Source organism: Pedobacter sp. ASV1-7, from assembly GCF_040203335.1.
Taxonomy (GTDB): Bacteria; Bacteroidota; Bacteroidia; order Sphingobacteriales; family Sphingobacteriaceae; genus Pedobacter.
Genome location: NZ_JBEHBV010000003.1, coordinates 403,700 through 461,370, shown reverse-complemented (window position 1 = coordinate 461,370; position 57,671 = coordinate 403,700). Strand labels below are relative to the sequence as shown.

Genomic DNA, 57,671 nt, shown 5'->3' with positions numbered 1-57,671 from the left:
TACAACGCAACGGAATGGAACTGCAATAACGTTTTATCCCGATGAAACTATTTTCAGAAATTATCACTACATCCCGGATTTTGTAGAAAGTATGATCTGGAATTATGTCTTCCTTAATGCGGGGTTGACGATTAATTTTAATAATCAGAAGTATTTCTCAGAAAGGGGACTTTATGATCTGTTACATAAACATGCCGATGTAGAGAGTGTGCGTTATCCTATTATTCACCTTGTTGGAAATGATATAGAAATAGCTATGACACACGGACAGCAATATGGCGAGGATTACCACTCCTTTGTTAACGGGCAACATACGACACAAGGTGGTACACACCAAGCTGCATTCAGAGAGGCTGTAGTAAAGACAATCAGAGAGTTTTACAAAAAGGAGTATGATGCTTCAGATATCAGGTCTTCTATAATTGCCGCAATTTCTGTGCGTGTACAAGAGCCTGTATTTGAGTCACAAACAAAGACCAAACTGGGTTCTCAGAATATGGGACCTGACGGCCCGTCTGTACGTACCTTCATCAATGATTTTGTTAAAAAAGAGCTTGATGATTATCTGCATAAGCATTCTGATGTAGCGGATGCCTTACTGAAGAGGATTTTGCAGTCTGAACGTGAACGTAAAGATATCGCTGGTATAAAAAAACTGGCAAATGATAGAGCGAAAAAGGCGTCCTTACATAATAAAAAACTAAGAGATTGTAAGGTTCATTTCAATAGTACACATGATAAACGTTACGAAACTACATTGTTTATCACTGAGGGAGATTCTGCATCAGGGTCAATTACAAAATCAAGGGATGTAGATTGTCAGGCTGTATTTAGTCTAAAGGGGAAACCTTTGAATTGTTATGAACTAACCAAAAAAGTTGTTTACGAAAATGAAGAGTTTAATCTTTTACAACATGCTTTAAATATTGAAGATGGATTGGATGGTTTGCACTATAATAATATCGTTATTGCAACAGACGCTGATGTAGACGGGATGCATATTCGTTTATTAATGATGACTTTTTTCCTTCAGTTTTTTCCTGATTTGGTACGTGCAGGACATGTTTACATTTTACAAACTCCTCTTTTCAGAGTCCGGAATAAAAAAGAAACTATTTATTGCTATAGCGATGATGAACGTAAGAAAGCAATAGAAAAGTTGGGGAATAAGCCTGAAATAACGAGGTTTAAAGGATTAGGAGAGATTTCTCCTGATGAATTTGGATTGTTTATTGGAAAAGACATCAGACTTGACCCTGTAATATTAAAGGATCAGACTATTAAGAATCTTCTTGAATATTATATGGGTAAAAACACACCAGACAGACAACAACATATAATTAGAAATCTTCGGATAGAGAAAGATGAAGTGAGCAAAGAGGATGCAATGATTGATTCTGTTGAGGAAGAAGAGGTTGAGGGGACTGCTGAAGTAGCTTAATATTTAACATTATATATAGAATATATAGACGAATTGTAATTTTTTTGAATTATACTTGTAAACTGATCGATCCCCTATTGATACATTAGTTTAATAAGTTCTGCAGTGTAGCTGTGGTCAAAAAAAAAATTATGTCTCTTAGTGCTACAAAAAGATCTCCGATACGTTATTTTCTAATCGTATTTTTAATATTGATTCTATTTCTTTTTGCCTTTTTTTTATATCTAAGGTATCATAAGATGAATGAGTTGAAGCGTAATGCTACTGTACTTCTTCAGCTTAAGGAAGATTATTCAAAAATGGATAGTTGTATTTATACGCTATATCAGGCAGAGAATAATTCTCGTTTGTACGCTGTAACTGCCGACAGAGAATACATTAAAAAATTTTCCTTACAAATTCAGAAGGTTTCGGCTTATTTAGGAGAGTTAAGTATAAATGTTGATGAAAATGTACTGACTCCAGATCTTAAAGCCTTATTAAAGCAAAAACGACAAAAAACAGAAAACTATTTGAAACTAAGAAAGTTAACCGATAGCCTTGTTATTGGTTTTTCTCAACTTGGACTTGTCGAAAGGGAGGCTGAGGCTAAAATAGATCTTCCTGTTGCTAAGAAACAATTTAAAACAGTTACCAGTTTTGATACAATCAAACATCAACCCGCTCCAAATAAGAAGTTCTTTGGCAGAATTGCAGATGCCTTTTCTTCAAAGAAAAAGGATACTTCTTTAACAATCATCAAAACAGAACGGAATATTGTTGTTAATCAGGACGTAAGGAGCTTTAATAAGGAACAGATAAAAAGAATAGAAGCGTATTATAAACATCTTTATGCTAATGCAAATAAACTAAGAAGTGATGAAAAGGCCATTTTATTATTAAATAATAAGTTAGTCGCAGAAATCATTGGCATATTGCAAACATATAAGAAAGAAGAGATTTCTTATATGATAGATACAAGGACATTGTTGGGCAATGAGCTGCTGACAGATATTAGATCATTGGACTGGATTACAACTATTAATATTCTTTTACTGGTGAGCCTGGTTGTTATAATTTTATACAATATTACCAGATTGTATAAAAATGAAAAAGTACTGATTAACCTTGGAAAAAGAGCGTCCCAGGAGTCTCATTCAAAAAGTCGGTTTCTCGCTAATATGAGTCATGAAATTCGGACTCCACTCAATTCTGTAGTTGGTTTTTCTGAGCAACTAAGTCAAAGTGAACTGACAGAAGAACAGCTTGATCAGGTTAATGCGATTCGTAATTCTTCGGAAATGCTTTTGGCTTTAGTTAATGAGATTCTTGATTTTTCTAAATATGAGGTTGGGAAAATAAATCTGGAGAACACGCCATTTTTGCCAGCAGAGGAAATCATGGAAGTGTTTAATAGCATGAATGTTCTGGCAGTAAATAAAAACCTTGAACTGGAGAATAAGATTTCAGTAGAAAAAGGTGCATTGTTAATGGGAGATCGCTTACGTTTAAAACAGTTGGTGATGAATTTACTGACCAATGCGATTAAGTTTACGATGAGTGGAAGGGTAACTTTAAAAGTAAGCCTGGTTCCACATGGTAAAAAACATGCTACTCTGAAGGTCCAGGTTGAGGATACAGGAATTGGAATTGCTGCGGAAGATCTGGAGTTTATTTTTGATGAATTTTCGCAAGTATATTCATCAACTAAGCAGGGTACAGGTTTGGGCTTAGCTATTTGTAAAAAGATTGTTGAGCTGCAGGGAGGGAAAATAGATGTAACGAGTGTACTTGGAAAAGGATCAGTATTTAGTTTTGAGATTCCTTATGAATATGCTAAAATAAAAGAGAATGTACCAATAGAGGTAGTAGGCGAGCCTGCGGCAAAGGGGAAGCTTACAGGGAAACATATTTTGTTGGTTGATGATAATAAAATGAATGTCCTGCTTGCACAAACTGTATTGAAAAAATGGGAGATGGGTTTTGATTGTGCTTATGATGGGAAAGAAGCACTGGAACTATTTAAAAAGAATGAGTATGACCTAATTCTTACAGATATTCAAATGCCTGTAATGGGTGGGGTGGAGCTTACTCATGCAGTAAGGTATAATGGAGATTTTAGTAAATCCAGAATACCTATTTTGGGTATTACTGCGCATGTGCTACAAGAGGATCGAGAGGCTTACCTGAAGGCCGGAATGAACGATTTGGTATTGAAACCTTTTCTTGAACAGGAGTTAATAGATAAAATTACTAAATATATCTAAACAGTTATATTTTAGTGTCTTGGGGATGTTGAGGAGGTAATACGTCAACATCTTTTTCAATGACAACAATTTTAGTATGTACCGCATATTTACTAGGCATGATCCCTTTTGCATACCGTTCAGCATAAGCCTGAGTAAATTCGGCACCAAAGTATAGGATAATAGCTGTGTAGTAAACCCAAAGGAGAATTACAATTAACGAGCTTGCTGCTCCAAAAGCTGAACCAGGGTTTCCTTTTTCAATATAGATGCCGATTAGGTACTTGCCTAAACTAAATAATAAAGCCGTAAATAGTGCGCCAACAATTGCTGGTTTCCATTTAAGTTTAACATCAGGAAGTACTTTAAAAATTATAGTGAATACCGCTGTTACAGCAATCAATGTAATCGCATTATTTAAAATGCTAATGAGAAGAGTAGTGGTGCTATCTACCACAGGGAAGTATTCACTTATTTTACTATTTGAGATAAGGTAACCCAATCTATCGCCAATGGCTACTACGATACTGTTGATGACCAGTGATACCAGTAATAAAAATCCAAGTGAGACGATTAGCGAGAAGGAAAGCAATCTGTTGATAATTAGTTTTAACCAGCCTTTTTTGGGAACGGCTTTTACTTTCCAGATCAGGTTGATACTATCCTGGATTTCTGTAAAGATCGCTGTAGATCCAATTATTAGGGTAACAATACCGATAATTAGTCCTATTGTACTTTTTCCTGTCGTATTAGCATTGTTTACGAAAGTCTGAAGTTGAGCAGCAGCATCTGCACCTACAAGTTCACCAATTTCAGAGAAAAGCTCTTCTCTTGGATTAATTTCGACACTATTAGGATCAGGGCTTCCTAAAAATAAACTTGCTGCTGAGATGACAATAATAATGAGCGGAGTTAGTGAAAAAATGGTGTAATAGGCTAGTGCAGCACTGAGCTTCATTACCCGGTCTTCCATAAAACCTTTACCTGCAGCAATAAATAAATGAATAGTTGCCTTTACAAAATGTTTAGCTTTTTTAAAAAGTGTCATATTAAAACGGATATCCTATTCCAATGTTATAAATTAAGTTTTCTTTACGCCAATCTTTATTTCCAAAATCAACCTGGTCAATTACCCATCGTTTGCCTTCTGGAAGGTAAGGTTTACGGACAGGGAAAGCAACATCTAACCGGATAACAAAAATAGTAGCATCCAGACGAAGACCAGCGCCAGTACCAACTGCCATTTCTTTAAATGCATTTTTAAGTTTAAATCCTGATCCCGGACGGGCTGGGCTTCCGATTGGATCATCATCATCAGCAGGTGTTCCCATATCTTCTTTTCTAAGCCATACGTTGCCAGCATCAACAAATAAGGCTCCGTATAAAATACTAACCAGTTTAAATCGAAGTTCAGTATTTAACATGGCTTTTATATCTCCACTCTGATCTGTATAGGTGGCATCCTGGCCGGGCTTGAGGTAATCTCTATAGTTATAGGTACCAGGTCCTAATGAACGTGCGGGAAATGCACGGATATCATTTGTACCCCCGGCAAAGAATTGACGAACAAATGGTAAAGAAGAACTGTTTCCATATGAATAACCATAACCAAGGTTTAAGCGGTTTGCCCATATTACATTTTTGGTAACTTTAAAGTAATCCCTTAAATCTACTTCTAAACGGACAAATTGATTAATCGGAATACCAAAAACAGAGTTCTTTCCTGTACTGTTTTTAGAAGCGAAAAGTCCCCATGCATTTCCCCCCAATTCTAAACCACCATTAAAATAAATATTGTTTTTCTGCGAGGCATTCATTTGATCACTATACGTGAAGTTATAATTGCTTCCAATGATAAATTGTCTTTCTAGGTTTTTTTTCAGTCCTGGGTTTGCATCGAAAAGACTATCTCGATCTTTGGCAGTTACTTTTGAGGTTACATAGTTAACAGAAATAGGATTGAAAGTATGTTCTTTGTATTGATTCTCTTTCCAGTTGTATCCAAATTCAGTTTTAAAAGAATTAAGGTTATAGGAAGATCCTCTGCTCAGTAATTGATAGGAGACAGATGCTATGGTTTTAGGAATGAAATTATTAGTGCTATTTAATCCTCTGAAAGGAGTAATGAATCTAGGAAAAGTCAGTTTAGCTTCGGTGGTATAGGAGTAAGAATTTAATCCTTTGGCAACACCGCTAACCTGAGTTTCAAAGCCTCCACTGACACTTACATCCAGTTGTTCTGCACCTCTAAATAAATTACGCGTAGTTTGTGTCAGCTTAAGTTCTGAACCTACAAAGTTGTTTGATTTACTTGTACCGGTAACCGAGAAAGTAAGAGAGTTTTTCTTTAAAGGAGTTAAATAGATATTCAGATCTAACTGGTTGTTTTTAAAACTATCTATTGGAAGAAATTCAGCTTTAACCGCTTGAAAAACGCCGATATTAACCATCCGGTTCAATGATTTGTTGTGGTCTGCTCTATTGTAAAATTCGTCTTTCTTAAAGAAAACCAAGCGATCGAATAAACCAGGCTTAAAGGTGTTTCTTGGGTCATAAATACTAAAGTCCTTGTATTTTACAGGCGTAGAATTCCTTAATGCACTGTCCCTTCTCAAATTGTAATTTGGAAATATATTAATGTCATTTATGCTATATGGCTTTAGACTAGCATCAGGCGTAATATCTTTTACTTTAATTCTGATATCTACTAAGTGATTTCCAACAGTGCTATCTACTTGTAAAATAAGGTAATCCGGATTAAAATAGAAGTATCCTTTTTCTTTCAAATCATTGTCTATACGAATCCGTTCGTCTTTAAATGCATCAAGATCATAATTATTGCCAACCTTTAAAAGTGTTTTGTCCTTGTTTTCGTTTATGATGTTAGCAATACCAGAGCTATCCTTTGGAAAAGCGATACTATTGATTTTGTATCTCTCACCTGTATTTGCCGTATATACAGCTTTTCCTTTCTTCCCTTTAATTACTGTGTCACCGGTTACTTCCGACTGGAGATAGCCCTGACTAATAAGATAACTTTTTAGTACAGCATTGTTGTAAGGAATTTTTACTTCACTTAGCAATACAGGGGGTTCTCCATTTTTCCTGAGCCAGTTGCGTAATCCGCCCTTTGGTTTTGTTGGTTCACCGGCAAGATTGTAAATCCCGAGTTTAAATTTTATTCCCAATAATGATTTATTAGGCCTGGGACGGGTTTTACTCTCTAAATTTTCTTTCACCTCTTTCTGGTTATCGATTCTTGCCGAAGAATCCGGGTTTATTCTGATATCGGCTCCGGTATATAAGTATTGACCCGGCTTCAGACTTTTAGTCGTACTACAGCCAGCCCAGATTAAGCATGTAATTATAAATATACCGGATCTAGTTAGTTGTTTCATCTTTAGCCCTTTGTTCTAATCTTATTCTTTTCTTTTTGGAGAATTTCTGGAATACCTCTTTAAACTTATTGTAATCCACAACTAGCGCAAAGCCCAGTCCTGTTTCAATAATCTGCCCTTCTATTACACCTTCGTTTTGATTTCTACGATAAGCTCTTAGCCTATATCTGCCATCTCTTGATAGTAGATACTCAATATTCACATTTCCTGCAATATTTGTCGAGTTTTGACCTTGCTGCTCAGAGCCTTCCAGTCCAAACGAACTTCCAACAGTTACAATCAGTCTGTCACTTAACAGTTTTTTGGACAATCCGATCTCCAGATCAGTTTTTTGTTGCATTTGTCCACTTGAATAATCTTCTGATGAATTAAGATTGAAATTAATGTCAACTCCTTTTACCAGGCTTGAAGTAAGATTATTCAATTGCTCTGTAAGTAATTTACTTACACTCGATCTTGCAATAGTAGAGATTCCACCACCTCCACCTGCGAGGCTCTGGAATGGGTTGTCAGCAATAAAGCGTTCTAAAACAAGTAATGCGAATACTTGTTTGTTCAGTTCTCCATCATCAGTGTTTACCCGTTGTAATTTTGAATAAACGGAACCACCTAATGCACCACGTTCATTTTCAGGTAGGTCTAACTTAAATTTGATGATTGGCTTCATTAATTCACCTGTCATCATTAAATATACCTGGAAAGGAAGCTTTGTTTTGGCCATTTCCTGGCTTGGATCATTCAGCAAATCTATTGGTGCCGCATTTACATTATATAAAGCAGTTAGGTTTACGTTCGCGGCGGTAGGTTCACCTGTCCAGACAATACTGCTTCCTTGCTGTAATTTAAAGGATCTTTTTACAGGTCCGACAGTTAAGTTATAGCTACCATCAGAAATTTCATATCTGCCTGTTAAGCTGGTTTTGCCACTTGGGTCCATCGTTGCTGCTAATGTGGCCTGACCTTTTACTTTTAAAGCATCGCCGTTAGTTGGGTCAACAACTACATTTAATTCCGCATTTTCGTCTATGTTGATGGTTGCACTTAAATTAAGACCCTTTATTGGGGCTTTACTGATGGAATCTGCTGCTGTTAATTCTTTTCTGCCATCATAAGGCGGAGCATTGAAATCTACATATTGTACAATTCCTTCCTGATCAATAACTGATGGGTCATCGGGAGGCATGGCAAAGAAGAATTTAGTTTTATCCTCTACGCGAATATTCATGTCAACACTAGGTTGATTCAAATCACCACGAACTTTAATGGTACTGGTTAAAAAGACTGTTCCATAGATCATTTCATTGTCTTCTGCAGTTGAGTTTAAAGCTCTGAAATTATTGGTACGGATGTCCATGTTAAATTTAAAATCCCTATAATCTTTGGTTAAAATTCCTCCTGTAATTACTGCTTTCTGGTTTAGGGAATCCAGGATTGTAAATTTATTAAAGTTGATTCCATTATCGGTAAAGCTGATGGTTTCGCTTGGCATCCTGAAAAATGAATTAACATAAGCTACATTGAAACCAGCCTGATTGAACTTTAGATCTCCCAATACTTTGGGGGCATCCAGGCTTCCCTTTACTGATAATTGACCACTGATACTTCCTGTGCCATTTTTAATTTGTCCCATAGAAAGACTTTCAATAGCCTTTAAATCTATTTTGTCGATATTTAAGGTCATATCTAAAGCACTTTCAGGAGCTGTATAATAAAAGCCGCTGGCTCTTAATTCGTGAACACCAGATAAGGCAATATTGGTTTCAAAAGCATTTTCCGTATTGTTATTAATCGCAATGCGTAATGTCCCCAACATATCTTTCTGGTAGCGCAGCTGGTCTATAGTCAGATTGGCTTCAAATTTAGGTGAGCCTGTTAATTCTTTTACCTGAACCGTTCCATTAATAGCTCCGCCAGCTAAAGCACTATCTGCTTCAGCGAATCTCGTTAGTGTTTCTATCCTGAAGTCTTTAAAATCTATTTTAAGAGGAGCATTGGGCGTATTGCTTTCGCTATTGATGCTCAATAATTGTCCGCCATTACTTAGGTTAAACTGATTGGCCAATATGCCTGATTCCCCAAATTGAAAATAGTTTTCAGGAGCAACAGTCCATTTTTCATAATTTAACAATACCTTTTGTGGGTCAAAACTGAATTTGAAATCCTTGTTCATAGAACTGAATTGTCCACCTAGAACATATTTGTCTTTACGCTTTCTATCTCTCAGGAATATATTCAGATCAAGTAGATTATTTACAGCGGCTCCACTTATTTCATTATTAAAAAAAGCTAATGATGGACTTTGGAGGCTTTTGATGTTCAGCTTGTAATTTAATTTTTGATTATCATTATTAATGTTCAGTCTGGTGCTATCAACACTATAGCTTCCATAGGTTACTTGTGGGAAAACTGCATCTATGTTCATGCTGTCTTTTTTCGTATCGAGCAGACCTCGCATTCTTGAAGGGGAGAAGTTACTTAGTTCCGGCACCAGGTTTTTTAGAATTTTAGGATTGTAAAAGTTGACATAAAATCTAAAGCGCTGGTCAGGGATTTTGGTTATTGTTCCAAACTGATAGTACTTATTAATCTGATTAATCACTGCGCTGCCTAAATTGGTCAGCTGGTATTTTCCATCAATTTTTGCCCTTAGAAATTCTGATTTTAGAGTAAGTAAATTATGGTCTGCAGATGCTTCTGAGTGCACAATGATGGTGTCTACATTAAATTGCTGACCTTCTTTCACTACTTGCATTCCATTTACTGTAATATCTCCGTTCAGGTAATCAGGATCTGCAGTTTTTATATCTGCTTTTATCAATCCGGCTAATTTAAACTCAGTGGTGCTGAAGTTTAACTTTTGCAAATCAATTTGTTTTAGATCCACATTTCCTTTAACAGATGGATATTTGTCAGATATATTTACATGTGCAGTTAAAGCAAAATTTGCATTAGTATCTACCATACTGCTCTTCAGATCTAATTTTTGATTGGCATATGTGCCGTTTAAATTTAAATTTCGGTAGGTATATTTGTTATAATAGGCACTAACGACTTGTCCATTAACTGTTGCAGAAGCTTTTTTAGCATCAAGGCCAGCGCCTTTAACATTAGCTTTTACAGTAATTCTGCCTAGTTGTGGTTCCATTTTTAATAGTCTTCCAACGTTAAAGTTGTTTAAATTAATACTGGCTGTGTATCGCTCTTTACCCTTTGGACCTTGCATGTCTGCAATTAATTTTGCCGAACCCATATCTGTGTTGATATTAAATCCGGTATTAAAATTGGTTATAGATCCCTTAAACTTACCGTTAGCATTAATGGTATTGGGTAATGTAATATTGTTTGGAAGAGTAGTCTTTGGAATAACAACAAGTAAATCGTTTTTGGTTAAAGAGAATCGTTTGATGTTCAGGTCAAGTATAGCTTTATCAACATCTGGCAATCCTTTCGCAGTTCCACTAACATCGATATGTGTGCTCTTTAATCCATCAACTTGTAATTTTGGAATCACAAGGTTATTCATGTAACCGTGAGCCAGGGCTGTTATCTTTATTTTTTCATTGCGATAATTCTCTGGCAAAGCATCACTAAAATAGGCTGCATCTTTAAGCCCTATAGTTGTGTTTTTTACCTGAGCATATACTTTAACCCTTTCCGGATGCTTAGTCAGATCCTCCATTGAGGTATAATCGAGCTGAGTATTGTTTTCAATGCTCGTGTTGGGAGTTCTTACTATAAGGTTGTTTATTTTTGTTTGTTTTTGAGTATAGGATATATCGCCTTGTAGTTTCAATAATTCAAAACCGCTCTTTTCCTTTAGTTTGCCAGATTTTACATTTACCAGGATTCCAGCATCACTATAAGCAATTTTTTCTGCCTGCAAGCCTAGTTGTTTAATATTAAGGTGGTTAAAATCCATTCCTTTGACAGGCTTTTCTGCTAGATTATTGAAGATGATATTGTTATCTTCCAGGTTTATACTGTTTAGTAGAAATGAAATTCCTTGTTCCGCTGATGCTGTATCGGTTTTTACCTCGGGTTTAGCAGGTGGAGCAGGCTTAAAAGCAAATTGTACATCAGATCGGTTTAAGGATGCCTGACCTAGCTGGTATCTGCTGTTTTTTACATCTGCAATAAGCTTTGATAAGCTAAATTCTTTCAGGTTTACTTTAGCATTCATTTCTGAAGCTGAAGTTTTAAAGTCGACTTTACTGTCATTGATTTTTCCCTCCTCAATTTTATATTGGCTGTTGGTCAAGTCTACAAACAGCTTTGTTAATGCCAGGTTATTTAAATCAACATCAGCACTGGTTTTAGATAGTCGGTCATCAAATCCAATTTTTATTTTATTAAATGCAACATCTTGTATTTCTACCAAAGGGAGTTTACCAGATTCAGTCTTTGAAGTGTCAATACTTTTTTCAATTTGATTTTTTAATTGTGTTAGTGGTTTTTGCTGTAAGTATTTGACAGAAGTATTGTTTAGAGACAAGGTTTTGATTACGTAATGCTGATTATCAAGATCGAAATCTTTGATATTGGCTTTAAATTCTCCCAGTGATAGATTCATGTCGTTGCCCGCTACATCATCGCGATAAACAATTCCGATATCTTCCAGATTTATCTTATTGATCGAAAACTTTAGGGTAGAGGTAGTATCTTTTTGAACTTCTTCTTCTGGTTTAGCCTGCTCAGACATAAAAGCGTCTACTAAAAAAGAGAAGTTGAAAGAAGTGTCCGGATCAATACGCGTAACGTTTGCTCTTATTTTTTGTAATGTGATGTTATTAATTTCAACTTTGTTGTTTAATAGTTTAAATAAACTAATGTCCACAGCCAGTTTTTGGGCATATAATAAGGTGTCGCCCTTTTTGTCTTCAATATAAAATTTGTTAAGTATAATGTCTTTAGGTAGGCCAATCTTTATACTTTCAAGGCTGATTTCAGTCTTGGTCTTATTTTTAAGGTATGAGATCGCCTTGTCTTTAACGAAATTTTGAACAGCAGGAATGTTCAGGGATAAGGCAATTAGTATCACTAGCAAGAAAATGCTGGCAATAATCCACATTAAAATTTTGAGACTTTTTCGTATATATATATTCAAGGGACTAGATTAAATGTTTATATAAGCAAAATATTAACTAAAACCATGCCATCGGACACTAGTTTGTTTTCATTAATATACTACAAGCAATTGAAATAATTGTTTAAAGTATAAATAAGTAGTATGTTTTATAACTTTGCAAGCGAAAACAGGTGAACTTCTATTTAAAAAAGAATAAATCCAAAACTAAGAACTGTTAAAAACTCAGTTCTGTAAATTCGTTTTCAACCCTTATATTTACAGCATAACAATCCTTTTTGATGAGCGAAGAAATAGAAAACAACATAAACGAAGAAAACAAACATACCGTAATTCCAATTAATGGGCTTTACGAAAACTGGTTCCTCGATTATGCTTCCTATGTAATTCTGGATCGCGCTGTACCACACATCAATGATGGCTTGAAACCGGTACAGCGACGTATCATGCATTCTCTAAAAGAGATGGATGATGGTCGTTTTAACAAGGCTGCCAATGTGATCGGGAATACGATGAAGTATCACCCACATGGTGATGCATCTATCGGTGATGCAATGGTGCAGATTGGCCAGAAAGATTTACTGATCGATTGCCAGGGTAACTGGGGCGACCCCATTACTGGTGATAATGCTGCTGCTCCACGTTATATTGAAGCACGATTGTCAAAATTTGCTAATGAAGTTGTCTTCAATGGTGATACTACGATCTGGCAATTGAGTTATGATGGGCGTAACAATGAGCCGGTTACCTTGCCGGTTAAATTCCCTTTGTTATTAGCGCAAGGTGCCGAGGGGATTGCTGTAGGCTTGGCAACCAAGGTTATGCCTCATAATTTTATCGAATTGCTTGATGCTTCAATAGAATCGTTACAAGGGCAACGTCCAAATATTTTACCTGATTTCTTTACAGGTGGGATGGCTGATTTTTCTGCCTATAATGAGGGAATGCGTGGTGGAAGAATTCGTGTACGAGCGAAGATTACTGAAAAGGACAAAAAAACGTTAGTCATCACTGAAATCCCTTTCAGCACAACTACGGGATCTGTTATTGATAGTATTTTATCTGCCAATGATAAAGGTAAAATCAAGATCAAGAAGATTGAAGATAATACTGCTGCAAATGTAGAGATTGTCATTCAGTTAGCACCAGGAATTTCTCCTGACGTAACCATTGATGCATTGTATGCTTTTACTTCTTGCGAAGTTTCTATTTCTCCGAATACTTGTATCATTAAGGATGAGAAGCCACAGTTTTTAAGTGTAAATGACATTCTAATCCAGAATGCCTTGCATACAAAAGCACTGTTGAAGAAAGAATTAGAAATTAAGTTACATGAGTTACAGGAAAAAATATTCTTTAGTTCCCTGTTAAAAATATTCATCCAGGAAGGGATGTATAAAAATGCAGAGTATGAGAATTCAGGTAATTTTGAAATAGTTGTAGAAGTATTAAATAAGTTATTTGATCCTTTTAAAGCCAGTCTGTATAGAGAGATTTTGCCGGAAGACTTTAAGAAGCTGATTGATAAACCAATGAGCAGCATCACCCGTTTTGACGTTAAGAAAGCGGATGATCAGATGAAGCTACTTTCCGACGAAATTAAAGTAGTTAAAAACCACTTGCGTCACTTAACGGATTATGCTATTGCCTGGTTCCAAAAGCTGAAAGATAAATACGGTAAAGGAAGAGAACGTAAAACTGAGATCCGTCTATTTGATCGGGTTGAGGCTTCTAAAGTGGCACTTGCCAATGTGAAATTATACTTAAATCGTGAGGATGGATTTATTGGTACAGGTCTTCGTAAGGATGAGTTTGTTGCTGATTGTTCTGACATAGACGAAATTATTGTTTTTAGAGAAGATGGAAAGTGTATTATCACTAAGGTAGCAGATAAAACATTTGTAGGTAAAGGAATTTTACATGCGCAGGTATTTAAAAAGGGGGATGAGCGTACGATTTATAATATGATTTATAAAGATGGTGCCAGTGGAATCTCTTATATCAAACGTTTTGCCGTGGTAGGTGTAACACGTGATAAAGAATACGATTTAACAAAGGGAAGTAAGGGGTCAAAAGTTTTATATTTTACAGCAAACCCTAACGGAGAAGCCGAAATTGTAACCGTTCAGCTTAAACCTCATACTAAGTTAAAGAAATTACAATTTGATTTAGACTTTGCTGAAATTGCTATTAAGGGCCGTGGATCTCAAGGGAATATTGTATCTAAATATCCTATTAAAAAGATTTTGCTCAAGAGTAAAGGAGTTTCTACATTGTCAGGATTAAAAATCTGGTATGATGACCTTTTAAGAAGGTTAAATGTAGATGGTCGTGGGAAATATCTGGGCGAATTTGATGGCGATGATAAAATCTTACAGGTACATAAGGACGGTTGGTATGAGCTGAGTACCTTTGAACTAAGTAATCATTTTGATGCAGACCTGGTATTGATTCAAAAGTTTGATCCTGAAAAACCTTTTGCTGTTGTACAGTATGAGGGTAAGGCGAAAAACTATTTTATAAAGAGATTTCTATTTGAATCTATTGGAGTTGGTAAAAAAGTAAGTTTGATTAGTGAAGAAAATGGTTCCAGATTCTTACACCTTACAAGTAATCCTGCGGCAGTCCTTACTGTAGACGTATTAAAAGGTAAAACTCAAATTCCTGAAACACTGGAAATTATTTTAGCTGATTTTATTGATGTAAAAGGGATAAAAGCTAACGGAAACAGGTTAAGTGCTCATGATGTGAAAAAGATCAGCATTTCTAATAATCAGGAAATAGAACCGGCAGATGATGCTAAAGCTGCTGATGCTGAAGAGTCAACTATTGACACTAATGATAGACCTGTGCAGAATGAAGATGTTCAGACTTTAAATGAGGATACAGCTCATGATGGTTTAGAAGCGGAGCCTGAAGATACGAAAGAAGATATGGTATCTTTATCTGACGCTGTTGATGAAAAACCTGAGCCAAAAATAAAGAAATCATTTGAGGTAAAACCTTTAGTTAAGGATGTGATCGAACCCGAAAATAAGTCTGCATCTAATATTGAAGAAAAAACTCCAATTATTGAAAAGCCGGGAACATCTGAAAAACCTAAAAAGGCTTGGGGAAGTCCTGCTTTGGAAAAGGCTGTGACAAAACCAACACCTGCTGAATCTACGCTGACTGAAACTCCGGACAAAACAATTTCAGCAGTTGAGCCTGAAAAGACGAAAACAGTAGTCAAGCCAGAGCCAAAGAAAGAGGAACCAAAAAAAGAAGAGAAACCTGCTAAGAAAATTGATTTTGAAATCACCAATCCCGATGATATTAAGATTGATGATAAGGGGCAGTTAGGATTCTTTTAATAAACAAGTTATTTTATATACTAGCGTTGCCTGGATTGTTGCGTAGGGTTTGTCCCTGCAGATGATCCACGCGGCGCTTGTTGCTTTTTAAATAACTCAAATCTTGTCGGTTGACTTTGTCTGGGCCATGAATTATTGCTCTCATCAATATCGGCGGTTTCACGATAAGGATCTATCTGAACTGATCTTACTTCTTTATCTTTCGCAAATACCTTAGTAACCTTATTCTCGTCCTTCCTCCATATATAAGCAGGAATGCGGTCAATTTCTTTACTTCCATCGACAAATGTCCATTCAATAATAATAGGCATCACTAATCCACCAATGTTGGAGAAGTCAAGCTCATAAAAATTCTTTTTGCTTTCATTGGCTACATTTAAGCTGTCCATTTTGTGATAACGAACATCATTTAAAGAAATGTCTACCGGATCTGTTCCAAAGAACCAGCCTCTCCAAAACCAGTCAAGGTCAACAGCCGATGCGTCTTCCATCGTCCTGAATAGGTCGGCAGGGGTAGGGTGCTTAAAAGCCCATCGCTTTGCATATTCTTTAAAGGCGTAGTCAAAGAGTGTTCTACCCATTACTGTTTCTCTTAAAATATTTAAAGCCGTAGCCGGTTTCGCATAGGCATTGGGTCCAAAGTTGATGATGTTTTCGGAGTTAGTCATGATAGGTTCCAACTGATCTTTAGGCATCTTCATGTAATCTGTAATCTTATGTGCTGGGCCGCGTTGAGATGGATAATTATTATCCCAGGCTTGTTCAGTCAGGTACTGACAAAATGTATTTAATCCTTCATCCATCCAAGACCATTGTCTCTCATCCGAATTTACAATCATTGGAAAAAAGTTATGTCCTACTTCATGTATAATGACACTGATCATTCCATGCTTTATAGCTTCGGTATAGGTTCCGTCTTTTTCAGCCCGGCCGTAGTTAAAACAGATCATTGGATACTCCATCCCATTTGCTGCTTCCACAGATATAGCAACAGGATACGGATAAGGTATAGTATGTTTAGAGTATTCTCTTAGAGTATGGTCAACAACTTTAGTAGAGTATTTATTGTAAAGCGGATAAGCTTCAGGACCATAGTAAGACATGGACATGATCTTTTTTCCATTGATGTGGGTAGCCATGGCATCCCAAACTAATCTACGTGATGATACCCAGGCAAAATCTCTTACATTTTCAGCTGTGTATGTCCATGTTTTTTTTGCAGACGATTTTTTGCTTATTGCAGATTGAACTTCTGAAAGATTAATAATTTCTATAGGTGCTTTTGCTGTTTGTGCTGCATTCCACCTTTTTAGACTTGTTGAGCTTAGTACCTGGGCATAATTCTGACATTCACCAGTTGCGCCCACAACATGATCTGCAGGAAGGGTCATATTAACTTTATAATTGCCAAAAGCCAGGGCAAATTCACCTCTTCCCTCAAACTGTTTATTTTGCCATCCCTGGAAATCAGAGTAAACAGCCATCCTTGGAAACCATTGTGTTATGGTAAACAGGTAATTGTCGTCCTCTGCAAAGTATTCATAACCGCCTCTGCCACCATCAATCATACGGTTAGCAATATTGTAATTCCAGGTTATTCTTAGCTTGTATTTTTGTTTGGGTTGCAAAGCCGAAGGGAGGTCAATACGCATCATGGTATTATTGATGGTATAAGGTAAAGCTGTTCCCTTCTCGTCCGTTACTTTTAGTATTTGAACGCCGAGGTTGTTTTCCGGATTAATTATATTATTTAAAGCTTTATAGTCCATTTGTTTGGATATTTTGCTTCTTTCAGTCAATTTGTTATCGCTGCTAGCCTTATGTTGATTCTCGTCGAGTTGTACCCATAAATAGCTTAAAGGATCAGGAGAATTGTTATAATAGGTAATGGTTTCAGAACCATTTAAGCGCAGATTCTTTTCATCCAGTTCAGCATCAATTTCGTAATCTGCCCTTTGCTGCCAATATGCGGGTCCTGGAGCTCCAGATGCAGATCTGTAAATGTTTGGGTCGGATATAATGGTACCAAGTTGCTCAAATTTGTTCCCATGATTGGACCCGGGATTATTTATGTGCTGAGCGAAAGCATTTGTACTAAATATTAAGACAATAAAAAATACAAGATTTTTAGTCATAGGGTGTGTTAGGTATTTATCTGATTATGAAATTAGCACAGCTAATCTTTCTGCTGCCATTACAAATGAAATCCCAAATATAGCCGATGAAAGAAAGAAATTATAATCCCATCGCTTAATTTTTACAATCCAAATCATAATGAAAGAGATTGTGATAATTCCCGCAACGATTAGAAGCTGACCGAATTCCAGACCTATGTTAAAAGCAAACAATTCGGTAGTTATACTGCTGCTTTTGCCAAGAAGGCTCTTTAGGTAATTAGAAAATCCTAAACCATGTATTAAGCCAAAAAATAAAGCCATAGAATATTTAAATTTTTGTCCTTTTGGTTTCTGTCTTTTACTAATGATGTTTGAAGCGGCGGTAATGAGGATGGTAACTGGAATAAGAAATTCAATTAATGGTGTGTTTACACTTATGACCTTAAATATACTTAAGGCTAATGTAATACTATGGCCAATGGTGAAAGCAGTTACCAGTATCAGTACTTTTTTCCAGTCAGAAATTGTATACATACTGCAAAGTACAATTATAAATAGGATATGATCATAACCTTGCCAATCTAAAATATGTTGCCAGCCTAACTGAAAATATAGGGGGAAATCCTGCATTGAATATTTTTGTAAATTCGCTAATTATTAAAGCAATATCCTTATTATAATTAATAAAAGCAAAATGCCGCAATTACTCTTACTTTTTTGGTTAAATATTTTTCATCCCTTTTATGTAAGTGTTACGGAGATTGTACATCATAAAAGTACAGGTACAGTACAGGTTAGCGTAAGGGTTTTCTTTGATGACTTTGAAAAAGTATTAGAGCGTAAGTACAAGAAGAAAGTTAATATTTTAAAGCCATCCAATAGAGAAGAAATAGAAAGCCTTATTGCAATATACATTAAAGATCATTTGAAAATTAAGGCAAACGGGAAAGCACTTGATTTAAAATTTCAGGGTTATGAAATAGAGGAAGATGCAGCCTGGTGTTATTTTGAAACTCCAAAAGTGAAAGCTATAAAAGAATTCCATATTGAGAATGATATTCTTTTTGATCAGCACTCATCACAGAGTAATATGATCCACGCAATTGTTGACGGCAAAAGGAAAAGTACTAAGCTCGATAACCCTAAAAAGGAAGTGATTTTTACCTATTGATATCTGGTCTGATCAGAATATTTCTACAGCAATTAATATGTATCTATTATGCTATTCTATTGGTCTGAGCAAAAGGATAGCAAAAGGGTAGCAAAACAATAGCAAAAGGATAGCAAAAGAAAAATAAAAAACAAAGGGCAGTTCAAACGGACTGCCCTTTGTTTTTTATTTTGATAAGAGACTCTATTCTTATTGGTATTGTATGTATATAGGTGCAGGTTTTAACTTTAGCAATTCTTCCGGAGTCATCAAACGATTTGGAGCTTTCTTAAGATCGTTTTTATAGAATAATTTAAAGCCTGTAAATTGAACCGGTTCTGAGTGGATAAAATGGCGGTAAGTGCCTTTTTTCAATTCAGGTTCTCCCCATCCATCCATGTGCATTACAATTTGTACTTCAGGACGCAGCTTAATGTTCTGATAGTTTGTTACCATCTTCCTTGTAAAGCGGTGTATTACAAAAACCTTAGGAGGTAAGTTGTATTTTTTTACCATGTCAGCAAGATATTGTGAAACATAATTGATGTCTGCAGCATCATAAGTGCCAATTTTGCGTCCAGGTATAGAGCCATCTTTCATGGAGAATTCAGGATCAATCCCTAAATGTACATAAGGCAATTGAAGATATTTTTCAATATGAGGTAACTCAGCTTTTATATTACTCAATGCAACCTGAAGATCTAAAAAGACAATTGTATTAGGGCGCATTTTAGAAATTGCTAAAACTGAATCAATCTGGCTATTAGCCATCCTGTTGATATATTTTCCATCTCTACCGGGAGTTCCACTTGCTACAGCTGCTATATAATGCAGGCCAGCTTGTACAGGTGTAGAAGGATCTGCCTTTTCCCAATGCTTAATTTCCGCATTTAGCTTACTCCACATTTCTTTAGGAGCATATTCGCCTAATGCGCCCATTTTCTTAGAGTGTAAATTACCATAATAAACCACAATACGTTTAAATGGAAGAATAGCTCCGGCTAATGGATAAGGCTGTTTTTTTACCGGCCATTTGCCAGTAGTGTCTCCGTTAGTAAGTTTTGTTAGTATGGCATTATATTTTGCAGTGTCAACTGGCGTACGACTTGTATCAGTAGGGGCTTCTGTTTCAACAGCAACCGTATCACCATCAGCTGTTATTTTTGTCTGTCCGTTAGCTTTTTTTGTATCTGAGGCGCAACTGGCCAATATGCCTAATGCAGTTGTGCTAATTAAAAGAATGCCTGCGAGGCGTGTTATTTTCATAGGTGTTTTTTAGCTAAAATGAATAAAAATATGAATGTAAATATTTGTTTTATTTAAAACTATTGAACTTGCCAAAAACCCCAAGTGGTAACTTAACACCCGATGTAGCTTGAAGATAAAGTTCACCTGTTTCCAGGTTTTTTACTTTAGGGAATGATGTTCTAATCAAGTTTTCTACTATTACAGAAGAAAATCCTAAAGAATAAGTGTTGAGTATTAAAAAGTGCTCTTCTTCATCCAATAATTGCACTACATCATGCATCATTTCCTGGATATGATCTTCAAGTTTCCATTTTTCACCATTGGGACCATGTCCAAATGCAGGAGGGTCTAAAATGATGCCATTATACTTTTTTCCTCTTTTTAATTCTCTCTTTACAAATTTTAAAGCATCTTCCAATACCCAACGAATGTCCTTTAGATTAGATAGTTCCTGGTTATCATTGGCCCAGTTTACAACTTGTTTTATCGAATCTACGTGAGTGGTATCTGCACCAGCAGCTTTAGCTACTAATGATGCTGCCCCGGTATAAGCAAATAGGTTCAATACTTTAGGACTAGGTGCTTTAATTTTTTTAACGCAAGAAGAAATGTAATCCCAGTTGACAGCCTGTTCAGGGAATACGCCAACATGTTTAAAAGATGTCAATCCAAGGCGCAGGTTAATGGTCACATCATCGTTAGTATATTGCACGTTCCATCTGTCCGGGATTTGGTTTGCAGTTTTGATCCATTCACCAGAAGTAGCCGATCGGCCTTTAAACCGGATATGTGTTTGTTTTTTCCATTCAGACTCCGATAGTGTTTTTTTCCAAACAGCTTGTGGCTCTGGTCTGGACAAAACTAAATTGCCAAAACGTTCCAGTTTCTCAAAATCACCACAATCAATTAACTCATAATCTTTCCAATGAGTGGGGGTTAGCAGGCTTATCATAAAAAAGTATATTAAAATTTCCCTTTTGCAGCCTTCATAAAGCGGCTGGCAAAAACAAAGTCGTTTAGTTCTTGAACATCAGTATGGGCTATTTCTTTATTAGAACCTTCCCAGAATTTTTTGCCTTCATGAAGGAACAATATATAATCGCCAATACCCATTACCGAGTTCATATCGTGAGTAACAACAATTGTTGTGGTATTGTATTCTTCAGTTATTTCCTTAATCAATTCATCAATTACAATTGATGTTTTTGGATCTAGTCCTGAATTCGGTTCATCGACAAAAAGATATTTTGGGTTCATGGCAATAGCACGTGCAATACCAACCCTTTTTTTCATACCACCAGAAAGTTCAGCTGGGAATAATTTGTTTTTCCCTTCCAGATTTACTCTTTTAAGACAAAAGTTAACTCTTTCAAGTTTTTCTTTACGGCTTTGTTCAGTAAACATATTTAAAGGGAACATGATGTTCTCCTCAACAGTCATAGAGTCAAAGAGTGCAGAACCTTGAAAAAGCATACCGATCTCTTTTCTGATCTCGATCTTTTCTTCAAAGTTCATATTAGTAAATTCTCTTTCATCGTATTCTACACTACCTTTCTCAGGGTGATGTAAACCGATCATACATTTTAGAAGAGTAGTTTTTCCAGATCCAGATCCACCGATGATCAAATTAGTTACCCCGGCCTCGAATTTCCCTGAGATACCTTTTAATACTTCATTGTCTCCAAAAGATTTATAAATGTCTTTAATCTCGATCATAGTAATAACTGGGTTATAAGGTAATCACAGGCAAGAATTGATATACAACTCACAACTACTGCTCTTGTACTTGCCTGAGCAACTTCGAGGGCTCCACCTTTTACATAAAAACCTTCGTAAGCAGGGACCGATGTAATGATGAAACCAAATACAAATGCCTTAACTAAAGCTACAACAATAGTATAGGGGTTAAAGTCGGTCGTAATACCTTGTACATATTCGGCAGGGGTCACAGCACCAGATAAGGTTCCACCAATATAGCCACCAGAAATACTTAAAAACATAGACATAATAACCAGAAATGGTACCATAGTAATGCCTGCAAGAATTTTAGGAAGGATTAAATAACCTGGTGAATTTATGCCCATAATTTCTAATGCATCAATTTGCTCACTTACACGCATTGTTCCAATCTCAGAAGAAATGGCGGAGCCTATTTTACCTGCTAGTACAATAGCTGTGATGGTTGGACTTAATTCAAGGATGCTGGAGTCACGGTTAACCGAGCCAATAATGGTTTTTGGAATTAAATCACTTACCAATTGGAAAGCGATCTGTAAAGTCATTACCGCACCAATAAAAGTAGATATAATAGCAATTAGCCCTATAGAACCAACGCCGATGAAGTCCATTTGTTTAAAAATGGCTTGTAAGTATATTTTAAATTTTTCAGGTCTTCTAAATACAGCCTTTAATAAAAGAAGGTATCTGCCAAAATTGGTGAAATTCATGCAATGAAAAATTAACTGTAGTATTTACGCAATAATAACACAAAGAAACAACAAAAAGTCGAAACCTGATAAGTTTGCCTTGTACAAACGGATTTAATAAGGAAACTATCAAATCTTTTGCCACAAAGTTTTTGGGGGATGACCTTTTTTGTATTATTGCGATACATTAATAGGTTTTTATAAATGAATGCAATTATAACCGGAGCAACTAAAGGCATAGGAAGAGCCATTGCGATTAAATTGGCCGAAAGCGGTTACAATTTAGCTATATGTTCAAGAAACAAATATGATATGGAACAATTTACTCAGGATCTGAATTATACCGGGGTAAAAATAATTGCGTTGCAGGCCGATTGTAGTGTTAAGCAAGAAGTATATGGTTTTTGCGATGAAGTAAAAGGACAAATGGGAACAATTGATGTACTCGTGAATAATGCTGGTACATATTTACCTGGAAGTCTGTTGGATGAAACGGATGATATTCTTCAGAAACAATTAGATTTAAACCTGAATGCAGCTTATTATTTGTCTAAATATTTCGGGAAAATGATGCGTGAGCGCAAGTCAGGGCATATTTTTAATATTTGTTCAATTGCGTCTAAAACTGTTGTAGAAAATGGAGGAAGTTACTCTGTAACTAAATCGGCTTTGTTAAGTCTTAATGATGTATTGAGAGCAGAACTATCAAAATACAATGTAAAGGTAACGGCCATATTACCAGGTTCTACTTTGACTTCTTCATGGGAAGGAACAGATATCCCAGCTGAGCGCTTTGTACAACCAGAAGATATAGCCAATGCATTATACACTATTTTAAACTTAAGTGCGGGTGTGAATGTTGATGAGATAGTTTTGAAACCATTACAGTTTTAAATTAACAGGAGGGAAATTATCATGGAAAAGAGATTATTTAGAAATGAACATGACAAAGTGATATCTGGCGTATCGTCGGGCATTGCTGAGTACATGGAGGTGGATGTAACCATTATCAGATTGCTATTTGTACTTTCAACTATATTTCTGGTGGGAACGGGAATATTGGTATATATTATTATGTGGATTGTAGTGCCGGTAAACAATGATCCTGCAGCAAGGTTTTCAAAATTTAATGATTATTTCAAAGATCAGAGTAATCCTTTTCAATCGCCTAAACCATTTAGTAGCCAGAAAAGCACAACTGAAAGTACAAAGCCTTATCAAAACTGGACTTCATCGACAGTTAAAGAGGATAATTTTGAGAGCTGGAAACAAACGGGTGAATTTAAGCCCTATCAAAAAAATAATGAAACAGGACGTACAGTTGCAGGTTTGTTCCTATTAGTAATTGGATTGTATTTTCTGATGAATGAATTTGGCATGATTCCATTTTGGTTTCAGCTAACTAAATTATGGCCGCTTTTATTTGTAGCAATCGGAGCCAGTTTTATCCTTAAATCTAAAAATAAAAATGCCTGGGAAAGCTGGAAAGAACAGAATGCCAAACAGCCTGTGAATTCAGAACAAAACCCTGTTGCAAGTGCTGAAAAACAAGCTGAACCTGTTGCGTCTGAAAATGCTGCTACACCTGATACGTCGTCAGATCAGGCTGCAGATAATGAAACAAATGATCCGTCAACTAAAAAAGACATATAGTTATGAAACTGGATAGAATAATGTGGGGTATAGTCCTGCTTTTTATAGGAGGGGTGCTTTTATTGGAGAATTTTGACGTCATAGATTTTTATTGGCGTAGTGTATGGCGCTTTTGGCCTATATTTCTGATCATTGCAGGGGTTAATATCTTATTCAATAAAAATAAGTCTCAGATAGGTGGGGTTGTATCAATTGCTATATTAATTATTACACTAATTCTCCTATTTTTTAAAGGCCAGCAATCGCCAGCGCATAAAAATAGAGTAACAGAACGTTTTGAAGAAAGGATAGAGTCGCATGAAACCGAAGATACTAATGAGCAACATTTGTATTTGCCCTATGCTAATGATTCGACCGCAAAACGAACTGTTCTTAATATTTCGGGTGGGGGTACATCTTTTGATCTTAAGGGAAGTACAGATAGCCTGATCTCAGCGAGAATAAGTCCTCCAGGTGAAAAGTTTTTATTGGTAAATAATTTCACTAAGGATAGCGTAAACATATTAGACCTGAAGATGGCCAGGAAAGGTAAATGGAATGGGGGAGATAATAACGTGGATATTAAATTAAACGTTAAACCAATCTGGGAGTTCCATGTGAATATGGGGGCTGGAGAGATTGATTTTGATCTGAGAAATTACAAGGTACGGGAGTTCAATTTTGACGGAGGGGCAGCTGCACTTGATGTGAAGTTAGGGGCTTTGCTTCCAGTTACAGATGTAAATGTCAAAACGGGAGTTGCCGAAGTGAAAATTAAAATTCCTTCAGAATCGGGATGTCAGATCAGAGCAAAAACAGGTTTGTCTGCTAAAGAGTTTCCTGGTTTCGTTAAGTTGAGTGATAATACCTACGAGACTCCAAATTATAAAGGATCAAAAAATAAAATATTTATTAATTTTGATGGTGGGCTGAGTAGTTTTGAGGTAAATAGATATTAAACCTCGGGTCGGAACACGACGAACTACATCGATATGGATAATAATATTAAATACACGGTTGTTGTAAATGGTAAACCTGAGGGGCCATATCAATTAGAAGAATTAAGAAGATTAAATATCCAACCTGGAACCTTTATAAGGAAAGTAGGAATGGATGATTATAAAGAAGCTCACGAGTTACCTGAACTACGTGAGCTTCTTGGTTTTACATATCAGGTTACTGCACCGCAGTATTTTGCTTCATTTGATCAGCGATTGCTGGCATTAGTTATTGATTATTTTTTATTGCTATGTGCCTACGTAATACTTGCATTGTTAAGCTTTATTGTGATAGAGGAAAAAGGACAGCGAATGATGCTTGCACTTTCGGGATTGCCACTTATTCCTATTGCAAAGTATATCTATGGTGTTTTTGCTGAATCGTCTGAAAAACAAGGGACTATAGGTAAAATGTTGCTTCGTATAAAAATCACTGATATGGAAGGGCGGAGAATTACAATCGGGAAATCTTTTGGAAGGAATACTGCTAAGATTTTTTCAATATTGCCACTGTTTATTGGTTATCTGTATTGCTTTTTAAACAAAAAGCAACAATGCTTTCATGATATCATTGCTAATACATTGGTTGTAAAAGAGCGGCTCATCTGACATTACAGTTATAAACATAATCTTTATCTTTGTGTCAGATTTACAAATGATGGAAGAAATAGTTGGTCAACAAGCGCTAAGAAATGTATTACAAGGTGGGTATTGTAACAGTTTAACAAAGTATTCCAGGTTCTTGACAAGGGAGGTTTCCATTGGAGATGTTCCTATGGGTGGCTTTAATCCAATCCGAATTCAATCTATGACCACTACTGATACCATGGATACCATCGGTACAGTAGAGCAAACCATTAGAATGGTAAATTCTGGCTGTGAATATGTGCGTATTACAGCCCCAAGTATGAAAGAAGCTAATAATCTGGCTAATATTAAAAAGGAACTGCGCTTACGAGGCTTTAATGTACCCTTGGTTGCAGACATCCACTTTACACCAAATGCAGCAGAGGCTGCAGCCCGTATTGTTGAAAAGGTTAGGGTGAATCCAGGCAATTATGCCGATAAAAAAAGATTCGAAAATATAGAATATACTCAGCAGGCATATCAAGCTGAGCTGGATCGCATATATAAGAAATTTACTCCTTTAGTAAAGATTTGTAAGGAATATGGTACAGCCATGCGGATAGGTACCAATCATGGTTCACTATCTGACCGGATCATGAGCCATTATGGAGATACTCCACGTGGAATGGTAGAGTCTGCAATGGAGTTTATCCGAATGTGCGAAGATCTGAATTATTATAACCTGGTAATCTCTATGAAAGCTAGTAATACGCAGGTAATGGTACAGGCGTACCGTCTGCTTGTGGAAACCATGGTAAAAGAAGGGATGAATTATCCGCTACATCTCGGTGTGACAGAGGCTGGTGATGGTGAAGATGGCAGGATAAAATCAGCTGTAGGTATTGGTACTTTACTTGAAGATGGATTGGGGGATACCATCAGAGTGTCTTTAACAGAAGATCCGGAATTTGAAGCACCGGTAGCAAAAGCGCTTGCTTTAAGATATGAACAGCGAACCACATTGTCTGAGGAGCAGGATCGCCTTAATGAAGAGACTGGGATCGAAATCAAAGATCTTCCATATAGCCCATATGAATATAGCCGTAGGCAAAGTATTTCAGTACAGCACATTGGCGGACATTCCCATCCGGTAGTGATGCTTGATGTGAGTTCGGAAAACTTAAAAGATCCTTATTTTTTATCGGCTGTTGGATATTCATATAGTGCTGGTCTTGATAAATATAATATGGCAGATCAGGCTTGTGATATTGTATATCTTGGTGATCAGCTTCCTTCTTTCTCTTTTCCAGGAAATTTGAAGCAGGTTTATAATTATGCCACCTGGATCTCATTAAAAGATAAGAATAATTGTCATCCGCTACTTAGTTATAAGGAATACCTTGATGCTGATATTAAGGATGATTATTTGAATCTGGTTAGGGTTGATGCCACTGAGCAGGTTGATTTTTCAATGCTGAAAGGAAATATTGTCCTGTTGCTGGAAACCAATGTAGTTCATGGCATGGCTGCTCAAAGGGCCTTTTTTATAGATCTGGTGAAAAATAATATTCAAGTTCCTGTAATTATCAAAAGAACTTATGAAGGACTAAGCGCAGATGACCTTATGCTGCATGCTGCCAGTGATTTAGGTGCTCTACTTACTGATGGTTTTGGTGATGGTATTTGGATTAGTACTGATAAAACAATTGGGTTGTCATTAATCAACTCTACAAGTTTCGGTATTTTACAGGCAACACGTACGCGTATTTCTAAAACTGAATATATTTCTTGTCCCAGCTGCGGGCGGACCTTGTTTGATTTGCAGGAAACTACGCAAATGATCCGTTCACGTACTGATCATTTAAAAGGGATTAAGATTGGTATTATGGGTTGTATAGTAAATGGCCCTGGAGAGATGGCAGACGCTGATTATGGCTATGTTGGAACGGGACCTGATAAGATAACACTCTATAGAGGTAAGGAAGTTGTAAAGAAAAATGTAAATGCCGCACGTGCGCTGGATGACTTAATCGAGTTGATTAAGGAAGATGGTAACTGGGTACAAAAATAACCATTCTCATCAAAGTCTGGCACCTTTTGCTGAAGGGCAAAAGCGCCTTAGGCCTTTTCTGAGAAGGTGATTTTTGTTTCAAACATTGTGCAGTGTAGGTAAAACAAAAATCCGGAATACATTTTTGAAAATGTATTCCGGATTTTTGCTTTTTTGGTCTTTTTATTAAGCGCTAAACATTAATTCTTGTTCTTTGTTCCTGGATAATTGCGCTTTACTCTTTAAGTCTTGATCTCTAGAACCATTGAAGTAAATTTCCTTAAAATTCATGGTTTTAGTTGTGTCAATTCTTCTATGGAATGATTCAGGATTAATATGTTCAGGCGTTGCAAAACCGCAAGCTTCCATCAGCTCTACTGTTGCGTGAATTGTGTTTTTATGGAAGTTGGCAACCCTGTGCTTCTTATCAGTCACATCAATACCTTTAAATAAGCTCTTGTCTTGGGTTGCAATACCTACAGGACATTTTCCACTGTCGCATTTTAAGGCTTGTATGCAACCTAATGCCATCATCATCCCTCTTGCGCTATAACATGCATCAGCTCCCAGAGCTAAAGCTTTCATAATATCAAAGCCTGTAATGATTTTTCCTGAAGCCAATATTTTAATCTGACCTCTTAATCCGAATTTAGTTAACGATTCACTTACAAAAGCTAATGCATCCATTAATGGCATACCTACATAGTCTGTATATTCCAATGGTGCAGCACCTGTTCCTCCTTCGGCTCCATCGATGGTAATGAAATCAGGTGTAATACCTGTTTCAATCATAGCTTTACAGATATCAGTAAACTCATTTCTGCTGCCGACACACAGTTTAAACCCAATAGGTTTACCATCTGATAATTTGCGTAATTGTTCTACAAAATGCATTAAACCTAAGGCGTCATTAAAAGTGCTATGTGCAGGTGGAGATATCACCGTTGTGCCAGCTACCACGTTTCTTATTTCGGCTATCTCCGGGGTATTTTTAGCCGCAGGTAAAATTCCTCCATGGCCTGGTTTTGCGCCTTGTGAAAGCTTGATCTCGATCATTTTTACATAGGTTCGTCTGGAATTTTTCTGAAACAATGAAGCATCGAAATTTCCATCATTGTCTCTACATCCAAAGTATCCTGTTCCAATTTGCCAAATCAGGTCACCACCACCTTTAACGTGGTGCGGGCTGATGCCACCTTCACCAGTATTATGTGCAAAACCATTCAATTTAGCTCCATGACTTAAAGACATGATGGCTGTTTTACTCAAAGCGCCAAAACTCATTGCTCCAATATTTAGAATGCTCATGTCGTAAGGTTGCGTGCAGTCTTTACTTCCAACTTTAACTCTCAAATCAGTTTTAGTCAGTTTTTTGGGGTAAATACTATGTGAAACCCATTCGTATCCTTGTAAATAAGGATCAACCTGCATCCCGAAAGCCACAGTTTCCCGCTCATTTTTTGCTCTTTGGTAAACGATTGATCTTTGTCTCCTGTTAAACGGTTTTCCATCTAACTCTGATTCAAAGAAGTATTGACGCATTTCAGGTCTGATGGATTCAAAAAAGTAACGCAATCGGCCTATCACAGGATAGTTTCGTAAAACGGCATGTTTAGATTGAAAGCGATCATAACCTACTGCAGTTATTATTATTAACGGAAGTGCTATTAAAAGGTAAAATGAAGAAGCCTGATAAAAGGCAGCTATAATAAGTGCGACTGTTCCTGATAAAGCAATCCAAAGCAGTGTCTTTCCGATAATTGAACGAATTTTGTGATTTTCCATAATTTTATAATGGTGTGCTATCCAGTGATCTAAAAAAAATAGCGGTGAAAGCCCAAAGGGGGGCAACTGATAATGTTTTGATATAGTAAGATTAGACCCCGAATCTAATAATTGCCGTTAACTGATTCGGGGCTAAGATCATAAAGTCTTTTGCGAAATTGGAATTCATTTGGCAAATCTCGCTATGTTATTTAACATAATCAAAAAAATACACCTATAAAATTATATTTTTATTAATTTAATAAGAAAGGGAAATCAATGGTTACAAGATGTTAGGGAATACCGGATAAAAATTGAATAATCGTAAAGTTTCAGGTAAAGATATTTAGTCTCTGTTCCAAAATGCAGGAGGTTCCACGCCTAAACTGCGAAGATATACGGTTCCTTGTGCGCGGTGGTGAATTTCATTGTCGATAAAATATAGGATAGAAGAAAAAACTTGTCCCTCATACTGACCAAAAACTACAGTGTTTTCCTGAAAACGCTCTTGTGTAATTTGTGGCCAGTAGGTGTTGATCTCGTCAGTTCCCTGATCAAATAATTTAAGCAATGCCTCTTTTGAACGATATGCTTCTTCAACTTTATGTTCGTTAAATCCGCCAGTATTTTCCCAGTTGTCGGTTGCAATTCCTCTTATACCCGGACCAGAAATATCAATGATTTCTTTGATCATGTCTGCAAAAGGACGCATTCCTCCTATACTATAATCAAATAATTTATCATTAGGAAAAGCTTCAATTACGCGACGGGTAAGACGGCGGTGTCCCATCCATTGATTTAAAATATCTTCTGCCGAAGCGAAATAAGTGGTTTCAGTTGCAATGGTGTTAGTGTTTTGAGTTGTCATGACTAAAATTTTAAATGTTCAACAATTTTGTTTGCTGATACAAATAAAAACAGTGCTACTGACAACCCTATGGCAGTCTGATTTTGAGTTACAAATTATTTAATCATGAAATAAATTTCAGAGTTTTTTCAACGACTTCTTTTAACTGATCCGGTAATTCTGCAGATGTATATGGGTGTGAAGCTCCATAAACGTGATTAGCTCCTTCAATCTTCTGTATTTTTGCACTTAATTGTTGCTGTGCCAATTCTTGAGCAACACTGAAAGCAACATTAATATCGTCGTCTCCATGGAGGATTAACCATGGGATACTGATATTTTTGGAAGCTTTTTTAATGTCAAAGGCCTCCTTATGTTCTTTGTAATCTTTAAGTAAGGTGCTGTTTAGCGGCATTTTCTCTTTAGTTCGTGCATTTTCAACAAAAATTTTTCCGGTTTTAATCCAGTTTTCTTCCTGCTCTTCTTTCCACAAACTGGAGAAATCAGAAATAGCAGACCAGGTAATTAGTTTGCTGATACGTTTATCTTTTGCTGCCTGAATAATTGCAAGCCCAGCTCCACGACTATGACCAATCAGAATAATTGGTATTGAGGGAAACGTTTCATAGACATAAGTTACCACTGTTTCCACATCTGTTAATTCAAAACTAATGGTGTTTGATGCAAAAGCTTCAAGGTCAGTTACATCATTCATGTTGTTTTTAGTTACTCCACTATGTGAAAGATTAAATTTTATAAATCTGTAACCTGATGAAGCAAAAAAAGCAGCCGTTAAGTGATGAGCTCCCCAATCTTTAAACCCTTTAAAGCCATGAACGAAAATTATAGTGCCTGAATTTGTGAGTTTATCATCATAGGTACAATCCCCAAATATTGGTTTTTCTTCTGCACCATGCAATATAAAAGTGTCTGTTTTAATCATATCTGCCTACGTATATGGTGTTTAACAAGTATAACAAAATATAATTGCAGATGTTTAGATGCAGATTTTTATTTAAAATCTTTCTAAATAGCTCTTAATTACAGCATAATGACAGTGGTATAGCCTTGTGTTATTACTTTTGTTACGCTAAAAATAAACAGGGTAATACAATTTTGGAATATTTAAAAATCATTGCTTTTACGCATAAACAAATTGATCTAAAGTCTTTAGGTAAGTTGGTGATATGTGAGCAAACATTAGACGACAGGTTGAGGAACATCCAATCCGAGTTAGGTGTAAAAGAGATATTCTATGTAGGAACGTGTAATAGGGTGGAATTCGTATTCACTGCTGCGGGTAATTTAGATAAAGATTTTATTCTTCGTTTTTTAACTGTGCTTGATATGGGATTGCCTCAGCAATACATGGAGCAGTTTATAGAAAATGTATCTGCGTATGAGCAAATAGATGCTTTTAATCATTTGCTTCGTACTTCATGTTCACTGGAAAGTCTTGTTGTTGGAGAGAAGGAAATTCTGGCTCAAATCCGTAAAGCTTATGAAGCCTGCCGTATTTCCGGCTTTACCGGAGACTATATGCGGATGATTATGAACCGGGTTGTGAAAACAGCAAAAGAGGTTTATACTCATACCAATATTTCTAAAAACCCTGTATCAGTTGTATCATTGGCTTATCGCAAATTGCGTGATCTTAAAATGTGTGCAAACTCCAGGCTATTAATTATAGGTGCCGGAGAAACCAATAAAAACATAGCACAATACCTTAAAAAACACAAGTATTCTAATTTCTCTGTTTTCAACAGGACGTTAGAAAATGCAGAATTGCTTGCTAAAGATCTTAATGGTACAGCTTATCCTCTTTCAGAATTGGAAAACTTCAATCAGGGATTTGATGTTATTATTACCTGTACAGGTGCAACAGAGCCAATTATTACTGAGGAGGTTTATAGAAAATTGTTGAATGGCGAGACTGGTAAAAAAGTTATCGTTGATTTAGCTATTCCCAATGATACCGCAGTTGAAGTGGTTAAAAATTTCCCAATACACTACATCGAAGTTGAATCGTTAAAGGAGACAGCTCGTAAAAATATTCAGGAACGCTATGATGAGCTGGTGAATGCAGAGCACATCATCGAAGAAAATATCAAAGATTTTGAATCAGTATTACGTCAGCGCAAAATTGAAATAGCTATGAGCTGCGTTCCAGAGAAAATTAAGGAAATCAAGCATACTGCTATCAATGGAGTCTTTGCCGATGAGATCAATAGTCTGGATGAGAACTCTAGATTGATATTGGAAAAAGTGATGAACTATATGGAAAAGAAATACATCAGCGTTCCAATGGTTATGGCTAAGGAGATATTGGTAAAGAATAGCTAGATTTGCCAAAAAATTAGCAATCAACGTGAAAAGACTTATTATAGGTACAAGAGGTAGCGACCTGGCTTTATGGCAAGCCAATTTCATTAAAGATAAATTATCAGCTATAGGTGTTGAAGCTGAATTAAAAATTATCAAAACCCAGGGTGATAAGATTTTAAACCTTAGGCTTGATAAGTTGGAAGGTAAAGGTTTCTTTACTAAAGAGCTTGAAGAAGAACTTTTAGGTGGTACAATTGATATAGCCGTTCACTCGCATAAAGATTTGCCAACGATTCATCCTACTGGTTTAACAATCGCAGCTGTAACTGAACGCGAAGATCCAGCGGAATTATTATTGATACTTAAGGATTGTGTAAGTGTTTCTCATAAACTTTCTCTTAAAAATGGAGCAATGGTAGGAACCTCGTCTAATCGACGTAAGGCTCAATTACTTGCAATCCGTCCCGACTTAAATATTGAAGATTTAAGAGGGAATGTACCAACTCGTATACAAAAGCTAAGGGATGAAGATTACGATGCGATTGTAATTGCTAAAGCTGGAGTTAACCGTCTGAATATTGATCTTTCTGAATTTCATGTGGAGGTAATTGACACAACTGATGTGGTACCGGCACCAGCTCAAGGAGCATTAGCTATACAGATCAGGGAAAACGACTCAGAATTATTTGAAGCGTTGCAAAAGATTCATCATCAGGAAACAGCGGATGAAATTGGTGTAGAACGTAAAGTGCTTAATCTTTTTGAGGGTGGCTGCCATATGCCTTTAGGCTGTTATTGTAAAAAAGAAGACGGGAAGTATGAAGTTTGGACTTCAAAAGCTGAAACAAATGAGGATTTTCCTGATCGATTATTTTATCGTGTAGATAGTTTGGAGGGATTGGCTGAGAAAATTGTTTCTAAGTTCAGCCCGGATAGAAAGTTTCCTTCCAGAGTGTTTATTTCCAGAGAAGTTAGCGAGCATAATTACTTTAGAAAGGCACTTGAAAAACATCATATAGAAATTGATGCGAGATCGTTGATCCGTACTTTCCCAATTGTAACTGTACTTGATCCATTTTATTTGAAACATGTAGATTGGATATTTTTTAGCAGCAGGAACAGTGTTGAATATTTCTTTAAACTGAAACCTACGCTGACCAAAAATGTAAAGTTTGGCGTTGCTGGTAAAGGCTCTGAAGATTCATTAAGGAAATTAGGCCATTTAGCTGACTATGTTGGTGAAGGTGGAGATATTGATGAAGTGGCAAACTTGTTTGCAGAAGCGGTTGTTGGAAAAACAGTGTTGTTCCCAAGAGCACAAGATTCATTATTGAGTATTCAAAAAGCATTGAAACCGGAGACAAAAGTAGTTGATCTGCCGATTTATGAAACAGTTATTGAAGAAGATGTTGATCGGACTGAAGCAGAGGTGCTGATTTTTACAAGCCCATCAAATGTTGAAGCTTATTTTGTGGATAACCTGCTGGAACCTGGACAACAGGTTATCGCAATTGGTAATTCTACAGCTAAAGTATTTGATGAAATGGGAGTGAAATATATATTGCCCTATGCTCCAGATGAAATAAGTCTTGCCGAGGCTGTTTTTGGGATTGAAATAAAATAAAAAGAAGATATGTTACACCGTCCGCGTAGATTAAGGAAGAATCCAATTGTGAGAGAGATGGTAGCCGAAACAAGGTTATCTAAAGACATGTTTGTGTATCCATACTTTGTGGTACCTGGAAAAGATGTGGTTCATCCACTTGAAGCGATGCCTGGCATCAGTCATTTTTCTGAGGACACATTGGTCAGGGATGTAGAGAAAGGGTTGGAACTTGGTGTAAACAAAATTATGCTTTTTGGTGTTGGTGATGAGAAAAGTGAAGATGCAGCTTCTGCATATCACGATCATTCTCTGGTTCCTTCTGCTGTACGTTTATTGAAAAAGAATTTTGGTGATGACCTTTATATTGTAACTGATGTTTGCGTATGTTCATATACAACACACGGACACTGCGGTATATTGAAAGATGATTATGTGCAGAATGATGAGACCGTAGAAGTTATTGCAAAAATGGCACTTACACACGTGCATGCCGGAGCAGATATGTTAGCCCCATCTGATATGATGGATGGACGTGTAGCTGTGATGAGAAGTGTACTGGATGGAGCTGGATATGTTAATGCGGCAATTATGTCTCACGCTACCAAATTTGCATCAGCTTATTATGGACCTTTCAGAGAAGCGGCGGACTGTGCACCTAGCAAAGGAGACAGGAAAGCTTACCAAATGGATTTTAGAAATGGTAATGAAGCATTGAGAGAAGCGTTACTGGATGAAAGTGAAGGAGCAGATGTGTTAATGGTAAAGCCTGCTTTGGCTTATCTTGACATTATGCATAACTTAAAACAGCATACCGACTTGCCCATTGCCTGTTATAATGTATCAGGAGAATATTCAATGGTAAAGGCAGCTGCACAAAAGGGTTGGATTGATGAGCAGAAAGTCGTAATGGAAACGATGCATGCTTTTGCACGTGCAGGAGCAAGTATCATTACCACATATCATATAAGGGATATTGTTGAGAAAAACTGGATGTAGTAGACATGTTTGTTGTTAGAACAGCACGTACAGAATTGAAATAAGCATATGTTAGGATCTTTAAAAAAAATGTTTTCGGGAAATGAAGGTGATGTACCTGTAAATACAGGAAGTAAGCCGGATATTTCCAGGGAAAAGTCGGCAGAATTATACGAAAAGGCTAAAAACTATTTCCCAGGTGGAGTAAACTCTCCGGTTAGGGCTTTTAAGTCTGTTTACGGTACTCCTCTTTTTATTCAAAAAGGAGATGGCTGTTTTGTATGGGATGCTGATGGTAACCAATTTATAGATTTTTGTGCTAGCTGGGGACCGCTTATTTTAGGGCATAACAATGCGAAAGTAAGAGAGAAGGTTACCGAAGTGATGCAAAATGGCATGAGTTTCGGTGCGCCAACAGCATTGGAAAATGAATTAGCAGAGCTGATCATTAAGAATAATAAATTCGTTGAAAAAATCCGTTTTACAAGTTCTGGAACAGAGGCAGTCATGTCTGCTATAAGACTGGCACGTGGTTATACCAATAAAGATAAAATCATAAAATTTGAAGGCTGTTACCATGGTCACAGTGACTCATTACTGGTAAAAGCAGGCTCTGGACTGGTTACATTTGGTGAAACTTCATCGGCAGGTGTTCCTAAAGCATTTGCGCAGGAAACTATTGTAATTCCGTTAAATGATAGGGCAGCTTTAAAACAGGCTTTCGAGCAATTTAAGGATCAGGTAGCAGCAGTAATTATTGAAGGTATCCCGGCAAATAATGGTTTGTTGATGCAAGATGCTGAATATATTGAGTATTTACAATCCATCTGTAAAGAGAATAAAGCTCTATTGATCTTTGATGAAGTAATTACAGGATTCAGATTAGGTTTCGAAGGAGCTGCCGGACATTATGGCATTACGCCTGATATTGTTACTTATGGTAAAATTATAGGTGGTGGATTACCTGTTGGAATGTATGGTGCATCAGCAGAAATTATGTCACATATTTCTCCTGATGGAGGTGTTTATCAGGCTGGAACACTGTCTGGTAATCCTGTAGCAATGGCTGCTGGTATAGCTCAGCTGACAGAGTTACTGCGTTCAGGCTTCTATAAGGATTTGAACAATAAGACCAGTGAGTTCGCAGAAAGTATTCAGCGCTTTGCGACTGCAAGAAATTATAAAGTTAAAGTGTTCTATGTAGGTTCTATCTTTTGGATTGCCTTTACTGATAAGGATAAGATTCAGACTGCAGATGACATTGATCACAATAGTATGGAGAAATTCAAAGTAATGCACCGTGAGTTGCTTAACAGGGGGATTTACTTGGGGCCATCAGGATATGAGGTTGGTTTCGTATCTGCTGCACATACAAAAATTGAACTTGAAAAGGCAAAAAGAGCCATATTTGACAGCCTGGATGTTGTTTTCAGGAACAAGTAATTAATGGTATATTTATAAAGTAAAATACTGATAACCTTGAAGAAGTCGATAGTTATATTTTATTTCATGCTCCTTTATGCTTTAGTACAATTGATCTCTTGGGGAACTCTGGTAGTAAGGCTGGAACCTGCCAGAATGGCAATGGTTATGGGAGAAGGGTCAGTCTTTTTATTTTTACTTTGTATCGGTGCCTATTTTTTGCATCAGTCTATTAAAAAAGAAGTACGCCTTCGTGAGCAGCAACAGAACTTCTTATTGTCGGTTACACACGAATTAAAATCTCCTTTGGCAGCTATAAAGTTGTCTATTCAGACAATTGTAAAACGTGATCTGGATAAGGCCAGACAGACCTCATTATTAAGTAATTCTTTGAAAGATATTGAGCGTCTGGATGATCTTGTAGAGAATATGCTATTAGCTACAAAGATAGAAAACCGCTCTTATTCATTCCCAAAGGAGGAATTTGACTTTTCTGAACTGGTAACAAAAATAACAGACAGACTACAGGTACATTCATGTGGTTGTGAACAATTGATTACCCCGGTAATCAAGCCAGGAATAAAGGTGATGGGTGATCAGTTTGCACTTTCATCTGTAGTGACTAATCTGGTCGAAAATGCGGTGAAATATTCAGGGCCTTGTGCAGATGTAGCAGTTGAACTGACAGAGAAAGATGGTCACGCATTCTTGAGGGTGTCTGACAAAGGGCCGGGTATTCCTGATGCGGAAAAGATGCTTATTTTCGATAAATTCTACAGAGTTGGTGATGAGAATGTCAGAAAATCAAAAGGAACAGGATTGGGCCTGTTTATTGTTAAGGAAGTATTACAAAGCCACGACGCTGATATCAGCGTTAGAGATAACGTACCGCAAGGTGCTATTTTTGAAATAACATTTAGTTGATTATGCAACAGAAATTAAGAATACTGCTGGTTGAAGATGAAGACCATTTATTAGATGCCATTAAATTAAATCTTGAGCTTGAAGGCTATAAAGTACATGCTGTAAAAGACGGTAAAACAGCCTTGAAAGTTTTTAAAGAAGAACGTTTTAATCTGATTATTCTGGATGTAATGCTTCCTGAGATGGATGGATTCCAGGTATGTGAAACCATCAGGTTAGAGAATACTGAAGTACCTATCCTTTTCTTAACTGCGAAAAATACAAGTGAAGACAGGGTTATGGGGCTTAAAAAAGGTGCTGACGATTACCTTGTAAAACCATTTAACCTTGAAGAACTGATCTTAAGGGTTGGTATCCTGGTTAAACGTAGCATGAAGGCTGACGACTTAAAAGAAATCAATTCTTATAAAATTGGTGACAAAACTATCTACTTCAATTCATTTGAATTGAAGCAAGATGATGGTGTTATTGTGCCGCTGACTAAAAAAGAAACCATGTTGCTGAAATTACTTATTGAACGTAAGAATGAAGCAGTTTCACGTGAGCAGATTCTGGAAACAGTATGGAATTATGATGTATATCCTTCTACAAGAACGATAGATAACTTTATCCTGACTTTCCGCAAGTACTTTGAACCAGATCAGAAAAACCCTGTATATTTTCATTCCATCAGAGGTGTTGGTTATAAATTCACAGATATTCATTAATGTATAATTCAAAAGGCAGGTATGCCCTGATGGCAGTTTTTACTGTTGCAGCGTTGGTATGTCTTTTTTATGCACAATACCAGCTGGCATCATTTGCCGGCTTTTTGTTTGGCTTTATTTTATGGAGCCATATCAGACATAGCTCGGTATTGCTAGCTTCTAAATACTTTAAAAATGGTGATCATGAAAGAGCTGAAGAGCTATTGAATGAGGTGCCTAATGCAGACAGACTAGCAAAAAACAGACGTGGGTATTATGAGTTTATGCGGGCTAACATCGCTTTAAAAAAGGAAGATTATGCTGCTGCTGAATTCCATTTTCAAATAGCTAGCCGATTTCCCTTAGGCGGAAAGAATGATAAAGCTTTTGTGATGATTCATCTAGCCAATCTGGCATTAAGAAAGAAAGATAAGGTACGTAGCAATGCTTATCTTGAAAAAGCAAAAGAGCTGGCAGTAACACCCAAAGCACAGGAAATAATTATTAAAATAGAAAAAGAAGTAAACAGTTTATAAAAGAATAGAGGAGAAATTAAGAAGTGAAGAACACGTTATTTTTAGATGCGGCATTTTCAAAGCAAACAGAACGTCCACCGGTATGGATGATGCGTCAGGCAGGTCGTTTTATGCCAGAGTATTGGGAAATTAAAAACAAATATTCCTTTCTGGAGATGTGCAAAACGCCTGAAATTGCTGCTGATGTAACGATGCTGCCTGTTGATTTGTTAGGCATTGATGCGGCTATCCTGTTTTCAGATATTCTGGTAACAGGTGAGGCAATGGGCGGTGACCTTAGTTTTACTCAAGGTGTTGGTCCGAAGTTTGCCAATCCGGTGCGTACTATGCAGGATGTTGATGCCCTTGAGGTTGATGTTTTGGATAGGTTACAATACGTTGCTGATGCAATTAAAGTGATACAGCAGCGCTTAAATGGAAGTATTCCACTAATCGGTTTTGCTGGTGCTCCATTTACAGTTATGAGTTACCTGGTAGAAGGTGGTTCATCAAAAGATTTTAAATTAACCAAGTTGTTAATTCATAATCATCCGGAAATTGCTCATAAATTACTGGCTAAAATAGCAAAGGTTACTGTTGATTATCTAAATCTGCAGATTGCTGCTGGCGTAAATGCTGTACAGCTATTTGATAGCTGGGCACTGGCTTTATCATGGAACGACTATCAGGAATTCTCTCACCGCTATATTCAGGAGATTATTGCAGGATTGAATAGAAAAAATGTTCCTGTAATTTCGTTTTGTAAGGGAAGTTCTGTGTTTGCACCAATGATGGCAGAAGCTAAACCGGATGTAGTTTCGGTAGACTGGAATGCGGATCTTTTAAACATTAAAAATATCCTTCCTGCAGGAATGGCAGTACAAGGTAACTTAGATCCTCATATTTTATATGCTGATAAATCAGTAATCAAGAAAGAGATTCTTCGTTTATTTGAACGTATGCGTGGTCAGAATGGCTTTATCTGTAATCTTGGGCATGGTATTATGCCTGACATTCCTTTTGATAACGTAAAATACGCAATAGAAACTATTAAGGAATTCAGATACTAGTTCAATGGATCAATACTATTTATACGTCCTTTCTGTTCATATTATCTTTGTGGTAAGCTGGATGGCAGGACTGTTTTATAGTGTACGTTTGTTTATTTATCATACTGAGGCCAATGACAGGCCTGAGATTGAACGAAATATCTTACAAAAGGAATACGAAAAAATGGAGCGCAAGCTCTGGTATATTATCACTACACCTGCAATGGCATTAACTGTGCTTGCAGGTGTATCGATGGTTTGCATCAGGCCATGGCTCTTACAATTGCCTTGGTTTCATGTAAAGCTAGGGTTTGTATTGGGGCTTTTGGCTTATCATTTTATTTGTCAACGTATCATGAATCAGCTGAAAATGGGCACATGCAAACTTAGTTCATTTAAGCTAAGGCTGTGGAATGAGGTAGCTACCATTTTGCTGGTTGCTATTGTTTTTACTGTTATTTTAAAAAGTGCGGTTGATTGGGTTTATGGGCTTGTTGGGCTTATCATTTTTGCTGTAGTAATTATGATGGCTGTAAAGTGGTATAAACACTATAGAAAGAAGCACGATTGCTAAAAATAATTTATCTTTATAATGTAAACCTGACATTATGAACAGCGTTTCATCTGGTATTTAAATTAAAAGACAATGAGGTGTAATTGTTTAACAGCCCTGTTAACTGGAGTATTGGCAATAGTAACTTCATTTAATGCATTTGCTCAACAGGATAGTGTTAAAGCAAGCGAGACTAATGCCAATCATAAAGGGTATTTAGTAGGAGGAATTACCTTTACACGTTTCGATATTGGCTTTACTCGTTTGGTAGACAATGGTAGTTTCACACTATCTCCAACCAATGATTTTCTGGATTACAAAGAGTTTAAATCAAGCACAGTTTCTTTTGATGTGTTGGACTATGGATATAGGGTCAATTCTAACTTTAAGATATATCTTGCTGCAGGGTTAGACTGGACAATGCTCCGTTTAAAAAAGAATATTACCATAAAGAGAAATACTGATGTATTGGATTACGATCCAGCATCTGGTATTGAATTTTCTAAAAACAGGTTTTCCAGCTTTTATGTTCATGTACCTTTAGGATTTCAGTTTAGAACCAATGAGAATGCCAATGGCAAGCGCTTTTATTTCGTTGTAAGTCCTGAAGTAAGTTTTCTGATCAACGGAAAAGTGAAACAGAAAAGCGAGGAAAATGGCAAACAGAAATTTAGAGATGACTATAACTTCGAGCCTGTCCGCCTGGGTGGTTCAGTGCGATTAGGTTATGGCTGGATTGGCCTTTTCAGTAAATATTATTTCAATGATATGTTTGATAGTGCTCCGCAGGCAGGTTTAAAAAACATGTCGTTCGGTATAACCTTTGGATTAAATTAAAATCCCATTTTCTTCTATCTTTGCCAATGTGGAAGAACCTATCATATCTGTAAAGAACTTAACAAAACAACATCAGGCAGAACAAGCATCAGGAGTTAGTAACATTAGCTTTGACATTAAAAAGGGTAATGTAGTTGCCATCCTTGGTGAAAGTGGGAGTGGTAAATCTACCCTACTCAAGTGTATCTATGGCTTGCTTAAGGTTGATGAAGGAATAGTTTCTTTTAATGGTAAGCGTATTCCAGGGCCAGATGAGCAATTGATTCCTGGTCACAAGGAAATGAAGATGGTTACGCAGGACTTTTCCCTGAATATCTATGCTAAGGTGTATGATAACATCGCATCTATGCTTTCCAATACTAATGTTCAGGTTAAGCAGGAAAAGACGTTTGAAATCATGCGGCATTTGCGCATTGAGCATCTTAAGGATAAGAAGATCACTCAGCTAAGCGGGGGGGAGCAGCAGCGTGTAGCCATCGCTAAAGCAATGGTGAGTGATACAACTGTATTATTGCTTGATGAGCCCTTTAGCCAGGTTGATGCTTTATTAAAAAACCAGTTACGTGCTGATATTAAAAGAATTGCGGCTGAAACTGGTGTTACCGTCATTATGGTATCTCACGATCCTGCAGATGGATTGTTCCTGGCAGATGAATTGCTGATTTTAAAGGACGGTAAGCTATTGCAATCTGGAGCACCAGCCCACGTATACAATCATCCTGATGATATTTATACCGCCCAGCTTTTGGGTAATGCGGTAACGGTCAATACAACTGATGCAGAGAAACTAGGTTTAGATATAAAAAGCGGAACTGCTGTTTTTTATCCGGAATGGGTGGAACTGAAAAGTTCATGGAATAGCAGACGCTTTGAAGTCAAGGATGTCTACTACAAAGGTTTTTATGAAGAACTATTGCTGGAGAGGAATGGTGTGATGATCAGAGCCATTCAGTTAAACCGTGGGGAGCATAAAAAGAATGATCATGTGCAGGCAAACATTACCCGCTTTCTGTCATTATAACTACATAAAAATCAATCAGTAAAATTCTTTTTTCATATTCGTGTCATAACACATACTTATCTGCTTTTTCCTGACTTTATTACTTAAATATTCAGAAGTTGAGTATTAACTTTGCAGTGCTTAATAAGTTTTAAGCAAATAATTAAAGCAAAGCAACAGATGTATCAACCGCATCCATATTCTATATTTAGATATATTTTTATATTTCTCCTTACTTTAACAGCATTGCCTACTTTCGCGCAACAAACAGCAGTAAAGGGAGTGGTAACAGATGCTGTTACTAAAGAAACTATACCTTATGCTTCCTTTATGATTGTAGGAACTAGTAAAGGTGGCCGAACCGATGTTGATGGACGTTATAACATTACCATTGAAGGTAAGTATACCCAACTTCAGTTTAGCTATATAGGTTACAAAACTCAAGTTAAGACTGTAAAAGCAGGAATTACGCAAGTAGTTAATGTTCAGCTTCAAAATGAAGCGATGCAGATGAATGAAGTGGTCATCAAGGGAAGTAAAAAAGCACCATACCGTAATAAAGATAATCCTGCTGTAGAGTTAATTCGTAAAGTAATTGCTAATAAGCCGAAAAACCGGATGGAAAGCTATGATTACGTGGAATACAAAAAGTATGAAAGGATGTTGTTTTCTATGAGCAATCTTTCAGATAAGTTTAAAAACAAAAAAGTATTCCGTAATTATCAGTTTCTTTTTGAGGAACAGGATTCTACCAAGATTGGTGGCAAAAATCTTTTGCCTGTATTCCAACAGGAAAAGCTTTCTGAAAATTACTATCGTAAACATCCTGAGAAAATGAAAACGGTGGTAGTTGCTGATAAGCAGGTAAACTTTGATGAACGTTTTATTGATAATAAGGGATTGACTTCTTATTTCGACAGGATGTATCAGGATATTGATATTTATGATAATAACATCTCTGTAGTGAGTAATCTTTTATTAAGTCCTATAGCAGATGGTGCCCCTGGATTTTATAAGTTTTTTATTACAGATACAATAAGAACTCATCAGCCGCAGTTAATCGAATTATCTTTTACGCCGAGAAACAAAATGGATATGTTGTTTGAGGGGAAACTATATGTTACGATGGACGGTAATTATGCTGTACAGAATGCATATCTGACTGTAAACAAGCATATCAATCTTAACTTTGTCCGAGGTCTTGAAGCTAAGCTTGAGTTTGAACAGAATCCTGATAAACGCTATCACCTGAGCAAAAGTAATCTGATTGTTGATTTTGGAATCCTTAAAAAAGGTGGAACCGGATTTACTGGTGAACGTACGGTAACTTTTAAGGATTATACAGTTAATCAACCTCCATCAGAAAATGTTTACAAAGGTGCAGAAGCATTAGTGATAGTTCCAGATGCTACTCAAAAAAATGAACAATACTGGGCAAGTATCCGACCTGAGTCAGTTAATGCAAGCAGCACTAAAATCTATCATAATTTAGATACTTTGCAGACCATACCTTCTTTTAAAAGAACTATGGACATTGTTACTTTATTTGTTGCTGGTTATAAAGATTTCGGCCCTTTTGAGATGGGACCTGTAAACACTTTTTATAGTTTTAACAGTGTTGAAGGATTTCGTGCAAGGCTGGGAGGAAGGACTACAACAAAACTTAGTAAAAGGTATTATTTTGAAACGTATGCTGCATATGGTTTTGACGACCAGAAGTGGAAGTACTTTTTAAGTGGTACTTATTCTTTAAACAATAAATCTATTTATTCTTTTCCTCAGAACTATTTGCGTGCAAGTTTTCAGCGTGATACTAAGATTCCAGGACAGGAATTACAATTTGTTCAGGAAGATAATTTCCTTTTGTCCTTTAAAAGGGGTGAGAATGATATGTTATTGTATAATGATTTTTACAGGTTTGATTATGTACGTGAGTATGAGAATCACTTCTCTTATAGTGTAGGTTTACGCAAATGGAGTCAAACTCCGGGTGGATCTTTATACTTTAACAATTCTGCACAAACTCTTTTCTCAAGAACAAATCAGATCAATACATCAGAGATTAGTGTGAATCTGAGGTATGCTCCGAATGAGAAGTTTTACCAGGGTAAAATTTATCGCACTCCTTTGGTGGACAAATACCCAATATTTAATCTGCGTTATACCGCTGGATTGAAAGGAGTTTTAGGAGGTGAGTATAATTACCATAATTTTATGGGTAGTGTAGATAAACGTTTTTATTTATCGCAACTGGGGTACACCGATGTAACTGTTGAAGGTGGTTACAATGTCGGAAAAATACCTTTCCCATTATTGTCTATTCATCGTGCGAACCAGACTTATGCTTATCAGCTGCAGTCCTATAATCTGATGAACTTTCTTGAGTTTGTAAGTGATCATTACGCTAGTATCAATATCGATCAGAATTTTAATGGATTCTTCTTTAATAAAATCCCTTTATTACAACATTTAAAGCTTAGGGAAGTGATGTCATTTAAAGCGTTGTATGGAGGTTTAAGAAATGAGAACAATCCTGATAAGAACCTTGATGCCATGCAATTTGTACGTAATGACGACGGACAGCCTATTACTTATGCCTTAGACAAAGGTCCATATATGGAAGGAAGCGTTGGCGTAGGAAATATTTTTAAAGTGCTTAGGGTAGACGCTGTTAAGCGTTTCAGCTACCTTGAAAATCCTAATGTTTCGAGTTGGGGTATTCGCGCAAGGGTGAAGTTTGATTTTTAATATTCCAGGTAATACTATCAATTTATTCAGGTAAATTAGTGTATAATTTTTATGCTAATTGAACTGCTATGAATGAAGAGTATCTTAAGCTACCATTGGTGAAAAATCAGGTAGATATGCGTTTTGAATTAATAGTTGATGGTTATACTGCTTTTATTGACTTTAAAGAGCATGGCAAGAAGATATGGCTAATCCATACCGAAGCACCTGAGGAATTGAAAGGAAGAGGTGCTGCAACTGCTATAATAGAGAAAACCTTAACTTATATAGAAGATAAGGGATATAAACTGATTCCATTATGTCCTTTCGTTGCAGCATATCTGAAGCGATATCCTGAATGGGAAAGGATATTGGATGAAAGCGCTAAACCTTTTTAGCCTTCGATATTAATCGAAAGCTAGTTGATCAGGCCCTGAGACTTTACTAATATGACAAGCACATTTGCCACCCTTAACATTGATTACGACAGATTTAGTCTGGTTGGTTGCTACTGATGTTGCAGTTATTTTTAAATCATCACCTTCTTCAGAGAGGCTTTTAGTATTTCCATCATCTGCAAATATATAAGTCCCTCTTTCTACAGTAAGATATCCGGTTATTGTAGGATATTTTTTATCTCCTGTTCTTTGGTTAACTACGGTAAAGTCTTTGACTTCCGTACCAAGACCTTTGTTATCTACAAATTTTATATATAAGGAGACAAACTGTTCAGTACAAATCATATTCCCGCATTCTGATTCTGATGTCTTTTTTTTACAGGAAAGCAAGGTGCCGGCCATTAAGATTGCAAGTACTACTATTTTCATATTTGGTTGGGTTTTTAATGAAGACGGATAGAAAGGTTAAAATGCTACAAATTAAGAAAATACTTCTTATCCTAGATCAATTGTTAACACTGTTAACCTTGGTATATTTGTATCGTTCCATTAAAAAGAAAGAATATATTATGAAAAAGTTAATTGAAAAAATCGTGACAAATTCTGGCCGACCTCATATGGTTGGTGATGGTTTCAGGGTATTTAATTTAATACCAGGAGCAGGTATCCCTCAGGAGAGGATAAGTCCGTTTTTACTATTGGACTTTAATCCTGAATATGATTTTGGCCCGTCAGACCATTTAAGAGGGGTAGGAGTGCATCCTCATAAAGGTTTTGAAACTGTAACCATTGCTTATAAAGGAAGTGTTGCACACCATGACAGCACTGGTAGCCATGGAATTATTAAATCGGGTGATGTACAATGGATGACTGCTGGTAGTGGTATACTTCATAAAGAGTATCATGAGCAAGAATTCTCTAAAAAAGGAGGTCCATTTGAAATGGTACAACTTTGGGTTAATCTTCCAAAAAAGGATAAATCGACAACACCACATTATCAGGAGTTAACAGCTGCTGGAATGGGTAAATTTGAACTACCTGAAAATGGAGGAGTCGTTAATGTAATTGCTGGTAACTTCAATGGTATTGCAGGTCCGGCAGAGACTTATAGTCCTGTAAATTTGTTCGACCTTAAACTAAATGAAGGTGCAGAAGTAACTACTTCAATCCAAGCTGGTCACAACACTGCTTTATTGGTAGTAAATGGTAGTATAGAAGTAAACGGAGAAATCGCTGGAGAACACAATTTTGTTTTGTTTGCAAATGAAGGGGAAGAAATCCATATTAAAGCAAACCAAAAAAGTGTCGTGTTGATTTTGAGTGGTGAACCATTAAATGAACCAATTGTAAGCTACGGACCATTTGTAATGAATACCGAAGAAGAAATCAATCAGGCGATTGCAGATTTTAACCAAGGTAAATTTGGTGTGTTGGAAGATTAAAAAAAAAGGCTAGGAATCATATAATTCCTAGCCTTTTTAATTTAATGTGTTTAGTCAATTATCTCTGAATCAACCAATACGATTTTCGCTCTGATTGTTCCTACAGGTGGGTTGATTTTAGCTCCAAGCGCGTCTTCAATAAATATAACTACATATCCTGGTTCAGAAGTGAAATTGTAAGATATGCCTTGTACAACGTTTGGTAGTGCATCATAAACTTTTCTTTGTGGATCAAAAGATAACGATGCAATCACTCCCCCCGATTGATTGAAGTTTTCATCATTTTCAGGTACATTTATAGTAGTAGAATAAGTGTATCCATCATCAGTAGTTTTCCAGGCGCTAGTTGGAATGTCATATAGGATAGTTCTGGGATATATTTGAGGCACATAGTTATCCTTCTTACACGATACCAGACCTAGCGTGGCCGTGCATAACAATAATAATATAAGTTTTTTCATGTGTTGTGTGTTTGCATTTCTATAGCAAATTTATTGCCACAAAAAATATGCTTAATTTTTATTCGACTTCTCAATTACTACCTTAAAGGTAAGTATTTATCCGTAATACTTTGTAGTGTAGGTTGGGTAGAGTGTATTTCCTCTATATTTAACACCTTTTCATAAAGCTCCAGATAATTGTTCGCCATTTTTTGCAGACTAAAATTATCCATTACATAGTCATGGCAAAAGCGATTGTTAAATTGGTTTACCTCTCGAAGTCCTTCTATAAGCAAACTTTTGTCGCTGCTCAGTAATCCTACTTCCGGACTAACCAATTCGGGTAATGAGCCATAAGGTGTGGCAAAAACCGGGCAGCCATAATAAAGACTTTCTATAATGGCAACTCCAAAAGGTTCATGCCATAGAACAGGAAATAGGAGGGCCTTAGACTGCATCATAACAGCAGCTTTCTGCTCATTATTTACCATTCCTTTAAATCGGACATTTAAGTTAGGTGTAAAACGGAAGCCCATTTTTAAGTTTAGACGACTACCACCTAAAACTACCAGCTTATTATTGCTCTGGCTAGCCATGTTAATTGCAGCTTTTACATTTTTTACTCGCCAGGCAGCTTTTGCAAGGAAGTGCATGTGTAGGCGCTTTTGAGAGAAGTCGGGTTTCGGATAATCATCCGGATCAAGACCATGATGTACAAAGGCCACCGCACCATGGCGACTAGCATGGTTACCAGAAACAAATACAGAGTTTTTATCGAGTTGCTCACCATAACCTGGATTTCCGTGCACACTTATTATGTATGGCTTCTTGTTAAAACCATGCACCTGGTGATTAAAATGAACGACATCTATATCATCGGGCACTTGTTTGTTCAGGTCTGCATTAGGGTCATAAATCAAAACCCTGGCAAAAGGACAACTTGAACCTGCTGCTACCAGATAGGTAATTTGATGTCCTAATCTGCTCAGCTCTTTACCAAGCCACCAAATCACTCTTTCAGTGCCACCATATTTTGTTGCCGGGATTTGGCTATCGCTTACAATTAAGATCTTCATAAGACTATATCAGACTAAATATTCAAATAAAGTCTGATCGTTGTTCAGTTCAATAATTTCAAACTTAAACTCTTTCATTCTTTTTACCAATGAATCATAATCAGCACGGTTAGCCAATTCAATACCTACCAATGCCGGGCCATTTTCTTTATTCGTTTTTTTAATGAACTCAAAACGAGTAATGTCATCATGCGGACCTAATACATTGTTTACAAATAGCTTTAACGCACCTGGTCTTTGTGGGAAACGAACAATAAAATAATGTTTTAATCCTTCGTATAATAAAGATTTCTCCTTGATCTCCTGCATACGCTCAATGTCATTGTTACCGCCACTGATGACACAAACTACCTTTTTGCCCTTTATTTTATCGCGGTAAGCATCAAGTACAGCAACAGATAAAGCACCGGCAGGTTCAACCACAATTGCATCTTCATTATATAGCTTTAAGATCGTTGTACATACTTTCCCCTCGGCCACCAGCAATATATCATCTAGTACTTTCGTACAGATCTCGTAGGTAAGCTTTCCAACACATTTTACAGAAGCTCCATCAACAAAGCGATTGATTTCTGGCAATGTTATCGGCCCACCATGTTCAAATGCTTTTAACATTGATGGAGCACCTTCAGGTTCAACACCTGCGAGTAAAATTCCAGGCTTTTCAGTTTTTAAATATTGACCAACACCAGCCGAAAGACCGCCACCACCAATAGGCATAATCACTACTTCAACATCAGGCAGATCATCCAGAATTTCTACACCAACTGTACCCTGGCCTTCAATGATGCTATAGTTATCAAAAGGAGGGATAAAGGTCATATTGTGTTCCTGCGTGTAAGCCAATGCTTCCTTTAGACAATCATCAAAAGTATCACCAACTAAAACGAGTTCTACACTGCCATTGCCAAACATCTCTGTTTGTTTTACCTTTTGCTTAGGCGTTATCTCAGGCATAAATATCACACCTTTTGTACCCAGTTTATTACAAGAAAAAGCAACACCCTGAGCATGGTTACCAGCACTGGCACATACAATTCCTCTGCTTAGTTCTTCTTGACTTAAGCGACTAATCATATTATAAGCTCCGCGTAGTTTGTAAGAGCGTACTACCTGTAAATCTTCACGTTTCAGGTAAATTTCGCAATCGTAAGCTTCAGATAATTTTGCGTTGTAAATAAGTGGGGTGTGCTTTACAACCTGTGCCAAGCGCTGAGCAGCAGCTTTGAAGTCTAATTTATGATTAAAGTCAGTCATTTTTATGAAAAATATAAAAGGTTATCTGAAAGGTGGACGAAGCGTATAAATTGCACAACGAGCATACCTTTCTGATAACCTCTTTATTTGTATACCTTAAAGGATATACAAAGATAGTTATATGTTAGCAGCCAACCAATCGCCTACTTCGCTGGTTTTATATGCTTTGTTTGTTCCGGATAAATCTTCTGTTACGATACCTTCTGCAAGTGATTTGTTTACTACAGTTCTGATCAATTCTGCTTCTTCTTTTAATCCGAAAGCATCTTCAAACATCATGGCAGCCGACAATACAGTCGCCAATGGATTAGCAATGTCTTTACCAGCAGCTTGTGGATAAGAACCGTGAATTGGCTCAAATAAAGAAGTATGAACACCAATAGAAGCTGATGGCATCAGACCCATAGAGCCAGAAATTACAGAAGCTTCGTCAGTTAATATATCACCAAAAAGGTTTTCAGTAATCATTACATCATAAGAACTTGGCCATTGTACCAAACGCATGGCAACTGCATCCACAAATTCATAGCTTACAGTAACTTCAGGATAGTCTTTTTCCATATCCTGTACAGTCTCTCTCCACAAACGTGATGATTCCAAAACGTTAGCTTTATCTACACAGCAAAGTTTTTTGCTGCGGGTCATAGCCATTTCAAAACCTAATTTAGCTAAACGCTGAATCTCTGCTCTGGTATAAGTACAAGTGTCAAAAGCAGTGTTGCCATCATCTTTTCTACCTCTTTCACCGAAATAAATACCGCCTGTTAATTCACGAAGGATAATCAAATCTGTACCTTCAATGCGCTCTCTTTTTAAAGGAGAATTGTCAATTAAAGAAGGGAACGTGAAAGTAGGGCGTACGTTTGCAAATAAGCCTAATTTCTGACGCATTTTTAATAAGCCTTGCTCTGGGCGAACAGTAGCTTTAGGATCGTTATCAAAACGTGGATCACCTATCGCACCAAACAACACTGCATCAGCAGCCATACAGATTTCGTGAGTCGCATCAGGATATGGTTCACCAACAGCATCAATCGCCGCAGCACCGGTAATACCTGAAGTCCATACAATCTCGTGGTTAAATTTCTTTGCTACCGCATTCGATACTTTAACAGCCTGGTCAATAACCTCTGGGCCAATTCCATCTCCTGCTAACAGAGCAATATTAAGTTTCATCTTTTATATTTTTTAGTTGTTAAAATCAGCCTTTAATTATTCGTTTCAGGCTCAAATATTCTTGGTTTAAAAATTGTTTTTTGATTATGATAAAGTATAACCTTAAATGATGTTTAACATTTTCTGGGTTGCTTTAATCGCACAAACAGTCTGATCAGAATCTAATCCGCGAGTGATAAATATTTTCTGATCTGTTTCCCAGGTAATGATCGTCTCACAAAGTGCATCAGAGTTACTGCCCGGAGCAATCCTTACCGCATAGTCTATCAGGCTTGGCAGGTTCTTTTTTTGCTTATTGTATACCTTTGATAAAGCATTCATAAAAGCATCAAATTGTCCATCACCTTGAGCATTCTCTTCAAACTTTTCTCCGTCAATTAAAACAGAAATCGTTGCAGAGGGGCGAAGACCCATTGAATTTGTCAGCACGTAAGACTGCACCACAACGTGTTCTTCATATAGACTACTGTCTAATACATCAGAAATGATATAAGGAAGGTCTTCTTTAGTAACTGTTTCCTTTTTATCTCCTAGTTCAATAACCCTTTGTGTTACCTTTTTCAGATCCTCATCATTTAACTTCAGACCTAGTTCCTGCAGGTTTTTTTCAATGTTAGCCTTGCCGGAAGTTTTTCCTAAAGCATAACTACGTTTTCTTCCAAAACGTTCAGGTAACAGGTCATTAAAATATAAATTATTTTTATTGTCACCATCTGCATGTATTCCAGCAGTTTGGGTAAATACGTGATCACCAACAATAGGTTTATTTGAAGGGATTCTTACGCCTGAAAATGTTTCTACCAGCTTACTAACCTTGAAAATTGAAGACTCTTTAATCTGAATGTCAACTTCTGGTGTAAAGTCTTTAATTACTGCTACAGCACTTGCCAATGCCGCATTTCCTGCTCTTTCGCCCATACCGTTTACGGTTAAGTGTAAACCACTTATCCCGGCTTTTACAGCTTCCAGAACATTCGCCGTTCCTAAATCGTAATCATTATGCGCATGGAAATCAAAATGGATAGTCGGATATTTTGATTTCAGCTCTGCAATAAACTTATAGGTTTCACCTGGCGTTAATACACCCAGAGTATCCGGTAATAAAATTCTTTTTACAGGTTGCGTCGACAAAAAGTCAAGGTACTGAATGACATACTCCGGAGAGTTGCGCATACCATTGCTCCAGTCTTCCAGATAAACATTTGTAGAAATCCCTTTAGAAGCGGCAAGATCAACAACATGTTTAATCTCTGCAAAATGCTGTTCAGGAGTTTTTTTAAGCTGATGTGTTAAGTGATTTAAAGAACCTTTGGTTAAGAGATTCTGAACTTTAACCCCGGCATTGATCATCCAATCGATGGAAACACCATTGTCAACGAACGACAATACTTCAATCCGATCAGCATAACCATTTTGCTCTGCCCAGTTAAGAATAGACTTCACAGCCTGAAATTCACCATCAGATACACGTGCAGATGCAATTTCAACTCTGTCTACATGGAGTTCCTCTAATAGTAATTGGGTTATGGTTAACTTTTCTGAAATGGAGAATGACACTCCCGATGTTTGTTCACCATCGCGGAGTGTAGTATCCATTATCTCTATTTTCCTTTTTTCCATTTAGTTTGGTTTGCCTGAAATAGTGTGTTCTAAATACGATACTTAAAACACACTATTTTATTGGTTTACGTTTTCTTTCCTGCTAAAGTGGAAGATGCTTAGCGAATTCCTCAATTTCTGGTTTGATGCTTTGCAAATAATCAATATCATCAAAGCCATTCATCATGTTGTCTTTTTTATAGGAACTGATGTCGAAAGTTTCTTTTTCACCAGTCGCTAATAATGTGATAGTCTGCTCAGGTAGATTTACTTCAAGTTCAGTATTAGGATCAGCAAAAATTGCAGTGAAAATCTTTTCAGCAAATTCAGGGCTAACCTGAACAGGTAGTACGCCAATATTCAGACAGTTGTTTTTAAAAATATCAGCAAAAAAGCTTGATACTACACATCTGAATCCATAGTCATAAACAGCCCATGCAGCGTGTTCTCTTGATGAACCTGAACCGAAGTTTTTACCACCAACTAATATTTTACCACTGTAAATTGGATTGTTCAATACGAAATCTGCTTTTGGCGTGTTATCAGTATTGTATCTCCAGTCGCGGAAAAGGTTATCACCAAAACCAACGCGTTCCGTAGCTTTTAAAAAGCGTGCAGGAATCAATTGGTCGGTATCAACATTCTCAATAGGAAGCGGAACCGCAGTGCTTCTTAAGGTATTAAATTTATCGTAAGCCATTTTTAATCTTTAATAATTTGTGTTAGACAAGTTCGTTAACGTTCTCAACGCTCTCTATTAATGTTCTTGGGTCAGTAACTACCCCCGTAACAGCAGCAGCAGCAGCAACAAGTGGACTAGCCAGCATGGTTCTGGAACCTGGACCTTGTCTGCCTTCAAAGTTTCTGTTTGAAGTACTTACCGCATACTTACCTGCAGGAATCTTATCATCATTCATTGCTAAACAAGCAGAACAACCTGGCTGACGCAGCGTAAATCCTGCTTCAGTTAAAATATCAAGTATGCCTTCTTCTTTAATCTGCGATTCTACAATATGAGAACCCGGAACTAACCATGCCGTAACATGATCAGCTTTATGCTTGCCTTTCACGATAGAAGCAAAGGCTCTGAAATCTTCAATACGACCATTGGTACAGCTACCCACAAATACAAAATCAACTGGTTTACCGATCATATGATCTCCTTCAGAGAAGCCCATGTAGTTTAAAGATTTAGCATAAGTCTCTGCACCACCTTCAACCTGATCAGCATCAGGAATGTCCTGAGAAATACCAATACCCATACCAGGGTTAGTACCATAAGTGATCATTGGCTCGATAGAAGCACCGTCAAATGTTAACTCTTTATCAAAAACAGCTCCTTCATCAGTTTTTAACGTTTTGTAATAAGCTAGTGCTTTATCCCAAGCTTCACCTTTAGGGCTAAACTCACGACCTTTTACGTAGTTGATTGTAGTTTCATCCGGAGCAATCATACCACCACGGGCACCCATTTCAATACTCAAGTTACAAACCGTCATACGGCCTTCCATAGTCATGTTTTCAAAAACATCACCAGCATATTCTACAAAATACCCGGTAGCACCAGAAGTAGTCAGCTTAGAAATGATAAACAATGCAACGTCTTTTGGAGTAACACCTACACCTAATTTTCCGTTCACATTGATACGCATTTTCTTAGGTTTTGGCTGCATAATGCACTGTGTAGAAAGTACCATTTCTACTTCAGAAGTACCAATACCAAAAGCGATAGCACCAAAAGCACCGTGTGTAGACGTGTGTGAGTCACCGCAAACAATTGTAGCACCAGGTTGAGTAATACCATACTCCGGACCTACAACGTGAACGATACCATTTTTCTGGTGACCTAAGCCCCAGTGACTGATACCATATTCATTAGAGTTAGACTCCAATGCCTTCAATTGGTTTGCAGAAAGTGGATCTGCAACTGGTAAATGTTGATTAATTGTTGGCGTATTGTGATCCGCAGTAGCAAAAGTACGCTCTGGATATAATACACTTATGCCTCTGCTTTTTAAACCTAAGAAGGCAACAGGGCTGGTTACTTCGTGAATAAGATGGCGATCAATAAAAAGCACATCAGGGCCACCTTCTATCTTACGTACTACGTGAGTGTCCCACACCTTATCAAATAATGTCTTGCTCATTTTTTTATTTTTATTATAAATTCAATGTTGTAAAAGGGCTATGCCATTTGTTGTTTGCCCATCATCAACAAAAGATCCTGGTCATTAATATCTAATTTCTGGTCAGCAACAGTAAGGAAACGGTGATAAACTTCAGCCAATTCCTCTTTACTCAGATTAAAGCCTAAACGCTCCAAATGGAACTTCAAGGCATGTCTGCCACTGCGTGCAGTCAATACTATACTCGCATCAGGAAAACCTACATCTTCCGGACGGATAATTTCATAGTTCTCGCGGTTTTTCAGGAAACCATCCTGGTGGATGCCAGAGCTATGCGCAAAAGCATTGCTGCCAACAATCGCCTTGTTTGGCTGTACTGGCATACGCATTTGCGAGCTTACCATACGGCTCAGCTCATAAAAGTTCTTTGTATTGATATTGGTATGTAAACCCAATACCTGGTGTGTTTTTAAAATCATGACCACCTCTTCAATAGAAGTGTTACCAGCACGTTCGCCAATACCATTAATAGTACCTTCAATCTGGCGTGCACCATTTTGTAATCCTGCAATTGAATTTGCTGTAGCTAAGCCCAGGTCATTGTGGCAATGCACAGAAATAATTGCTTGATCTATGTTTTTTACGTTTTCTTTCAAAAACTTGATTTTGCTGCCATATTGATCAGGCAAGCAATAACCATTGGTGTCAGGGATATTCACTACGGTTGCACCAGCAGCAATTACAGCTTCAACCATTTGTGCAAGGAAACGAACGTCGGCACGACCAGCGTCTTCTGCATAAAATTCAATATCTTCAACTGATCTTTTTGCGTATTTAACAGCTTCAACAGCACGTTCCAATATCTCTTCGCGAGTACTGTTGAATTTATTTTTAATGTGCATGTCAGACGAACCGATACCTGTGTGGATCCGTGGACGTTTTGCAAATTGTAATGCAGCAACAGCGGAATCAATATCACCTTTATTTGCACGGGTTAAGGCACAAATAATAGGCTCAGATACTGCTTTCGAAAGCTCTACCACACTTTGGAAATCGCCAGGGCTTGATATAGGGAATCCTGCTTCAATAACATCCACGCCAAGTGCTTCCAGCTCCTTCGCAATCTCAATCTTTTCCGGAGTCGTCAATTGGCAACCCGGCACTTGCTCACCATCACGTAAGGTGGTGTCAAATACATAAACTCTATTCGGATCGTGTAACATAATTTTCTTTTTTAATTTGTGTAGGTATGTTCCATAGCATACTCAATAAGGGTTTCTATAGATTTTACTTCGCCATTTTCTAATAATATTCTCTTTTCAATACAGTTTGGTATCTGGGCTTCAAAATGACCAACATAAATCAATGTGGTTCCATTTTTACATAACTCATCAACAAGCTTATTGAAATGTATCGTCTGCTGCTGATCTAAACCCTGGCAAGGCTCATCCAGGATTAATATTTCCGGGTTTTTAACAATCGTTCTGGCTAGCATAGCCAGTCGCTGTTTACCTAAAGGAAGTTCATTCATCAGGGAATCTTTATATTCATTCAAACCGAAATAACTAATCAGTTCATCAGTTTGTGCTTTTTTAGAATATCCCGGATCGCAGAACAAGCCAGAGCTGTCATAAAAACCAGATGCAATACTTTGCCATACCGTTGCCGATGGGTCAAAGTACCAGTGTAATTCAGGAGAAATCAAACCAATCCGTTCTTTGATCTCCCAAATGCTTTCGCCACTACCTCTCTTATTTCCAAAAAGATAAAAGTTGTTGGCATAAGCCTGTGGATGATCACCGCAGATTAAACTCAGTAAGGTTGATTTTCCAGAGCCATTGTGACCATGTAATACCCACTTTTCACCTGGTTTAACTTCCCAGTTTATATTTTTTAATACTTTTTTCTCACCATAACTGATGTTCACATCTACCATTTTAATGATCTCAGAAGATGTAGAAGCAGAGATATCTTCTGTTAAGAATTTAGGAACAGCCATGCCACTTACTTCGATTTCCTTTAAGCTGCGTTCATCAGCAGAAATCTCTACCAGTTGCCCGGCTTCAATCTTCGCAATGTGATTAATGCGACCTGGCAATTCAGTTTCATTACTGATTAAAATCAACTGTGTTCCTGCCTCGGTAATTTCTTCTAACAAAGCATTTAAATTCTGACGGGAAAGTGTATCCAGTCCGTTGTAAGGAAGATCTAAAATCAACAACTGAGGTTTTAACCATAAGGCTTTCACCAATTGTAATTTTTTATGTTCTCCGCTTGATAACTGTATGAGGGTAGCATTCACCAATCCCGAAAATCCTAAAGCCGCTAAAATTGGTTCAGCTTCATGATAAAGCAAACCATGTTTTTTACCGAAGCTCTCCAACTCAGCTTTTACACTGGCAGTGGTTTCTGTAGATTGTTTATTGTAACGTTGTTGATAATAGAAATTAGACTGGCCTTCCAGATCTTTGAACTGGAACCAGTTGGCTACGTAATAGACCATAGCAGGCAAGCTGCTTTGAGGGTCAAAACCGATTTCGATATTTCCGTAACTATGAGTCAGACCAGCAATGGCCTTAGCCAATGAAGTTTTGCCACTTCCGCTTTCGCCGCATAATAACCAATGCTCATTCCGATTTATAGTCCAGTTCAAACCCTGCAATACAGGCTTGTGCTGGTACTTCAAATTGAGATTGGCGATTTGGACGACGGGTTGTGACATATTTCGTGTTTTTATAAGCCGCTACATCAAAACATGGAAGATGCAGCGGCTTTATTTTTATTTATGCTGTTTTAATAGATTTCATGGCAGTCATTGCTTTTCTAAGCGTAGAACCAATAATTTCTACCTCATGCGAACGAAGTGCTTCGTTTACTGCAATCAGTGTTCTGTTATCTACACCAGCATCTTTACCTTCATTAAAGTTTTTACCAACAAGGTCAGTATCAACCTTAGTCATAAAATCAGCTAATAATGGTTTACAAGCCTGGTCAAATAAATAACAACCGTATTCTGCAGTGTCAGAAATTACACGGTTCATTTCAAATAATTTCTTACGTGCAATGGTATTAGCAATAAGTGGAGTTTCGTGTAACGACTCATAGTAAGCAGACTCTGGTTTGATACCAGCCTGAACCATAGTTTCGAAAGCTAATTCTACACCAGCTCTAACAAAAGCAACCATTAGCGTATAGTTATCGAAATATTCCTGCTCAGCAATTTTAACATCACCAGCTGG

At 37.0% G+C, this 57,671-nt stretch carries 46 protein-coding genes (2 of these 46 running past the window's edge); 23 read left to right on the top strand and 23 right to left on the bottom strand.

Features of this window, described 5'->3' with window-relative positions:
* Both ABDJ41_RS09850 and ABDJ41_RS09845 read left to right on the top strand, forming a co-directional pair.
* Positions 1-1,441 carry the 3' portion of a DNA topoisomerase IV subunit B gene (locus ABDJ41_RS09850; protein WP_349785803.1) on the top strand. Its footprint begins 461 nt before the window's first position, so 1,441 of the gene's 1,902 nt are visible here — the last part of the coding sequence; its start codon lies beyond the left edge, outside the window; the stop codon is at positions 1,439-1,441.
* A gap of 239 nt (positions 1,442-1,680) precedes the next feature.
* Positions 1,681-3,687, top strand: a complete 2,007-nt coding sequence (locus tag ABDJ41_RS09845; RefSeq protein WP_349785801.1) for an ATP-binding protein — start codon at positions 1,681-1,683, stop codon at positions 3,685-3,687.
* Positions 3,688-3,691: 4 nt separating this feature from the next.
* Here ABDJ41_RS09845 and ABDJ41_RS09840 read toward each other — a convergent pair whose 3' ends face one another.
* Genes ABDJ41_RS09840 through ABDJ41_RS09830 form a run of 3 tightly spaced genes read right to left on the bottom strand, consistent with a single transcriptional unit; the run spans position 3,692 to position 12,168 of the window.
* The gene (locus tag ABDJ41_RS09840; RefSeq protein ID WP_349785799.1) at positions 3,692-4,714 is read right to left on the bottom strand and encodes a YihY/virulence factor BrkB family protein; all 1,023 of its coding nucleotides are present in this window, start codon (positions 4,712-4,714) and stop codon (positions 3,692-3,694) included.
* A 1-nt stretch (position 4,715) separates the two neighbouring features.
* Entirely contained in the window at positions 4,716-7,064 is a 2,349-nt protein-coding gene (gene tamL / locus ABDJ41_RS09835) for a translocation and assembly module lipoprotein TamL (RefSeq protein ID WP_349785798.1), read from the bottom strand.
* Positions 7,048-12,168, bottom strand: coding sequence for a translocation/assembly module TamB domain-containing protein (locus ABDJ41_RS09830; protein ID WP_502930329.1), 5,121 nt, complete (start codon positions 12,166-12,168; stop codon positions 7,048-7,050). The genes tamL and ABDJ41_RS09830 overlap by 17 nt, the downstream gene beginning before the upstream one ends.
* A gap of 260 nt (positions 12,169-12,428) precedes the next feature.
* Between ABDJ41_RS09830 and ABDJ41_RS09825 the strand changes: the two genes are divergently transcribed.
* Positions 12,429-15,500 (top strand): DNA gyrase/topoisomerase IV subunit A, encoded by a 3,072-nt coding sequence (locus ABDJ41_RS09825; RefSeq protein WP_349785797.1) that lies wholly within the window; start codon positions 12,429-12,431, stop codon positions 15,498-15,500.
* A gap of 20 nt (positions 15,501-15,520) precedes the next feature.
* Here ABDJ41_RS09825 and ABDJ41_RS09820 read toward each other — a convergent pair whose 3' ends face one another.
* Entirely contained in the window at positions 15,521-17,635 is a 2,115-nt protein-coding gene (locus tag ABDJ41_RS09820) for a M1 family metallopeptidase (protein WP_349785796.1), read from the bottom strand.
* A 24-nt stretch (positions 17,636-17,659) separates the two neighbouring features.
* Positions 17,660-18,247, bottom strand: coding sequence for a HupE/UreJ family protein (locus ABDJ41_RS09815; RefSeq protein WP_349785795.1), 588 nt, complete (start codon positions 18,245-18,247; stop codon positions 17,660-17,662).
* Positions 18,248-18,311: 64 nt separating this feature from the next.
* Between ABDJ41_RS09815 and ABDJ41_RS09810 the strand changes: the two genes are divergently transcribed.
* Positions 18,312-18,788, top strand: a complete 477-nt coding sequence (locus tag ABDJ41_RS09810; protein WP_349785794.1) for a DUF6702 family protein — start codon at positions 18,312-18,314, stop codon at positions 18,786-18,788.
* Between the two features lie 189 nt (positions 18,789-18,977).
* On the opposite strand, the gene ABDJ41_RS09805 is transcribed toward ABDJ41_RS09810, so the two are convergent.
* The 4 genes from ABDJ41_RS09805 to ABDJ41_RS09790 are packed head-to-tail and all read right to left on the bottom strand — an operon-like array spanning position 18,978 to position 22,462.
* A complete protein-coding gene (locus ABDJ41_RS09805) occupies positions 18,978-20,033 on the bottom strand; it encodes a hypothetical protein (protein ID WP_349785793.1) in 1,056 nt (351 codons plus the stop codon).
* 49 nt (positions 20,034-20,082) lie between these two features.
* The gene (locus ABDJ41_RS09800; RefSeq protein WP_349785792.1) at positions 20,083-20,967 is read right to left on the bottom strand and encodes a class I SAM-dependent methyltransferase; all 885 of its coding nucleotides are present in this window, start codon (positions 20,965-20,967) and stop codon (positions 20,083-20,085) included.
* Positions 20,968-20,978: 11 nt separating this feature from the next.
* Positions 20,979-21,731 (bottom strand): ABC transporter ATP-binding protein, encoded by a 753-nt coding sequence (locus ABDJ41_RS09795; RefSeq protein WP_349785791.1) that lies wholly within the window; start codon positions 21,729-21,731, stop codon positions 20,979-20,981.
* Positions 21,728-22,462 (bottom strand): MlaE family ABC transporter permease, encoded by a 735-nt coding sequence (locus tag ABDJ41_RS09790; protein WP_349785790.1) that lies wholly within the window; start codon positions 22,460-22,462, stop codon positions 21,728-21,730. Before ABDJ41_RS09790 ends, ABDJ41_RS09795 begins: the two co-directional genes overlap by 4 nt.
* Before the next feature lie 183 nt (positions 22,463-22,645).
* Between ABDJ41_RS09790 and ABDJ41_RS09785 the strand changes: the two genes are divergently transcribed.
* From ABDJ41_RS09785 to ispG, 5 genes are read left to right on the top strand one after another with little or no spacing between them, the layout of a single operon-like run.
* Positions 22,646-23,335, top strand: coding sequence for an SDR family oxidoreductase (locus ABDJ41_RS09785; RefSeq protein WP_349785789.1), 690 nt, complete (start codon positions 22,646-22,648; stop codon positions 23,333-23,335).
* Positions 23,336-23,356: 21 nt separating this feature from the next.
* On the top strand, positions 23,357-24,094 hold the full coding sequence (locus tag ABDJ41_RS09780; RefSeq protein WP_349785788.1) for a PspC domain-containing protein: 738 nt from the start codon (positions 23,357-23,359) through the stop codon (positions 24,092-24,094).
* Between the two features lie 2 nt (positions 24,095-24,096).
* Complete coding sequence (locus ABDJ41_RS09775) at positions 24,097-25,032, top strand: toast rack family protein (RefSeq protein ID WP_349785787.1); 936 nt, start codon at positions 24,097-24,099, stop codon at positions 25,030-25,032.
* A gap of 33 nt (positions 25,033-25,065) precedes the next feature.
* The gene (locus tag ABDJ41_RS09770) at positions 25,066-25,680 is read left to right on the top strand and encodes an RDD family protein (RefSeq protein WP_349785785.1); all 615 of its coding nucleotides are present in this window, start codon (positions 25,066-25,068) and stop codon (positions 25,678-25,680) included.
* Between the two features lie 46 nt (positions 25,681-25,726).
* Complete coding sequence (ispG, locus tag ABDJ41_RS09765; protein ID WP_502930328.1) at positions 25,727-27,709, top strand: (E)-4-hydroxy-3-methylbut-2-enyl-diphosphate synthase; 1,983 nt, start codon at positions 25,727-25,729, stop codon at positions 27,707-27,709.
* Between the two features lie 165 nt (positions 27,710-27,874).
* On the opposite strand, the gene ABDJ41_RS09760 is transcribed toward ispG, so the two are convergent.
* The 3 genes from ABDJ41_RS09760 to ABDJ41_RS09750 form a co-directional block, all read right to left on the bottom strand.
* A complete protein-coding gene (locus tag ABDJ41_RS09760) occupies positions 27,875-29,473 on the bottom strand; it encodes an FMN-binding glutamate synthase family protein (RefSeq protein ID WP_349785784.1) in 1,599 nt (532 codons plus the stop codon).
* Positions 29,474-29,798: 325 nt separating this feature from the next.
* On the bottom strand, positions 29,799-30,320 hold the full coding sequence (locus ABDJ41_RS09755) for a DinB family protein (protein WP_349785783.1): 522 nt from the start codon (positions 30,318-30,320) through the stop codon (positions 29,799-29,801).
* A gap of 103 nt (positions 30,321-30,423) precedes the next feature.
* Complete coding sequence (locus tag ABDJ41_RS09750) at positions 30,424-31,242, bottom strand: alpha/beta hydrolase (RefSeq protein ID WP_349785782.1); 819 nt, start codon at positions 31,240-31,242, stop codon at positions 30,424-30,426.
* A gap of 173 nt (positions 31,243-31,415) precedes the next feature.
* Between ABDJ41_RS09750 and hemA the strand changes: the two genes are divergently transcribed.
* The 13 genes from hemA (at position 31,416) to ABDJ41_RS09685 (ending at position 45,316) form a co-directional block, all read left to right on the top strand.
* Complete coding sequence (gene hemA, locus ABDJ41_RS09745; RefSeq protein ID WP_349785781.1) at positions 31,416-32,642, top strand: glutamyl-tRNA reductase; 1,227 nt, start codon at positions 31,416-31,418, stop codon at positions 32,640-32,642.
* A 25-nt stretch (positions 32,643-32,667) separates the two neighbouring features.
* Complete coding sequence (gene hemC / locus ABDJ41_RS09740) at positions 32,668-34,248, top strand: hydroxymethylbilane synthase (RefSeq protein ID WP_349785780.1); 1,581 nt, start codon at positions 32,668-32,670, stop codon at positions 34,246-34,248.
* 9 nt (positions 34,249-34,257) lie between these two features.
* Complete coding sequence (hemB, locus tag ABDJ41_RS09735; RefSeq protein WP_349785779.1) at positions 34,258-35,226, top strand: porphobilinogen synthase; 969 nt, start codon at positions 34,258-34,260, stop codon at positions 35,224-35,226.
* A 48-nt stretch (positions 35,227-35,274) separates the two neighbouring features.
* Positions 35,275-36,648, top strand: a complete 1,374-nt coding sequence (gene hemL / locus ABDJ41_RS09730) for a glutamate-1-semialdehyde 2,1-aminomutase (protein ID WP_349785778.1) — start codon at positions 35,275-35,277, stop codon at positions 36,646-36,648.
* Positions 36,649-36,684: 36 nt separating this feature from the next.
* On the top strand, positions 36,685-37,551 hold the full coding sequence (locus ABDJ41_RS09725) for a sensor histidine kinase (protein WP_349785777.1): 867 nt from the start codon (positions 36,685-36,687) through the stop codon (positions 37,549-37,551).
* 2 nt (positions 37,552-37,553) lie between these two features.
* Positions 37,554-38,258, top strand: coding sequence for a response regulator transcription factor (locus tag ABDJ41_RS09720; RefSeq protein WP_015809248.1), 705 nt, complete (start codon positions 37,554-37,556; stop codon positions 38,256-38,258).
* Complete coding sequence (locus ABDJ41_RS09715) at positions 38,258-38,773, top strand: tetratricopeptide repeat protein (RefSeq protein ID WP_349785776.1); 516 nt, start codon at positions 38,258-38,260, stop codon at positions 38,771-38,773. The genes ABDJ41_RS09720 and ABDJ41_RS09715 overlap by 1 nt, the downstream gene beginning before the upstream one ends.
* A 23-nt stretch (positions 38,774-38,796) precedes the next feature.
* On the top strand, positions 38,797-39,822 hold the full coding sequence (hemE, locus tag ABDJ41_RS09710; protein ID WP_349785775.1) for a uroporphyrinogen decarboxylase: 1,026 nt from the start codon (positions 38,797-38,799) through the stop codon (positions 39,820-39,822).
* A gap of 4 nt (positions 39,823-39,826) precedes the next feature.
* Positions 39,827-40,375: a CopD family protein gene (locus tag ABDJ41_RS09705; protein WP_349785774.1), complete on the top strand. Its 549-nt coding sequence runs from the start codon at positions 39,827-39,829 to the stop codon at positions 40,373-40,375.
* Between the two features lie 72 nt (positions 40,376-40,447).
* Positions 40,448-41,191: an outer membrane beta-barrel protein gene (locus ABDJ41_RS09700; RefSeq protein ID WP_349785773.1), complete on the top strand. Its 744-nt coding sequence runs from the start codon at positions 40,448-40,450 to the stop codon at positions 41,189-41,191.
* A gap of 28 nt (positions 41,192-41,219) precedes the next feature.
* Positions 41,220-42,212 (top strand): ABC transporter ATP-binding protein, encoded by a 993-nt coding sequence (locus tag ABDJ41_RS09695; RefSeq protein ID WP_349785772.1) that lies wholly within the window; start codon positions 41,220-41,222, stop codon positions 42,210-42,212.
* 159 nt (positions 42,213-42,371) lie between these two features.
* Positions 42,372-44,939, top strand: a complete 2,568-nt coding sequence (locus tag ABDJ41_RS09690; RefSeq protein WP_349785771.1) for a DUF5686 and carboxypeptidase-like regulatory domain-containing protein — start codon at positions 42,372-42,374, stop codon at positions 44,937-44,939.
* Between the two features lie 68 nt (positions 44,940-45,007).
* On the top strand, positions 45,008-45,316 hold the full coding sequence (locus ABDJ41_RS09685) for a GNAT family N-acetyltransferase (RefSeq protein WP_349785770.1): 309 nt from the start codon (positions 45,008-45,010) through the stop codon (positions 45,314-45,316).
* A gap of 9 nt (positions 45,317-45,325) precedes the next feature.
* On the opposite strand, the gene ABDJ41_RS09680 is transcribed toward ABDJ41_RS09685, so the two are convergent.
* Positions 45,326-45,745: a hypothetical protein gene (locus tag ABDJ41_RS09680; RefSeq protein ID WP_349785769.1), complete on the bottom strand. Its 420-nt coding sequence runs from the start codon at positions 45,743-45,745 to the stop codon at positions 45,326-45,328.
* A 140-nt stretch (positions 45,746-45,885) separates the two neighbouring features.
* Between ABDJ41_RS09680 and ABDJ41_RS09675 the strand changes: the two genes are divergently transcribed.
* Positions 45,886-46,758: a pirin family protein gene (locus ABDJ41_RS09675; RefSeq protein ID WP_349785768.1), complete on the top strand. Its 873-nt coding sequence runs from the start codon at positions 45,886-45,888 to the stop codon at positions 46,756-46,758.
* Between the two features lie 50 nt (positions 46,759-46,808).
* Here the strand turns inward: ABDJ41_RS09675 and ABDJ41_RS09670 are convergent, their stop codons facing one another.
* The 10 genes from ABDJ41_RS09670 to ilvC form a co-directional block, all read right to left on the bottom strand.
* Positions 46,809-47,219, bottom strand: coding sequence for a hypothetical protein (locus ABDJ41_RS09670; protein WP_349785767.1), 411 nt, complete (start codon positions 47,217-47,219; stop codon positions 46,809-46,811).
* Positions 47,220-47,296: 77 nt separating this feature from the next.
* Positions 47,297-48,274, bottom strand: a complete 978-nt coding sequence (locus tag ABDJ41_RS09665; protein ID WP_349785766.1) for a glycosyltransferase — start codon at positions 48,272-48,274, stop codon at positions 47,297-47,299.
* 9 nt (positions 48,275-48,283) lie between these two features.
* Complete coding sequence (gene ilvA, locus ABDJ41_RS09660; RefSeq protein ID WP_349785765.1) at positions 48,284-49,531, bottom strand: threonine ammonia-lyase IlvA; 1,248 nt, start codon at positions 49,529-49,531, stop codon at positions 48,284-48,286.
* A gap of 117 nt (positions 49,532-49,648) precedes the next feature.
* Positions 49,649-50,707 (bottom strand): 3-isopropylmalate dehydrogenase, encoded by a 1,059-nt coding sequence (gene leuB / locus ABDJ41_RS09655; RefSeq protein WP_349785764.1) that lies wholly within the window; start codon positions 50,705-50,707, stop codon positions 49,649-49,651.
* Positions 50,708-50,809: 102 nt separating this feature from the next.
* Positions 50,810-52,327: a hydroxymethylglutaryl-CoA lyase-like TIM-barrel protein gene (locus ABDJ41_RS09650; protein ID WP_349785763.1), complete on the bottom strand. Its 1,518-nt coding sequence runs from the start codon at positions 52,325-52,327 to the stop codon at positions 50,810-50,812.
* Positions 52,328-52,409: 82 nt separating this feature from the next.
* Positions 52,410-53,006, bottom strand: coding sequence for a 3-isopropylmalate dehydratase small subunit (gene leuD / locus ABDJ41_RS09645; protein ID WP_349785762.1), 597 nt, complete (start codon positions 53,004-53,006; stop codon positions 52,410-52,412).
* 22 nt (positions 53,007-53,028) lie between these two features.
* Positions 53,029-54,453: a 3-isopropylmalate dehydratase large subunit gene (gene leuC, locus ABDJ41_RS09640; protein ID WP_349785761.1), complete on the bottom strand. Its 1,425-nt coding sequence runs from the start codon at positions 54,451-54,453 to the stop codon at positions 53,029-53,031.
* Between the two features lie 38 nt (positions 54,454-54,491).
* The gene (locus tag ABDJ41_RS09635) at positions 54,492-55,655 is read right to left on the bottom strand and encodes a 2-isopropylmalate synthase (protein ID WP_349785760.1); all 1,164 of its coding nucleotides are present in this window, start codon (positions 55,653-55,655) and stop codon (positions 54,492-54,494) included.
* Between the two features lie 11 nt (positions 55,656-55,666).
* Positions 55,667-57,154 carry an ATP-binding cassette domain-containing protein gene (locus ABDJ41_RS09630; RefSeq protein WP_349785759.1) on the bottom strand — a complete coding sequence of 496 codons (1,488 nt, stop codon included), beginning with the start codon at positions 57,152-57,154 and terminating at the stop codon, positions 55,667-55,669.
* A gap of 61 nt (positions 57,155-57,215) precedes the next feature.
* On the bottom strand, positions 57,216-57,671 hold the 3' end of the coding sequence (gene ilvC, locus ABDJ41_RS09625; protein ID WP_349785758.1) for a ketol-acid reductoisomerase. The gene runs 1,026 nt beyond the window's last position; only the last 456 of its 1,482 coding nucleotides appear in the window; its start codon lies beyond the right edge, outside the window; its stop codon occupies positions 57,216-57,218.

Bases quoted from the DNA above. Each gene is read 5' to 3' on its own strand.
- ABDJ41_RS09635 (WP_349785760.1), bottom strand. From the start codon at position 55,655: ATGTTACACGATCCGAATAGAGTTTATGTATTTGACACCACCTTACGT.
- hemL (WP_349785778.1), top strand. From the start codon at position 35,275: ATGTTAGGATCTTTAAAAAAAATGTTTTCGGGAAATGAAGGTGATGTA.
- ABDJ41_RS09685 (WP_349785770.1), top strand. From the start codon at position 45,008: ATGAATGAAGAGTATCTTAAGCTACCATTGGTGAAAAATCAGGTAGAT.
- ABDJ41_RS09810 (WP_349785794.1), top strand. From the start codon at position 18,312: ATGCCGCAATTACTCTTACTTTTTTGGTTAAATATTTTTCATCCCTTT.
- ABDJ41_RS09690 (WP_349785771.1), top strand. From the start codon at position 42,372: ATGTATCAACCGCATCCATATTCTATATTTAGATATATTTTTATATTT.
- ABDJ41_RS09770 (WP_349785785.1), top strand. From the start codon at position 25,066: ATGGATAATAATATTAAATACACGGTTGTTGTAAATGGTAAACCTGAG.
- ilvA (WP_349785765.1), bottom strand. From the start codon at position 49,531: ATGACTGACTTTAATCATAAATTAGACTTCAAAGCTGCTGCTCAGCGC.
- ABDJ41_RS09705 (WP_349785774.1), top strand. From the start codon at position 39,827: ATGGATCAATACTATTTATACGTCCTTTCTGTTCATATTATCTTTGTG.
- ABDJ41_RS09785 (WP_349785789.1), top strand. From the start codon at position 22,646: ATGAATGCAATTATAACCGGAGCAACTAAAGGCATAGGAAGAGCCATT.
- ABDJ41_RS09700 (WP_349785773.1), top strand. From the start codon at position 40,448: ATGAGGTGTAATTGTTTAACAGCCCTGTTAACTGGAGTATTGGCAATA.
- ABDJ41_RS09670 (WP_349785767.1), bottom strand. From the start codon at position 47,219: ATGAAAAAACTTATATTATTATTGTTATGCACGGCCACGCTAGGTCTG.
- ABDJ41_RS09805 (WP_349785793.1), bottom strand. From the start codon at position 20,033: ATGAAAATAACACGCCTCGCAGGCATTCTTTTAATTAGCACAACTGCA.
- ABDJ41_RS09840 (WP_349785799.1), bottom strand. From the start codon at position 4,714: ATGACACTTTTTAAAAAAGCTAAACATTTTGTAAAGGCAACTATTCAT.
- ABDJ41_RS09755 (WP_349785783.1), bottom strand. From the start codon at position 30,320: ATGACAACTCAAAACACTAACACCATTGCAACTGAAACCACTTATTTC.
- ABDJ41_RS09680 (WP_349785769.1), bottom strand. From the start codon at position 45,745: ATGAAAATAGTAGTACTTGCAATCTTAATGGCCGGCACCTTGCTTTCC.
- tamL (WP_349785798.1), bottom strand. From the start codon at position 7,064: ATGAAACAACTAACTAGATCCGGTATATTTATAATTACATGCTTAATC.
- ABDJ41_RS09820 (WP_349785796.1), bottom strand. From the start codon at position 17,635: ATGACTAAAAATCTTGTATTTTTTATTGTCTTAATATTTAGTACAAAT.
- ABDJ41_RS09630 (WP_349785759.1), bottom strand. From the start codon at position 57,154: ATGTCACAACCCGTCGTCCAAATCGCCAATCTCAATTTGAAGTACCAG.
- ABDJ41_RS09720 (WP_015809248.1), top strand. From the start codon at position 37,554: ATGCAACAGAAATTAAGAATACTGCTGGTTGAAGATGAAGACCATTTA.
- ABDJ41_RS09780 (WP_349785788.1), top strand. From the start codon at position 23,357: ATGGAAAAGAGATTATTTAGAAATGAACATGACAAAGTGATATCTGGC.
- ABDJ41_RS09760 (WP_349785784.1), bottom strand. From the start codon at position 29,473: ATGGAAAATCACAAAATTCGTTCAATTATCGGAAAGACACTGCTTTGG.
- ABDJ41_RS09825 (WP_349785797.1), top strand. From the start codon at position 12,429: ATGAGCGAAGAAATAGAAAACAACATAAACGAAGAAAACAAACATACC.
- leuB (WP_349785764.1), bottom strand. From the start codon at position 50,707: ATGAAACTTAATATTGCTCTGTTAGCAGGAGATGGAATTGGCCCAGAG.
- ABDJ41_RS09790 (WP_349785790.1), bottom strand. From the start codon at position 22,462: ATGAATTTCACCAATTTTGGCAGATACCTTCTTTTATTAAAGGCTGTA.
- ABDJ41_RS09665 (WP_349785766.1), bottom strand. From the start codon at position 48,274: ATGAAGATCTTAATTGTAAGCGATAGCCAAATCCCGGCAACAAAATAT.
- ABDJ41_RS09775 (WP_349785787.1), top strand. From the start codon at position 24,097: ATGAAACTGGATAGAATAATGTGGGGTATAGTCCTGCTTTTTATAGGA.
- ABDJ41_RS09845 (WP_349785801.1), top strand. From the start codon at position 1,681: ATGAATGAGTTGAAGCGTAATGCTACTGTACTTCTTCAGCTTAAGGAA.
- ABDJ41_RS09715 (WP_349785776.1), top strand. From the start codon at position 38,258: ATGTATAATTCAAAAGGCAGGTATGCCCTGATGGCAGTTTTTACTGTT.
- leuC (WP_349785761.1), bottom strand. From the start codon at position 54,453: ATGAGCAAGACATTATTTGATAAGGTGTGGGACACTCACGTAGTACGT.
- ABDJ41_RS09650 (WP_349785763.1), bottom strand. From the start codon at position 52,327: ATGGAAAAAAGGAAAATAGAGATAATGGATACTACACTCCGCGATGGT.
- ABDJ41_RS09675 (WP_349785768.1), top strand. From the start codon at position 45,886: ATGAAAAAGTTAATTGAAAAAATCGTGACAAATTCTGGCCGACCTCAT.
- ABDJ41_RS09800 (WP_349785792.1), bottom strand. From the start codon at position 20,967: ATGATAAGCCTGCTAACCCCCACTCATTGGAAAGATTATGAGTTAATT.
- hemB (WP_349785779.1), top strand. From the start codon at position 34,258: ATGTTACACCGTCCGCGTAGATTAAGGAAGAATCCAATTGTGAGAGAG.
- ABDJ41_RS09750 (WP_349785782.1), bottom strand. From the start codon at position 31,242: ATGATTAAAACAGACACTTTTATATTGCATGGTGCAGAAGAAAAACCA.
- ispG (WP_502930328.1), top strand. From the start codon at position 25,727: ATGATGGAAGAAATAGTTGGTCAACAAGCGCTAAGAAATGTATTACAA.
- leuD (WP_349785762.1), bottom strand. From the start codon at position 53,006: ATGGCTTACGATAAATTTAATACCTTAAGAAGCACTGCGGTTCCGCTT.
- ABDJ41_RS09795 (WP_349785791.1), bottom strand. From the start codon at position 21,731: ATGATCGAGATTAAAGACATTTATAAATCTTTTGGAGACAATGAAGTA.
- ABDJ41_RS09815 (WP_349785795.1), bottom strand. From the start codon at position 18,247: ATGCAGGATTTCCCCCTATATTTTCAGTTAGGCTGGCAACATATTTTA.